Annotated in this window: 44 protein-coding genes and 3 pseudogenes (1 of these 47 running past the window's edge); 29 read left to right on the forward strand and 18 right to left on the reverse strand. The window is 70.9% G+C overall.

The genetic code is table 11. The features are described 5' to 3' along the window. Both HNR40_RS45235 and HNR40_RS45240 read right to left on the reverse strand, forming a co-directional pair. Window positions 1-3,823, reverse strand: partial view of a non-ribosomal peptide synthetase gene (locus HNR40_RS45235; RefSeq protein ID WP_184972982.1) — the 5' portion only. 2,480 nt of this gene lie to the left of the window's left edge; the window shows 3,823 of its 6,303 coding nt (coding positions 1-3,823); its start codon is at window positions 3,821-3,823; the stop codon falls past the left edge of the window. A gap of 441 nt (window positions 3,824-4,264) precedes the next feature. Next, entirely contained in the window at window positions 4,265-5,488 is a 1,224-nt protein-coding gene (locus tag HNR40_RS45240; RefSeq protein WP_184972984.1) for an HlyD family secretion protein, read from the reverse strand. 285 nt (window positions 5,489-5,773) lie between these two features. Between HNR40_RS45240 and HNR40_RS45245 the strand changes: the two genes are divergently transcribed. From HNR40_RS45245 to HNR40_RS45255, 3 genes are all read left to right on the forward strand, one after another. Beyond that, on the forward strand, window positions 5,774-6,487 hold the full coding sequence (locus tag HNR40_RS45245; RefSeq protein ID WP_221341625.1) for an efflux RND transporter periplasmic adaptor subunit: 714 nt from the start codon (window positions 5,774-5,776) through the stop codon (window positions 6,485-6,487). A gap of 33 nt (window positions 6,488-6,520) precedes the next feature. Further along, window positions 6,521-8,002 (forward strand): DHA2 family efflux MFS transporter permease subunit, encoded by a 1,482-nt coding sequence (locus tag HNR40_RS45250; protein WP_312896777.1) that lies wholly within the window; start codon window positions 6,521-6,523, stop codon window positions 8,000-8,002. A 119-nt stretch (window positions 8,003-8,121) separates the two neighbouring features. Beyond that, window positions 8,122-8,841 (forward strand): DoxX family protein, encoded by a 720-nt coding sequence (locus HNR40_RS45255; RefSeq protein ID WP_184972988.1) that lies wholly within the window; start codon window positions 8,122-8,124, stop codon window positions 8,839-8,841. Window positions 8,842-8,960: 119 nt separating this feature from the next. On the opposite strand, the pseudogene HNR40_RS58025 reads toward HNR40_RS45255, so the two are convergent. The 3 genes and pseudogenes from HNR40_RS58025 to HNR40_RS45270 all read right to left on the reverse strand — a co-directional run. Beyond that, window positions 8,961-9,122, reverse strand: a pseudogene (locus HNR40_RS58025) (transglutaminase-like domain-containing protein); the annotation flags it as partial. 372 nt (window positions 9,123-9,494) lie between these two features. Then, complete coding sequence (locus HNR40_RS45265; protein WP_184972990.1) at window positions 9,495-11,843, reverse strand: glycoside hydrolase family 65 protein; 2,349 nt, start codon at window positions 11,841-11,843, stop codon at window positions 9,495-9,497. Further along, window positions 11,840-12,604: an HAD family hydrolase gene (locus HNR40_RS45270; protein ID WP_376773593.1), complete on the reverse strand. Its 765-nt coding sequence runs from the start codon at window positions 12,602-12,604 to the stop codon at window positions 11,840-11,842. The genes HNR40_RS45265 and HNR40_RS45270 overlap by 4 nt, the downstream gene beginning before the upstream one ends. A gap of 253 nt (window positions 12,605-12,857) precedes the next feature. Here HNR40_RS45270 and HNR40_RS45275 point away from each other — a divergent pair, with 253 nt between their 5' ends. Beyond that, a complete protein-coding gene (locus HNR40_RS45275) occupies window positions 12,858-13,118 on the forward strand; it encodes an ATP-binding protein (protein ID WP_184972992.1) in 261 nt (86 codons plus the stop codon). Between the two features lie 363 nt (window positions 13,119-13,481). Continuing rightward, window positions 13,482-15,053, forward strand: coding sequence for a penicillin-binding transpeptidase domain-containing protein (locus HNR40_RS45280; protein ID WP_312896773.1), 1,572 nt, complete (start codon window positions 13,482-13,484; stop codon window positions 15,051-15,053). A 48-nt stretch (window positions 15,054-15,101) separates the two neighbouring features. Here HNR40_RS45280 and HNR40_RS45285 read toward each other — a convergent pair whose 3' ends face one another. Further along, on the reverse strand, window positions 15,102-16,223 hold the full coding sequence (locus tag HNR40_RS45285; RefSeq protein WP_184972996.1) for a hypothetical protein: 1,122 nt from the start codon (window positions 16,221-16,223) through the stop codon (window positions 15,102-15,104). Between the two features lie 153 nt (window positions 16,224-16,376). Between HNR40_RS45285 and HNR40_RS45290 the strand changes: the two genes are divergently transcribed. Both HNR40_RS45290 and HNR40_RS45295 read left to right on the forward strand, forming a co-directional pair. Then, entirely contained in the window at window positions 16,377-16,733 is a 357-nt protein-coding gene (locus HNR40_RS45290; RefSeq protein WP_184972998.1) for an ArsR/SmtB family transcription factor, read from the forward strand. Window positions 16,734-16,814: 81 nt separating this feature from the next. Beyond that, entirely contained in the window at window positions 16,815-18,167 is a 1,353-nt protein-coding gene (locus HNR40_RS45295) for an MFS transporter (RefSeq protein ID WP_184973000.1), read from the forward strand. 204 nt (window positions 18,168-18,371) lie between these two features. Here the strand turns inward: HNR40_RS45295 and HNR40_RS45300 are convergent, their stop codons facing one another. Beyond that, a complete protein-coding gene (locus tag HNR40_RS45300; RefSeq protein WP_184973002.1) occupies window positions 18,372-19,523 on the reverse strand; it encodes an ROK family transcriptional regulator in 1,152 nt (383 codons plus the stop codon). A 178-nt stretch (window positions 19,524-19,701) separates the two neighbouring features. Between HNR40_RS45300 and HNR40_RS45305 the strand changes: the two genes are divergently transcribed. The 4 genes from HNR40_RS45305 (at window position 19,702) to HNR40_RS45320 (ending at window position 24,832) form a co-directional block, all read left to right on the forward strand. Then, entirely contained in the window at window positions 19,702-21,312 is a 1,611-nt protein-coding gene (locus tag HNR40_RS45305; RefSeq protein ID WP_184973004.1) for a beta-N-acetylhexosaminidase, read from the forward strand. Beyond that, window positions 21,309-23,150 (forward strand): ABC transporter permease, encoded by a 1,842-nt coding sequence (locus HNR40_RS45310; protein ID WP_312896774.1) that lies wholly within the window; start codon window positions 21,309-21,311, stop codon window positions 23,148-23,150. Before HNR40_RS45305 ends, HNR40_RS45310 begins: the two co-directional genes overlap by 4 nt. Window positions 23,151-23,172: 22 nt before the next feature. Beyond that, complete coding sequence (locus HNR40_RS45315; protein WP_184973005.1) at window positions 23,173-24,420, forward strand: extracellular solute-binding protein; 1,248 nt, start codon at window positions 23,173-23,175, stop codon at window positions 24,418-24,420. 70 nt (window positions 24,421-24,490) lie between these two features. Next, on the forward strand, window positions 24,491-24,832 hold the full coding sequence (locus HNR40_RS45320; RefSeq protein ID WP_184973008.1) for a peptidase inhibitor family I36 protein: 342 nt from the start codon (window positions 24,491-24,493) through the stop codon (window positions 24,830-24,832). On the opposite strand, the gene HNR40_RS45325 is transcribed toward HNR40_RS45320, so the two are convergent. Next, complete coding sequence (locus HNR40_RS45325; RefSeq protein WP_221341633.1) at window positions 24,813-25,607, reverse strand: NAD-dependent protein deacetylase; 795 nt, start codon at window positions 25,605-25,607, stop codon at window positions 24,813-24,815. The two genes, HNR40_RS45320 and HNR40_RS45325, sit on opposite strands and share 20 nt — an antisense overlap. Window positions 25,608-25,700: 93 nt before the next feature. Between HNR40_RS45325 and HNR40_RS45330 the strand changes: the two genes are divergently transcribed. After that, on the forward strand, window positions 25,701-26,336 hold the full coding sequence (locus tag HNR40_RS45330) for a DUF1345 domain-containing protein (RefSeq protein ID WP_184973012.1): 636 nt from the start codon (window positions 25,701-25,703) through the stop codon (window positions 26,334-26,336). Window positions 26,337-26,342: 6 nt separating this feature from the next. Here HNR40_RS45330 and HNR40_RS45335 read toward each other — a convergent pair whose 3' ends face one another. Both HNR40_RS45335 and HNR40_RS45340 read right to left on the reverse strand, forming a co-directional pair. Continuing rightward, a complete protein-coding gene (locus HNR40_RS45335) occupies window positions 26,343-27,323 on the reverse strand; it encodes a tyrosine-type recombinase/integrase (RefSeq protein WP_184973014.1) in 981 nt (326 codons plus the stop codon). Window positions 27,324-27,348: 25 nt separating this feature from the next. Beyond that, the gene (locus HNR40_RS45340) at window positions 27,349-28,992 is read right to left on the reverse strand and encodes an acetolactate synthase large subunit (RefSeq protein WP_184973016.1); all 1,644 of its coding nucleotides are present in this window, start codon (window positions 28,990-28,992) and stop codon (window positions 27,349-27,351) included. A gap of 94 nt (window positions 28,993-29,086) precedes the next feature. On the opposite strand from HNR40_RS45340, the gene HNR40_RS45345 reads away from it, so the two are divergent. Then, window positions 29,087-29,770 (forward strand): alpha/beta fold hydrolase, encoded by a 684-nt coding sequence (locus HNR40_RS45345; RefSeq protein WP_184973018.1) that lies wholly within the window; start codon window positions 29,087-29,089, stop codon window positions 29,768-29,770. Here the strand turns inward: HNR40_RS45345 and HNR40_RS45350 are convergent. Then, window positions 29,742-30,971, reverse strand: a complete 1,230-nt coding sequence (locus tag HNR40_RS45350) for a cysteine desulfurase-like protein (protein ID WP_184973020.1) — start codon at window positions 30,969-30,971, stop codon at window positions 29,742-29,744. The genes HNR40_RS45345 and HNR40_RS45350 overlap by 29 nt on opposite strands. 9 nt (window positions 30,972-30,980) lie before the next feature. On the opposite strand from HNR40_RS45350, the gene HNR40_RS45355 reads away from it, so the two are divergent. The 11 genes and pseudogenes from HNR40_RS45355 to HNR40_RS45405 all read left to right on the forward strand — a co-directional run bounded on the left by HNR40_RS45355 (window position 30,981) and on the right by HNR40_RS45405 (window position 43,162). Continuing rightward, window positions 30,981-32,024: a winged helix DNA-binding domain-containing protein gene (locus tag HNR40_RS45355; protein WP_184973022.1), complete on the forward strand. Its 1,044-nt coding sequence runs from the start codon at window positions 30,981-30,983 to the stop codon at window positions 32,022-32,024. A gap of 25 nt (window positions 32,025-32,049) precedes the next feature. After that, window positions 32,050-33,465, forward strand: coding sequence for a WS/DGAT/MGAT family O-acyltransferase (locus tag HNR40_RS45360; RefSeq protein WP_184973024.1), 1,416 nt, complete (start codon window positions 32,050-32,052; stop codon window positions 33,463-33,465). A 31-nt stretch (window positions 33,466-33,496) separates the two neighbouring features. Beyond that, window positions 33,497-34,567 (forward strand): winged helix DNA-binding domain-containing protein, encoded by a 1,071-nt coding sequence (locus tag HNR40_RS45365; protein WP_184973026.1) that lies wholly within the window; start codon window positions 33,497-33,499, stop codon window positions 34,565-34,567. 297 nt (window positions 34,568-34,864) lie between these two features. Continuing rightward, window positions 34,865-35,770, forward strand: a pseudogene (locus HNR40_RS45370) (RNA polymerase sigma factor); the annotation flags it as partial. A 323-nt stretch (window positions 35,771-36,093) separates the two neighbouring features. Beyond that, window positions 36,094-37,077: an adenosine deaminase family protein gene (locus HNR40_RS45375; protein WP_184973030.1), complete on the forward strand. Its 984-nt coding sequence runs from the start codon at window positions 36,094-36,096 to the stop codon at window positions 37,075-37,077. A 169-nt stretch (window positions 37,078-37,246) separates the two neighbouring features. Then, complete coding sequence (locus HNR40_RS45380; RefSeq protein WP_184973032.1) at window positions 37,247-37,753, forward strand: hypothetical protein; 507 nt, start codon at window positions 37,247-37,249, stop codon at window positions 37,751-37,753. A gap of 272 nt (window positions 37,754-38,025) precedes the next feature. Continuing rightward, window positions 38,026-38,337 (forward strand): annotated as a pseudogene (locus HNR40_RS58195) (WD40 repeat domain-containing protein); the annotation flags it as partial. A gap of 40 nt (window positions 38,338-38,377) precedes the next feature. Further along, window positions 38,378-39,334, forward strand: a complete 957-nt coding sequence (locus HNR40_RS45390; RefSeq protein ID WP_184973034.1) for a cucumopine synthase-related protein — start codon at window positions 38,378-38,380, stop codon at window positions 39,332-39,334. Further along, window positions 39,331-40,446 (forward strand): NAD(P)/FAD-dependent oxidoreductase, encoded by a 1,116-nt coding sequence (locus tag HNR40_RS45395; RefSeq protein ID WP_184973036.1) that lies wholly within the window; start codon window positions 39,331-39,333, stop codon window positions 40,444-40,446. The genes HNR40_RS45390 and HNR40_RS45395 overlap by 4 nt, the downstream gene beginning before the upstream one ends. Before the next feature lie 5 nt (window positions 40,447-40,451). Further along, window positions 40,452-41,675, forward strand: a complete 1,224-nt coding sequence (locus HNR40_RS57655; protein ID WP_184973037.1) for a cytochrome P450 family protein — start codon at window positions 40,452-40,454, stop codon at window positions 41,673-41,675. Beyond that, complete coding sequence (locus tag HNR40_RS45405; protein ID WP_184973039.1) at window positions 41,672-43,162, forward strand: class I adenylate-forming enzyme family protein; 1,491 nt, start codon at window positions 41,672-41,674, stop codon at window positions 43,160-43,162. Before HNR40_RS57655 ends, HNR40_RS45405 begins: the two co-directional genes overlap by 4 nt. On the opposite strand, the gene HNR40_RS45410 is transcribed toward HNR40_RS45405, so the two are convergent. Beyond that, window positions 43,159-43,947: a TetR/AcrR family transcriptional regulator gene (locus HNR40_RS45410; RefSeq protein ID WP_184973041.1), complete on the reverse strand. Its 789-nt coding sequence runs from the start codon at window positions 43,945-43,947 to the stop codon at window positions 43,159-43,161. The two genes, HNR40_RS45405 and HNR40_RS45410, sit on opposite strands and share 4 nt — an antisense overlap. A gap of 75 nt (window positions 43,948-44,022) precedes the next feature. Here HNR40_RS45410 and HNR40_RS45415 point away from each other — a divergent pair, with 75 nt between their 5' ends. Both HNR40_RS45415 and HNR40_RS45420 read left to right on the forward strand, forming a co-directional pair. Next, complete coding sequence (locus HNR40_RS45415) at window positions 44,023-44,673, forward strand: hypothetical protein (RefSeq protein ID WP_184973043.1); 651 nt, start codon at window positions 44,023-44,025, stop codon at window positions 44,671-44,673. A 129-nt stretch (window positions 44,674-44,802) separates the two neighbouring features. Beyond that, window positions 44,803-45,642 carry an enoyl-CoA hydratase/isomerase family protein gene (locus HNR40_RS45420; protein ID WP_184973045.1) on the forward strand — a complete coding sequence of 280 codons (840 nt, stop codon included), beginning with the start codon at window positions 44,803-44,805 and terminating at the stop codon, window positions 45,640-45,642. 10 nt (window positions 45,643-45,652) lie between these two features. Here the strand turns inward: HNR40_RS45420 and HNR40_RS45425 are convergent, their stop codons facing one another. The 5 genes from HNR40_RS45425 to HNR40_RS45445 form a co-directional block, all read right to left on the reverse strand. Beyond that, complete coding sequence (locus HNR40_RS45425; RefSeq protein WP_184973047.1) at window positions 45,653-48,391, reverse strand: LuxR family transcriptional regulator; 2,739 nt, start codon at window positions 48,389-48,391, stop codon at window positions 45,653-45,655. A gap of 33 nt (window positions 48,392-48,424) precedes the next feature. After that, on the reverse strand, window positions 48,425-49,072 hold the full coding sequence (locus HNR40_RS45430) for a VOC family protein (RefSeq protein ID WP_184973049.1): 648 nt from the start codon (window positions 49,070-49,072) through the stop codon (window positions 48,425-48,427). Window positions 49,073-49,177: 105 nt separating this feature from the next. Further along, entirely contained in the window at window positions 49,178-50,218 is a 1,041-nt protein-coding gene (locus tag HNR40_RS45435) for a hypothetical protein (protein WP_184973051.1), read from the reverse strand. Between the two features lie 58 nt (window positions 50,219-50,276). After that, on the reverse strand, window positions 50,277-50,651 hold the full coding sequence (locus tag HNR40_RS45440) for a hypothetical protein (protein WP_184973053.1): 375 nt from the start codon (window positions 50,649-50,651) through the stop codon (window positions 50,277-50,279). 166 nt (window positions 50,652-50,817) lie between these two features. Then, window positions 50,818-53,571, reverse strand: coding sequence for an ATP-binding protein (locus HNR40_RS45445; RefSeq protein WP_184973055.1), 2,754 nt, complete (start codon window positions 53,569-53,571; stop codon window positions 50,818-50,820). Window positions 53,572-53,808: 237 nt separating this feature from the next. Here HNR40_RS45445 and HNR40_RS45450 point away from each other — a divergent pair, with 237 nt between their 5' ends. Together HNR40_RS45450 and HNR40_RS45455 are read left to right on the forward strand one after the other, a co-directional pair. Then, on the forward strand, window positions 53,809-54,816 hold the full coding sequence (locus HNR40_RS45450) for a sigma-70 family RNA polymerase sigma factor (protein ID WP_184973057.1): 1,008 nt from the start codon (window positions 53,809-53,811) through the stop codon (window positions 54,814-54,816). A gap of 55 nt (window positions 54,817-54,871) precedes the next feature. After that, the gene (locus HNR40_RS45455; RefSeq protein WP_184973059.1) at window positions 54,872-55,447 is read left to right on the forward strand and encodes a dihydrofolate reductase family protein; all 576 of its coding nucleotides are present in this window, start codon (window positions 54,872-54,874) and stop codon (window positions 55,445-55,447) included. Window positions 55,448-55,510: 63 nt separating this feature from the next. Here the strand turns inward: HNR40_RS45455 and HNR40_RS45460 are convergent, their stop codons facing one another. Then, complete coding sequence (locus HNR40_RS45460) at window positions 55,511-55,858, reverse strand: winged helix-turn-helix transcriptional regulator (RefSeq protein ID WP_312896776.1); 348 nt, start codon at window positions 55,856-55,858, stop codon at window positions 55,511-55,513. Between the two features lie 90 nt (window positions 55,859-55,948). Here HNR40_RS45460 and HNR40_RS45465 point away from each other — a divergent pair, with 90 nt between their 5' ends. Continuing rightward, on the forward strand, window positions 55,949-57,436 hold the full coding sequence (locus tag HNR40_RS45465; protein ID WP_184973061.1) for an MFS transporter: 1,488 nt from the start codon (window positions 55,949-55,951) through the stop codon (window positions 57,434-57,436). Window positions 57,437-57,671: the final 235 nt, after the last annotated feature.

A 57,671-nucleotide genomic window follows, 5' to 3' on the forward strand; every position in this document is an offset into this window, starting at 1 on the left:
ACTGCCACTCCCGGTAGCGCTCGCGGTAGTAGTCGGTCGCCGGGTCCTGCTCGCCGACGACCGCGATGACCGGGGCGCGCAGCGGCTCGGCCCGCTCGCCGAGCATGCGGGTGAACGACTCCTCCGCGATCAGCGTGTCCCGGCGCTGGTTGCGGACCATGAACTTGACCTGCTCCTCGTCCAGGCCGGAGATGTCGTTGCCCATGGCCTTCATGCGGTTCTCATAGGTACGGTCGCCGCGCAGCCGGTCGGAGCGCAGCAGCCTGCCCAGGGGACCGGCGATGCGGCCCTGCGGGCGGGCGAAGGGGAAGATGGCGCCGATGTAGACGGCCTCCAGGTCGCGCCCTGCGGCCTCCAGACGGCGGGCCACCTCGGCGGTGACGGCGCCGCCGATGCCGCAGTGGCCGTACAGGGCGATCGGTCCTTCGACGCCGTCGAGGATCTCGCGTACGCACTGGTCGATGACCTCGTCCAGGGGCATCACCGGTTCGTCGGGGCGTCCCGGGTCGTGGCCGGGGAAGGCCATGGAGTACAACGCGCACTCCTCCGGCAGGGCGTCGGCCAGCGGCTGGTAGACCAGGGCGCTGCCGCCGCCGTAGGGGAAGCAGACGAGGGTGAGCGCGGGTGCGGCGCGCGAACGCGTGAGGCGGTGCAGCAGCTCGCGCGGCGTGTCCTCGGCCGGGGCCGGGCCCTCGATGAGCTCGGCCAGCGCCCGCACGGTGGAGTGCCGGAACAGGTCCATGACGCCGACCGAGCGGCCCTCGACCGGCGCGAGCAGCTTGCGCAGCCTGGCCACCACCTGGATGGCGACCAGGGAGTGCCCGCCGATCTCGAAGAAGTCGTCGTCGGCCCTGATGTCTGACAGGCCGAGCAGTTCGCCCCAGATCTCCGCGACGGCGATCTCGGCCGGGGTGGTCGGCGGGGCGCCGTCCCCGGCGGTCCGGGTGGGGGCGGGCAGCGCGGCGCGGTCCACCTTGCCGTTGGGGCTGAGCGGCAGCGCGTCCATGGTCACGTAGGCGCCGGGCACCATGTGGTCGGGCAGGATCTTTTTCAGCGCCGCCCGGAAGTCGGTGTCCTGGACGTCGGTGTCCGGGACGTCGGTGACGACGTAGGCCACCAGGCCGTCCGCGTCGGCGACGACCAGCGCCTCGCGCACGCCCGCCTGCTCGCGCAGCACGGCCTCGATCTCGCCCAGCTCCACCCGCTGGCCGCGGATCTTGACCTGGTTGTCCACCCGGCCGAGGAACTCCACGGCGCCGTCGCGCCGCACCCTGGCCAGGTCGCCGGTGCGGTACAGGCGCGCGCCGGGCGGGCCGTAGGGGTCGGGCACGAAGCGTTCGGCGGTCAGCGCGGGCCGGTCGTGGTAGCCGAGGGCGACCTGGACGCCGCCGATGTGCAGCTCACCGGGCACGCCGGACGGCACCGGCCGCAGCCGCGCGTCGAGGACGTGGATACGGGTGTTCTGCACCGGACGGCCGATCGGGATCCGGCTCTCGCCGGGCGCGCACCGCCAGGCGGTGACGTCGACGGCTGCCTCGGTGGGGCCGTAGAGGTTGTGCAGTTCGGTGGACGGCAGGCGTTCGAAGAACCGGGCGGCGACGGCCGGAGGCAGTTCCTCACCACTGCAGATGACCCGCTTCAGCGAGACGCAGCCCTCGACGCCCTCCTCCTCCAGGAAGGCGGCGAGCATCGACGGCACGAAGTGCATGGTCGTCACGCCGCTGCCGATGATCAGGTCGCGCAGGTAGGCGGTGTCCCGGTGCCCGCCCGGCTCGGCCACCACGAGACGGGCGCCGGTGGTGATCGGCCAGAAGAACTCCCAGACGGAGACGTCGAAGCCCGCGGGCGTCTTCTGCATGACCGCGTCGGCGCCGGTCAGGCCGAAGCGCCGCTGCATCCAGTCCAGGCGGTTGACGATGGCGGCGTGCGTGTTGGGCACACCCTTGGGGCGGCCGGTCGAGCCGGAGGTGTAGATCATGTAGGCCGGATGGGCCGAGGTCAGCGGCGTCTCCGTCGCCGGGCGGGGCTCGCGGACCGTCTCTTCCGGCAGCAGGATCGAGGCCCGCGCGTCGTCCAGCATGAAGTCCAGGCGGTCCCGCGGGTAGTCGGGGTCCAGCGGCACGTAGGCGGCGCCCGCCCTGACCACGGCCAGCAGGCTCACGACCAGGTCGAGCGAACGTTCCAAGCCGACCGCGACCCGGGCCCCCGGCCCCGCGCCCAGCTCGCGTAATCGCCCGGCCAGCACAGCCGAGCGCCGCTCCAGCTCGGCGTAGGTGAGGCGCTGCCGGCCGTACTCCAGGGCGATCGCGCCGGGCGTGCGGGCGGCCTGCTCCTCGAACAGCCCGCCCAAGGTCTTCTCCCCGGGGTACGGCTCGCGCGGCCCCTCGGCCAGCGCCAGGAGCTGTTCGTGTTCCCGAGGCGTCAGCATCTCCAGGTCCCACACCCGCGCGTCCGGCCCGTCGACGGCGGCGCGCAGCAGGGTGGCGAACCGGGCGCCGAGTTCCTCGACCGTGGCCGGGTCCAGCAGGTTCCGGTTGTAGACGAACAGCGCGTCGAGGCCGTCGGCGCGCTCGGTGAGGAACAACTCCAGCTCGTAGGGCGCGGCCCTGGCGGTCAGCGGGTACGGCCCGGCCGTCAGCCCCGGCCAGGCGAAGCTGTCCTCGTCGTAGCTCTGCAGGGCGAGCGCCGCCTGGAAGACGGCGGTGCGCGAGACGTCCCTGGTGTGCCCGAGCTCCCCGACGTACTGCTCGAAGGGCAGCCGCTGATGCGTGAAGGCGTCCAGCGTGTGCTGCCGGACCCTTGTGAGCAGTTCGGTGAAGGTGGGGTCGCCGTCCAGGTCGGCGCGCATGGCCAGCATGTTGACGAACATGCCGATGAGGGGTTCGAGCTCGCTGCGCGGGCGCCCGCCGACCGGCGTGCCCACGGCGAAGTCGCTCTGCCCGCTGTGGCGGCCGAGAAGCACCTGGTAGGCGGCCAGCACGACCATGTAGAGCGTCGCGTCGTGCTCCCTGGCCAGGCGGTTGGCGGCGGCCAGCAGTTCGGGGCCGAGCCGGAAGGAGTGGGAGGCGCCGTCGAAGGTGGCCACGGCGCCGCGCCGGCCGTCGATGGGCAGGTCGATGGGGGGCACGCCGGCCAGCCGTTCGCGCCAATAGGCCAGGTCGGCCTGGTCGGCCGGGCGGGTGCGCTGCCAGAGGGCGAAGTCGGCGTACTGCAGGGCCAGCTCGGGCGGGGTCTCGCCGGCGTAGAGCGTGCGCAGTTCTCCGGCCAGGATCTCCAGCGACCATCCGTCACCGGCGATGTGGTGGAGCGTCACCAGCAGGATGTGGTCGTCGTCGGCCAGGCGGACGAGCGCGGCGCGGATGGGCAGCTCCGTGGCGATCACGAAAGGGCGGGCGAGCTCTTCGCCCAGCAAGTCGCGGGCGTGCGCCTCGTCGGTGGCTGTCAGCCGTCGTAACTCGACTTGTCCGGTTTCGGATACCTCGACGCGGGGCCTGCCGTCCGCGTCGGCCGGAAATCGGGTGCGCAGAATCTCGTGCCTGGATGCGACTGTTTCGAGCGCTTGGTGGAGTCGTTCACCATCGAGGTCGCCGCGCAGCCGCAGGACGAAAGGGATGGTGTAGGCGGCCGTTCCCGGAGCGAACTGCTCCATGAACCACAGGCCCTCCTGTGCGTAGGACAGGGGGATCTCGGCGTCCGGCTCGCGACGCGGGATGCCGGCTGACTTGCCGGTGGAGCGGCGGCGGAGGCGTTGCTCCAGCAGGGCTCGCTTGGTGTCGGAAAGCTGGATTTCGTCTGAGGACAGCCCCGCCGAGGATGTCACCACTGCCTCACTTTCTAGGTGAACGCCACATTAAACGAGATTCATACACATTCACCACCAGCCTGACAATCACTACTTTCAGTCACGGTCTTTATCGGTTTTGTATACGCCCGAAACGGGCGTTGACGTCGAATTGTGTCCTTTGTTGCAGGGTTTTATCCGGACCGAGGGAATGCCTGTTGAACCACTGAGCCTGGACCCCGGCCGGTTCGCCTCCCCCGACCCGACACCCGCGCGTCGTGCCGCCCGCTGTGCGCCAACGCCCACATCGTGGTCGGGGATGCCCCCACCGGTCATCAGAATTGTCTTTCGCGTAGACGTGGTTCCCTGCGACGATCCGGTTCCGATCCAGAAATCGTCCGGAACTCCCGTGCCCTCATTGCGCTCCAGCAAGCAGGTCCGCCGCGTCGTCGCTCATGACGATCCCCCCGGGAAAGCCGTCGCTTAACCGGTCCTGATGGTGGCTTCGGCGGTGAGACCGGGCTTCAGCCGGAGGTCGCCGCGCTGGAGCACGACGGTGACGTAATAGTTGCTGACGTCCGCGTTGGCGTTGCCCGACGGCCCGACCGCGAGGACGGAACCAGGCACCACCAGCCCGGGAAAGGCCGGGAAGGTGACGTCGGCCGACTGCCCCGGCGCGATCTTCACCGCGTCCGCCTCCTGGTAGGACAGGACCAGCCGGAGCGTCTCGGTGCCACTCAGCACGATGAACGGCGCGGTCGTCAGCTCGACGCCGGGAATCGGCGCGTCGGTGCCCGGCGCGAGCACGGTGGTGTCGTTGCTCGGCGCCAGGATCTCGCCCACGGTTCCGTTGACGGCCGAGACGGTCCCGGAGAAGGGGGCCCGGAGCGTGGCGTCCCTGACGTCGTGCCGGGCGGACCGTACGGCCTGGCGGGCGGACCGGATCGAAGCCTTGAGCTGGCGCAGCAGCCAGGGGCGGTCCGCGGTGGCCGAGTCCAGCGTGTTGTAGGCGCTCACCACGCTCTGCCGGACGTTCTCGTTCGCGGTCTGGTTGGCCGCCGCGTCGGAGTAGTGCCGGGCGAGGGCGTTGGTGACGGCCGACCTGCCCACCGACACCTGCTGCCGGGCCTGGGACACCTGCGTCTGGTACGTGGGGATCTGGGCGCAGGCCTGGCTGGCCGCCTGCTGGTCGGCGCCCTCCTGCAGGGCCTTCTCCTTGGCCAGCTCGCACTGGCTTTTCACATGGGCGAGCCGGTCCCGGGCCTTGCACAGCTCCTGCTCGTCGACGTTGTACTCACGCAGGGTGTTGCGGATCGACACGTTGTCGGCGACCAGCAGCGCGCTGCCCTGGTTCTGGGTCGCCGACAGGATCCGCTCGGCCTGGGCAAGGGTACGGCGCGCCCCCGGCACCGTCGTGCCGTACTTGACCTGCGCCCAGTCGGCCCGCGCCCCGGCCAGCTGGGCCCGCTCCTCACCCAGTGCCCGCCGCAGGTCGTACCTGTCGAGGACGGCGAGCACCTGGCCCGCGCTGACCTCGTCGCCGACCTTGACGTTCACCCGGATGAGTTTGCCGCCCTTGAGGAAACCGAGGCTGCCCTCCCGGTTCGCCGACAGGGCGCCGGACGCGGACACCGTGCTGGCCGCGGCATCCAGCGTCATGACGAACGTCGTGTTCCCGGCGGCCACCACCACGGCCAGAACCGTCATCGACGCGGCGGCTTTCGACATTCGCGGCGGCCACGCATCACGTAGGGAGACCGCACGAAATCTCACCCTGGTCATGAGTCGCGGACAACCCCCCGTCTACTGCGAACAGACCGAAGTATGCCCGATTAACCCGGTCCGAGTGGTGAGTCGCTTTCATGGTTCTGTTTGAAGTTCATCAGTTTTCGGAAAAAGATGCAGGCCACAGATCGTATAAGGGGGATACGTAGTATCGTCCGGATCCAGTGACCCGGGACATTTCCACACGATGGCATGAAGGAGGGCGCCATGGCGGAAGCTTCGACGGCAGTGGTCGAGGCCGAACCCGTCATACCGCGCAAACGCCGTATCAAACGCTCCACCCGGATCGCCCTGATCATCATCGGCGTGATCGCCGTCCTCGCCATCGGCATCCTGACCGTGGTCACGTTCCTCGAGAACAGGAAATGGGTCACCACCGACAACGCCCAGATCGACGGCGACAGCCTGTCCGTCAACGCCCCCACCACCGGCATCCTGATCGACTGGCAGGTCACCGAGGGCACCACGATGGTGAAAGGCCAGTCCATGGGCCGCATCGAGGTCCAGGGCGCCTTCGCCCGGCCCCAGATGCCCATCCCGGCCCCCGCCAACGGCACCGTCGCGGTGAACAACGGCCGCGACGGCGTCTTCGTCGCCACCGGCACCCAACTGGCCGTCGCCTACGACCTGTCCGCCGTCTACGTCACCGCCCGCGTCGAAGAAACGAGCATCGCCGGCGTCACCTTGGGCGCGCACGTGGAAATCACCGTCGACGCCTACACCGACACCCCGCTCACCGGCACGGTCAAAGAGATACAAGGCGGTACGGCCGGCCAATTCTCCTTGTTCCCGCAGAACAACAGCACCGGCAATTTCCAGAAGGTCACCCAGGTCGTCCCGGTCAAAATAGCCATCGCCGACCAGAAAGGCCTCGGCCTGGTACCTGGAATGAACGTCGAGGTCCGAATCAGAAGGCCCTGAATGGCTCCCAAGCAGAATTGGGTTTTGCCGCTGGTGGTGCTCATCGTCGGCATGTTCATGTCGGTGCTGGACACCACGATCGTCAATGTGGCCCTGCCCACGATCCAGTTCGAGTTCGGCGTCGGCCTCGAAAAGGTCCAGTGGGTCGCCACCGCGTACACGCTCACGCTGGGTGTGGTGACCCCGGCCAGCAGCTGGCTCTCCGACAAGGTCGGCGCCCGGCGTCTCTACATTCTGTGCCTGGTCGGCTTCGCCGCCGGCTCGGCGTTGTGCGGCTTCGCCGGAAGCCTGGAGATCCTGGTCGCCTTCAGAATTCTCCAGGCGATCGCCGGCGGCATCCTGCCCGTGGTCACGATCTCGATCCTGTACATGATCGTCCCCCGCGAGAAGATCGGCATGGCGATGGGCATGTACGGCCTCGGCGTGGTCTTCGCCCCCGGCGTCGGCCCGACACTGGGCGGCTACCTGGTCGAATACGTGGACTGGCGGCTGATCTTCTACGTCAACGTGCCGGTCGGCATCATCGGCGTCTTCGCCGCCATCGCCACCCTGCCGCACCTGCCCGGCAGGGAAGCGGGCCCGTTCGACGTGTTCGGCTTTCTGACCATCGGCACCAGCCTGTTCACCATGCTGCTGGCCGTGACCGAAGGCCCGGACTGGGGCTGGGACTCCTACACCATCCGCCTGTTGTTCATCATCAGCGTCATCAGCCTCGCCCTGTTCATCGTGGTCGAACTGGAAGTCGACCATCCACTGCTCGACCTGCGCATTTTCCGATACTGGGCGTTCACGAACTCGCTGCTCCTGATGGCCGTGCTGTCGATCGGCCTTTTCACCGTGCTTTTCTACATCCCGCAACTGCTCCAGGAACACCAGGGCCTGGGCGCCTTCGAATCCGGCCTGGTCCTGCTCCCCGAAGCCATCGCGCTGGCCATCATGATGCCCATCGCCGGCCGCCTGTACGACCGCATCGGCCCCCGCTGGCCGGCCGTGATCGGCCTGTCCATCCTGGCGTACGGCACCTACTTGCTTGACCAGATCACCCTGGACACGCCCCGCGAGACCATCATGTGGCTCCTGGCTCTGAGATCCGTCGGCCTCGGCCTGGCGATGATGCCCGTGATGACCGGCGGCACCTCCGCCGTACCCCCCGACAAGGTCGGTGCGGCGAGCGCCTTCAACAACGTCGTCCAGCGTACGGCCGGCGCCATCGGCGTCGCCGGCCTCACCGCGCTCCTGACCAGCACCCAGGCGCAGACCGTCGCCGACCGGAGCGGCCTGATGCCCGTCGGAACCCCGCTCCCGCAGGTCGGCCCACCCGGAACACCGGCGCTCGCCGCCGAGTTCGCGACCTACCAGCAGGTGCAGTCCCAGAGCTTCGTCTCCGCCCTCGACGAGCAGTTCATCATCGTCGCCATGATCACCGCCGCCGGCGTCGCCCTGGCCTTCATGCTCCGCTCGGGCCGGGCGCCGGCCGCACCCCCCGGCGAGGGCGCGGCCTCGGCACTGGCCTGACGGCCCTTTCGAGAGGTACGGCCCGCCCAGGCGTAACGGGCCGTTCAAGAGACGGTATGGGGAGGAGTCGCAGGTCAGCGGGGTAGGGGACAATTACCGCAACGGGGGGAGAAACCACCATGAGGGTAGTTTTCGACCTAGCTGTCCTGATCGCCCGGGTAACCATCGGCGCGATCTTCGTCGCCCATGGGTGGCAGAAATGGCAGAACGGGCTGGGCCCGACGTCCCAGATGTTCGCCCAGGCCGGCGTGCCACAACCCGAGCTCGTGTCCGGCATCACGACCATGGCCGAGCTCGTGGGCGGCAGTTTCCTGATCATCGGCCTGCTGACCCGCCTGGCCGCGCTGGCCCTGCTGTGTATCAGCGTGGCCGCGATCGCCTTCGTCCACGGCAAGAACGGCATCTTCGTCGGCGACCTGGGCTGGGAGTTCGTCGCCACGCTGGGCGCCGCCTGCCTGCTCCTGCTCGCGGTCGGCGCCGGCCGGATCAGCATGGACGGCATCGTCAGCACGATCCTGAGAAGGCGCGCGGCCAAGCAGGCCCTGCCAGAGCCCACCGGCACCGTCACGCCAACCACGACCATGCCCGCCACCGTCCACACCGTGCGGGCCGTACCGCAAACCGAGACGGAGCCGCGCCCCGAGGTGCCTCGCCAATCCGCGCCACCGCCCGCCACAGGCACCGGCACGGCCCCGAACGACGACATGAAGGCGCTGGACGCCCTGATGTCCAACGACCAGCCGAAGAAGAACCCACCCGAACGCGTGTTCCTGATCCTGCTCACCCCCTCAGCCCGCCAAGAGGCCGAGGAGATCGTCAAGGCACTGTGGAAACCATGACGAGCACAGCTCACCCGACCGGGTGCCGGGGAACGGTCACTGGTCAGAAACTCCCCGGGAGCTAGATCTTCAGGGTGCTCGACAAAGTCCTTGCCAAGATGTTCGGTGTCGACGCGCACCCAGCGGCCCTCGCCGGTCTCCCAGTACTCGGTGATCCAGTGGTCAAGGCCATGGCCCTCCACGAAGTAGGTCCCGAACCCGCACCGAACCCGCGACGGGATACGCCTGGCTCGCAGGAAGGGGCAGGCAAGCATCGCAAAGTCACGACATGTGCCGATCACCCGGGTTTCGGGGGTGCGAGCCTCGTGCAGCGGCGCAGATACCAACCGGGTCGCGTGGCAGGCTTTCGATGAGCTTGAACTGCGCCGCGTCCAGGATCGTCAAAGGTCCGGGCTGGGAGTAGTCGAGCCTCTCATCGGCCGTAGCCGAGCATGATATGCCGCAGACGGCGGCCCGTGATGGGGAGCACGCGCGGGTGGCCGAGCCGACGCACCTCAACTACCTGTCGTGGGCCCACAGCATCACCGAGCGGCGCTTCGCCGGGGGAGAGCGGGCAGCGCTGGAACTCGACGGCAAACCCGGTGACGTGTCGCCCGCACCCCATCCAGACTGGCCGCGCCGATCGGCCACGCACCATCGGCCGACCGGGGTTCCTAGGTCCTGCGTCGTGCCGGTTCACGTCCAGGAGGTTGTCCCGGCGGGGCGTCGGACGACGCCTTCAGGACCGGCAGCACGACCGGCTTTCCCGAGGTGACGTCGACCGGCCGCCCGTTGTGGAGGATCCGCAGGGAGTCGCCTTCCAGCAGCCGGTACGCGGCGCCGTCCGCCGTGATCTCGATACGCAGCCGGCGGGCCCGGACCGACAGGTTGACGCACAGCCGGGTGATGCCGGCCGGCAGCCGGGGCGTGAAGCCGAGGGTGTCGTCGTGTTCGCGCATCCCGCCCAGCCCCGCGACCAGCGCGACCCACGTTCCGGCGAGGGACGCGGTGTGGAGCCCGTCGCGGGTGTTGTGCTCAAGGTTGTCCAGGTCCATGAGCGCGGCCTCGGCCAGGTAGTCGTGGGCCAGTTCGAGATGGCCGACCTCGGCGGCCAGCACCGCCTGGGTGCACGCCGACAGCGAGGAGTCCCGCACGGTGAGCGCCTCGTAGTAGGCGAAGTTGCGCGCCTTCTGCTCGTCGGTGAACGCGTCGGGGCGCAGATGCATGGCGAGCACCAGATCGGCCTGTTTGACGACCTGCTTCCGGTAGAGGTCGAAGTAGGGGAAGTGGAGCAGCAGCGGATATTGCTCCGGCGAGGTGTTCGCGAAGTCCCAGGCCTGGTGGGTGGTGAAGCTCTCGGACTGGGAGTGGACCCCGAGCGCCTCGTCGTAGGGGATGAACATGGCCTCGGCCGCGTCCCGCCAGGAGGCCGTCTCCTCCTCGGTGATGCCGTACGCGCGGGATTCGTCGGCGTGCCGTTCGGCGACGGCGGCAGCGGAGCGGAGATTGTGCTGTGCCATGAGGTTCGTATAGACGTTGTTGTCCGCCACCGCGCTGTACTCGTCGGGCCCGGTGACCCCGTCGACGCGGAAGCGGCCCTGGGCGTCGTGGTGGCCCAGCGACCGCCACAACCTCGCGGTCTGGACGAGCAGCTCCAGGCCGACGCCCTTCTCGAAGTCCAGGTCACCGGTGGCGTTGACGTACCGCGTCACCGCGTCGGCGATGTCGGCGCCGACGTGGAAGGCGGCGGTGCCCGCCGGCCAGTACCCCGAGCACTCGGCCCCGGTGATGGTCCGCCACGGGAAAGCCGCGCCCTCAAGGCCGAGCTGACGAGCGCGATCCTGGGCCATCGGCAGGGTGTCGCGGCGCCAGCGCAGGGCGTGGGCGGCCGCTTCAGGAGCGGTGTAGGTCAGGACCGGCAGGACGAACGTCTCGCTGTCCCAGAAGGCGTGACCGTCATAGCCCGTCCCGGTCAGGCCCTTGGCCGGGATGGCCCTGCCCTCGGCCCTGGCTCCGGCCTGCAACACGTGGAACAGCGCGAACCTTACCGCCTGCTGCACCTCGGCATCGCCCTCGACCTCGACGTCCGCGCGTTCCCAGAAGTCGTCCAGGTACGCGCGCTGCCCGCCGGCCAGGCCGTCCCAGCCGGTCTGGGCCGCGGCCGTCAGCGCGGCCTCGACCTGCGCCCGTACGGCAGGCTCCGAGCGCGCATGTGACCAGCCATAGGCGACGTACTTGACCAGGCGCAGCCGCTCCCCGGCCTTCAGCTCGGCGGTCACCGTGTACCGGGCCAGATCCTCGAAGCACTCCACGGTCTCCTGCGCGGACGGCGGCGCGTCCACCTGGTGGTCCATGGCGGCGGCCAGGCGCAGCCCGCTGACGGCCGTGCAATGCACCAGCACCGCCCCGGCGGCCCGGCCGCTGTGCTCCTCCGACCGCAGCGGAGCCTCCAGCACGGCCGACACCCGAGGGTCGTCGTCGGCCTGAGGGAGCGCCTCGTTGGCGACCAGTTCCGACTGGACCACCACGCGCAGATCGGCGCCGACGGCCTCGACCTCGTAGCAGATCGCCGCCACCGACCGCTGGACCAGCGACACCAGCCGCGTCGAGCGCACCCGCACGACCCGGCCGCCGGGCGACTCCCACTCGACCCGGCGCTCCAGCAGGCCGGTGCGGAAGTCCAGGATCCGCTCGTGGTCGCGGACGTGCCCGTTGCGCAGATCGAAGGGCGCGTCGTCGACGAGAAGGCGGATCACCTTGCCGTTGGTGACGTTGATGACCGTCTGGCCCGCCTCGGGGTAGCCGTATCCGGCCTCGGCGTACGGCAGCGGCCGGGTCTCGTGGACGCCGTTGAGGTAGGAGCCGGGCAGGCCATGGGGCTCACCTTCGTCGAGATTGCCCCGCCAGCCGATGTGCCCGTTGGACAGCGCGAACACCGATTCGCTCTGGCCCAGGATGTCGAAGTTGAGCTCGGTCTCCCGCAGCCGCCACGGCTCCACGGTGTACGACGGATGCTGGATCATCGCCGCTGCAGGAGTTCGGCGAGGTCGGTCACGACGGTGTCGGCGCCGTGGGCGCGCAGGGCCGCGGCCTGGCCGACTCGGTCGACGCCCACCACGAACCCGAAGTGCCCCGCCCGCCCGGCCTCGACACCGGCCAGCGCGTCCTCGAAGACCGCCGCCTGGCTGGGATCCACACCCAGCTCCCGGGCGGCGGCGAGGTAGGTGTCGGGCGCCGGTTTGCCCGGCAGGTGGTCCCTGGCGATGGTCACGCCGTCGACGCGTACCTCGAAAAGTCCGTCAATGCCCGCGGATTTCAGCACGTCGGCGCAGTTGGCGCTGGACGACACCACGGCCCGCCGCAGCCCCGCCGCGCGCACGGCCTCCACATAACGGACCGATCCCGCATAGGCCGCGACCCCGTCCTCCCTGATCCGGCGCAGGACGATCTCGTTCTTGGCGTTGCCGAGCCCGTTGATCGTCTCCGCGCCCGGCGGGTCACCGGGCGTGCCGTCCGGCAGGTCGATGTGGCGCGACTCGAGGAACGATCGGGTCCCGTCGGCCCGGGTCTTGCCGTCGACGTAGGCGTCGTAGTCCGCCACAGGATCGAAGGGCACGAACGGCTCGGCCCGGGACCGCAGATAGGCGTCGAACATCTCCTTCCACGCCGCCGCATGCACCTTCGCCGTCTGGGTCAGGACGCCGTCGAGGTCGAACAGGCACGCTCGCACCCGCTCGGGCAGGCCGGTCCTCATCGTCTCCTCCTCCTTCGCCTGAACATCCACCTGTCCGAAATTTGGTCATTTCGAGCTGGCAAATCTGCAAAGTCCCCTGCTCGGGTACGGCTCACGCCTGATCACGCCTCGCCATCCGGACACCCCACCGGTGCCGACCCTTTCAACGGGCGTGTCCCGACCGCTCCCCAACGGGCGGATGTACACCCACGCCGGTCGGGTAGCGGTGTGAAGCCGCCCCGCCCCCCGATCGGCGGGGGTGTGACCGCCGGTCAGCGGATGGTGGCGGCGTTGCCGGGTCACCGTGCAGGAAGCCCTCACCAACGTACGCGAGCACGCCCCCGGAACCCGCGCCCACATCGACATCCACTTGGCAGGCCGCGATGTGGAAGTCACGGTGACCAACACCGCGCCCACCAGTCCAGCTCTGACCCTGCCGAGCTCCCGGCAAGGCCTGATCGGCCTTCGCGAACGCGCCGAACTCCTCGACGGCACCTTCGAAAACGGCCCGACCCCAGACGGCGGCTACCGCATCCACGCCCGCCTCCCCACCCACACAGACTGATCTTGGTGGAGAGACGCTTCAGGTCTCGAACCAGCGGGAGGTTTCAGCGCGAAGGGGAGCACCTGTGGCCAGTGGACGGCGATGGGGCCCGGTGTGGGGGTGGCGCGCCGGTGTCCATGTGGTCGGCCTTTGGCGATCGTGGTGCGCGGGCGGGGCCGGGGGCGGAGAATCGGTCGGGTCGGGGCTGACCTTCAGGCAGGGGTACGGTCAGTCGTCGGAGGGGGAAATCTGGTAGGGGTGGGCAGGGTGGGGCGATCCGAGAAAGTGGGACATGTCAGGATTTGTCGCCTACTAAGCTCGGGGATCCGTCGACGAGCAGGGGGCTGAGCTGTGGCGCGTGGCACGACCATCACGATCGTTTCCGTGGTGACGGTGGTGGCACTGGGGGCCGCCGGCACCGGCGCCTATTTCCTGCTGCGCACCACGGGGAGTCCGGCCGAGACCGCTGGGCGGTTCGCCGCCGCCTGGCAGAACGGCGACAACGCGGCCATGACCAAGGAGCTCGCGGCGCCGCAGTCGCTGGCCGGCTATGAGCAGATGCGCACCGGCCTGGCCATGGAGACGCTCAAGGTCACGCTGGGCCAGGCCGCTCCGGAGAAGGACGGGCGCTCGGCGGTGCCGTACACGGCGAGTATGAAGCTCAAGAACGTCGGCGACTGGAGCTACCAGGGACAGATCCCCGTGAAGGTGACCGATCGCACCTGGAAGGTCGACTGGACGCCGCAGACACTGCATCCGTCGATGAGCAACGGCGCCGCGTTCGCGCTCAAGACACGCTGGCCGGAGCGCGGCGAGATCACCGACAGCACCGGTTCGCGCATCGACACCGGCCAGGTGGGCGGGTCGGTGCAGCAACTGGTCGGGTTCCTGGACAAGGCGACCAAGAAGGACATCGAGCAGCTCGGACCCTCCTACAAGGTCGGCCAGGCCGTCGGCCGCGGCGGGCTGCAGGAGAACTTCCAGAAGCGCCTGGCCGGCACGCCCACCACCGAGATCCAGCTCGGCGGCAAGACGCTGGAGACGATCGACGGCGAGAAGGGCGGGAGCGTGCAGACCACGCTGGACCCGCGCGTTCAGGACGCCGCGGTGGCCGCCGTCAAGGATCTGGACAAGCCGGCCGCGCTCGTCGCGGTCGAGAGCAAGAGCGGCGAGATCAAGGCCGTGGTCAACAACCGGGGCGGCTTCGACCGGGCGATCAACGGCCGGTACGCGCCCGGCTCGACGTTCAAGGCGGTGACCGCCATCGGCCTGCTGGCCGGAGGCGTCGGCCCGCAGGAGCGGGTCACCTGCCCCAAGTACGCCACCGTCGGCGGCCTGAAGATTCGCAACTCCGAGCGGGCCGAGTTCGGCTCGCTCAGCTTCTCCGACTCCTTCGCCTACTCCTGCAACACCACCTTCGCCCCGCTCGCCCAGCAGCACCTCGGCGCCGCCAAGCTGCTGGAGACGGCCGAGCAGGTCGGCTTCAACCAGCCGCTGGCGATCGGCGTGCCCGCCACCAAGCCGAGCTTCCCCAAGGCCGAGTCCGACGCGGAACTGGCGGCCGAGTCCTTCGGCCAGGCCCGCATCACCGCCAGCCCGCTCACCATGGCCTCGGTGGCCGCCGCGATCGCCGACGGCACCTGGCGCCCGCCCACGCTCGTACCCGACATGAAGCAGAAGGCCGAGCCGCGCGAACTGCCCGAGGGCGTGAGCGACAAGCTGGGCTCGATGATGTCGGCGGTGGTCACCAAGGGCACCGCCAAGGCGGCCGGGCTGCCCGGCGGCACCCGCGGCAAGACCGGCACCGCCGAGTACGGCAGCGGCCCCAAGCTCGACTCGCACGCCTGGTTCATGGGCTACAAGGGCTCGCTGGCCTTCGCCATCGTGGTGGAGGGCGGCGGTGGCGGCGGCAAGGTGGCGGCCCCGGTCGCCGCGGCATTCCTCCGAGGTCTGTAGACGCAAAGGGGCAACCTGGCCAAGGTTGCCCCCTTTCCTAACCAGCGGTCACCCGCAGCCGCGCTTGCCCGGCTTGGCGATCTTGCCTGCCGCCGCCCCGCTCTTGACCGCCGTGTACCCGCCCACCACCAGGCGCCCCTCGAAGACGCTCTCCCCGGTGGACAGCTTGCTCAGCAGCCGGGAGGCGCCCGACTTGACGTTCACCGCGTAAACGTAGGTGCCCAGCACCGTGGACTCCTTCTTGCCCGGACGTTCCCGGCTGGCCGCCGCCACGATCTCCTCCGTGCCGAGCCAGTCGATCGCGTCGGCCCGGTTCACGTCGACCGGCAGCCTCGGCTTGACCTTGGTCATCTTGCCCGTCGTGGTGGAGTACACCGTCAGCCACACCGGCGTCATGTCCGGCCCGCACGCGGGCGGACCCTTGGGCACCAGGTTCGCCGCCCGGCCGTTGCGCGCGGTGAAGGCGCCCCAGATGAGGTGCTTGCCGGCCTTCTCCGGGATCTTGGCCTTGGTCGTCCGCCCGCCGGCGACGGTGTGGAACCATCCCCGATTCCCGATCCCGGGCTCGCTCAGCAAGGTCAGCCGTCCCGAACCGGGCTCGACGTCCAGCAGCGTCAGATCCCTGGGCATGTTCCGCGCCGTGCCGGACTCCACCTCGACGTAGGTGGTGACCGGACGGTCGGAATAGAGCGGGTGGGTGATCGCCAGGCCGCCGTCCCGCACGAACTTCAGGCTGAACGGCGAGCCGACCGACCCCTTCGGCGCCCGGTGCGGAAGCTCCCAGGTCTCCCCGGAGCCCAGGTCGCGTACCACCACGCGGTCGTCGGAAGCGCGCTGGTAGGCGACGCGGGTGCCGTCCGGGCTGATGGCGAAGGCCCCCGCCTCGCCGGCGTCGTCGGCCTTCTTGCCCTTCTCGTACGCGAGCGCCTCGGGGAAGGAGTAGATCCGCCCGCCGAGCGTCACCACGCGCCAGGTGTCGCACTTGCCGGTGGGCAGCAGATCCTTGCCCGCCGCACACAGATAGGCGAAGGCCGCGGCCCCCGCACCGGACTCCGGTAAAGCCGGCGGCTTGCCCGCCGTCGACGCCCCAGCGGCGCCGGCCGGCACCGCGCAGCCGACCGCGGCCAGCGCGACCACCGCGGCCGACCGCAGGCAGGTTGAGATGTCCATCGTTGATCCCCCCGTCGGGAACTGGTGTTTACTCCATGTTGGAGAGCGCTGAGGCCGGGAAAGTTCGCGCCTGCCGCATGAACACGGCACGCACGGCGCGTAACCAGCTGTGACCACGCTCCTATCCTGATCACCGCGCCCTACGATGGCTGCATGAGCGATCAGCCCACGTCCCCTACGGTTCATCGGCACCGGCCGGTGCCCGACCGGGAGCAGCTGGACGCCGCGAGCCGGGTGTTCGGCCTGCTGGCCGACTCGACGCGGCTGCACCTGCTGTGGTTGCTGTCGGAGGGGGAGGCCGACGTGAGCCACCTCGCCGCGGCCAGCGGCGCGGCGCAGCCCGCCGTCAGCCAGCACCTGGCCAAGCTGCGGCTGGCCAGCCTGGTGCAGTCGCGCAGGGAGGGGCGCCGCGTGGTGTACTCGCTGCGCGATGGCCACCTGCGCAACCTCGTCACCGAAGCCCTGAGCCACGCCGAGCACAAGGTGACCGGCGACCCCTGGCACGCCTAGCGGGAATGTTCCCGGCCCCTGCCGAGTTCAACGCATGCGCATATACGCATATGTTGATTTCGAGCCGGGAGGACCGTGGCCATGTTCCAGGTACTGCGCGATCGTGCCTACCGCCGTCTGTTCGCCGCCCAGGTCGTCGCCCTCGTGGGCACCGGACTGGCCACCGTGGCGCTGAGCCTGCTCGCCTACGACCTCGCCGGAGCCGACGCCTCCGCCATCCTCGGCACCGCCCTGGCCATCAAGATGGTGGCCTATGTCGGCATAGCCCCGGTGATCGGCGCCTTCGCCGACCGCCTCCCGCGCCGCGCGCTGCTCGTCAGCTCCGACCTGATCCGCGCGGGGGTCGCGCTCGCACTGCCGTTCGTCAGCCAGGTGTGGCACATCTACGTGCTCATCTTCCTGCTCCAACTGGCCTCGGCCGCCTTCACCCCGACCTTCCAGGCGGCCATCCCCGAGCTCCTGCCGAAGGAGCGCGACTACACCCGAGCCCTGTCCCTGTCCCGCCTCGCCTACGACCTGGAGACCCTGCTCAGCCCGGTCCTGGCCGCCGCCCTCCTCAGCGTGATCACCTACAACTGGCTGTTCATGGGCACCGCTCTGGGCTTCCTGGCGTCCGCGCTGTTCGTGCTGTCCGTGGTCCTGCCCAAGCCCCAGCCGGTACGGCACGCCGCCGGACCCTTCGCCAAGGCCGCCTCCGGCGTCAGGCACTTCCTGACCAAGGCGCCCCTGCGCGCCCTGCTGGCCATGAACCTGGCCGTCGCCGCGGCCGGCGCGATGGTCATCGTCAACACGGTGGTCCTGGCCCGCGAGCACCTGCAGCGAAGCACCGGCGAGGTCTCCCTGGCCCTGGGCGCGTTCGGCGCCGGCTCCATGGCGGTCGCCCTGCTCCTGCCCAGAATCCTGGACAGGCTCACCGACCGCACCGTAATGCTGGCAGGTTCATTCACCCTGTTCACCGGCCTGGCAGCGATCACCGCGACACTGGCCACGGAAACACTGACATGGTGGACGATGCTCTCCACCTGGGCAGTCCTGGGCGCCGCCACAGCCGCGGTACTCACCCCAACAGGCCGCCTGATCCGCCGCGCGGTGTCACCGGAAGACCTGCCCGCCGCCTTCGCCGCCCAGTTCGCCCTGTCCCACGCCGCCTGGCTCCTCACCTACCCGCTGGCGGGCTGGCTGGCGACAACCGCCGGCATGACGGCCGCAGCGACAGCTCTGACGACCCTGGCGGTGACCGCCGCGATCACCGCCCACCTCCTCTGGCCCAAGACCAAACCCGCGGGTGCCCGCCGTCCCGGCGCCACCACCGGGCCGCGCACCATGCGCCACCTCCACCACGCCCACCTGCCGGCCCGCCGGGCAGTACGAGACGAGGAGGCGGCCGGTATGGACCGGCGCGCCGGTCAAGAGGGCGACGTCACGGTGAGGTGAGACACGCCCGATGAGCGTGGAGGCGACGGGCCGCCACCCACGTCGGCGGGCGGTGGTGGGGGCGGCTTGCCGTAAGGGATAGAAGGCCAGAAGCCCGGAGAGGGGCCGGAAGCCCGGAGAGGGGCCGGAAGTCCGGAGAGGGGCCGGAAGTCCGGAGAGGGGCCGGAAGCCCGGAGAGAAGGAGAGAGCCACAAGGAAGAGAGATCAACGAGAGGTGGGAAGAGGCACGTCGGGGGTGAAGAGCTGGTGGTCGAGGTGGGCGACGGCGTAGTCGATGGCGCCGGTGACCACGCATTCGTCGCCCAGCGTTGACGCCCGCACATCAGGCAGGCGGATGCAGGAGCGGCGCAGGCGCTCGCGCAGCGGGGGCAGCAGCACGTCGGCCGAGCGGGAGAACCCGCCCCCCAGCACCACCACCTGCGGGTCGAGCAGCAGGACCATCGCGCTGGTCCCCACCGCGAGGTCGTCCACGTACCTCTCGACCGCGGCCAGCGCGACCGGGTCGCCCGCCCGCGCCGCCGCCAGCGTGTAACCGGCGGCGTCGGCGGGCGAGGTGTCCGGGGGGATGATCGAGCAGTTCTGCAGGTGCTCCGGCGCGTCGAACCACTGCGCCTGCGGCAGCATCGCGATCTCGCCGGCCGCGGCGCCGAAGCCGCGGTGGACGTTGCCGCCGATGATGAGCGCCGCCCCCATCCGGCGTCCGACGTGCAGGAACACCACGTCGGACGCGTCGCGGACGGTGCCGCGCTGGGCTTCGGCCCTGGCGGCGAGGCGGCTGTCGTTCTCGACGACGACGTCGCAGGGGAACATCTCGCGCAGCCGTCCGGCCAGGTCGAGCCCGGTCCAGGCGGGGATCGCGGCGCAGTAGTGGATGCGGCCCTCGGGGGTGATGACGCCGATCGTGCCGGCCGCGACGATCCACACGTCGGCGATCGTCTTGCCGCCGAGCGCCAGGCAGCTCGCGACGGTGCGTTCGATCGCGGCCAGCCGCTCCTCCACGGGCGTGTCCGGCCGCACGGGCTGGCGGGTCTCGGCGAGGATCTCGCCGTTGAGGTTGGCCAGGGCGGCGCGGATGTTGTGGCCGCCGATGTCGAGCCCCACCAGGTAGCCGCTGCTCGCACGGAAGCGGTAGCGGCGGGCGGGGCGGCCGATCGTGCCCTGCGCGGGCGGGGTCTCCTCCACCCAGCCGAGCTGCATCAGCTCGTCGACGACCTCCTTCATGGAGGGCCGCGACAGCCCGGTGCGCTTGGCCAGGGCGGACAACGTCAGCGGTCCCGCGCCGCGCAGCGCCCCGATCGCGGTCAGGGAGTTGAGTTGCCTGAGCCGCGACAGGTCGCCGCCCCGAAGTGTGGCCATCGCCGTCCTAATGCAGGTGTCCTCTGTAAGTCATGATGCATTATGCCGCATCCAAGGTCCAAAGATGTCCGCGCAGCAGGGCTGTGAGCAGAAATGAGCATTGACCCTCATCGGCCTGGGTGTTAATAATGATGCACTCCTTCGTAAGTCAGCCGCCCCTCCCTAGGAGACCCGCCGAATGATCGTCCCCAAGCCCACGCGGTACGCGGCAGGGCCCGGCCGTTTCATCCTCGACCGGAGCACCGCGCTCACCGCCGACCCCGCGCTCGGCGAGGTCGCCGCCTGGCTGCGTGGCGAGCTCAGCCCGGTCACCGGCGGCGAACTGCTGCCCGCCGCCCCCGGCCCGGGAACGATCACCCTCGGCCTCGACGACCTGCCGCCCGAGGCCTACCGGCTGACCGTCGCGCCCGACGGGATCGCGCTGGACGCCGGTTCGCCGGCCGGGGCCTTCTACGGCGCCCAGACGCTGCGCCAGCTCATGCCGCCCGCCGCCTTCCGCCGCGCGGCAACCGGTGGGGTGCTGGAGCTGCCGGCCGTACACGTGGAGGACGGGCCGAGGTTCGGCTGGCGCGGCGCGATCCTCGACGTGGCCCGGCACTTCATGACCAAGGCGGACGTGCTGCGCTTCATCGACCTGATGGCCCTGCACAAGCTGAACGTCCTGCACCTGCACCTCACCGACGACCAGGGCTGGCGCATCGAGATCAAGCGTTACCCGCGCCTGACCGAGATCGGCTCCTGGCGCGAGCAGAGCCAGGTCGGCTGGATGGGCGAGATGGACGGCCGTCCGCACGGCGGCTACTACACCCAGGACGACATCCGGGAGATCGTCGCCTACGCCGCCCGCCGGCACATCTCCGTCGTGCCCGAGATCGACCTGCCGGGACACACCCAGTCGGCCATCGCCGCCTATCCCGAGCTGGGCAACCTGGACAGCCCGCTGGGCGTGGGCACCACCTGGGGCGTCGGCGTCAACGTGCTGAACGTCGAGGACGCCACGATCGAGTTCTTCAAGAACGTCTTCGACGAGGTGCTGGAGCTGTTTCCCAGCCCGTACGTGTGCGTCGGCGGCGACGAGTGCCCCAAGGACCAGTGGCGCACCAGTCCGTCGGCCCGGCGCCGCGTCGCCGAGCTGGGCCTGCGCGACGAGGACGAGCTGCAGAGCTGGTTCATCCACCAGTTCGACGAGTACCTGGCCGAGCGCGGACGGCGCCTGGTCGGCTGGGACGAGATCCTGGAGGGCGGCCTCGCCCCCGGCGCGGTCGTGGCCGCCTGGCGGGCCGACCTGGGCGCGGTGGCCGCCGCCCGCGCCGGGCACGACGTCATCAACTGCTCCAACACCGCCGTCTACTTCGACTACCGGCAGAGCCAGCGCGAGGACGAGCCGGTGCCGTTCGGGACCGTGCTCACCGTCGAGGACGTCTACGCCTTCGAACCCGTCCCCGCCGACCTGCGCGGCGACCCGGCCGCCGAGCACGTCCTGGGCGCCCAGTGCGGGATCTGGACCGAGCTGATCGACTCCAGCAGGCACGTCGACTACATGGCCTTCCCGAGGCTGGCCGCCTTCGCCGAGACCGTCTGGTCGGGACCCGAGCGGGACCTGGCCGACTTCCGCCGCCGCCTGGCCGCCCACCTGCCCAGGCTGGCGGCGATCGGGGTCGAGTACCGCCGCGAGTCCGGCCCGCTGCCCTGGCAGAGGCGCCCGGGGGTGCCCGGCCGGCCGGAGGACCCGGTCGAGTGGCAGGCCACGCTGGACGCCTGGACCGCGAACCTCAGGAACCCGCGGTGAACCGGATCGCCGACCTGTGGCAGCGCACGGTGCCGTGGCGCTGGCTCACGCCGAGCACCGCCCTGATCGTCTGCGTCGTCGGCTTCCCCGCCGTCTACATGGTCTGGATGTCCTTCCTCGACATCAGCAGGATCGGGCTGGTCAGGGGCTTCGCCGGGCTGGACAACTACGCCAGGCTGCTCAAGGAGGACGCGTTCGGCCAGGTGGCCGGCAACACGCTGCTGTGGCTGGTGCTCGTCGTCGGGCTCACCGTGCTGCTCTCGCTGGCGCTCGCCCAGTTCCTGTCCAAGGACTTCTTCGGCAGGAGGTTCGTCAGGTTGGCGCTGGTCGTCCCGTGGGCGGCCTCGCTGGTCATGACGGCGACCGTGTGGCGCTTCATCTACGAGGGCGGCAACGGCCTGCTCAACCGGCTGCTCATGGATCTGTCGATCATCTCGGCGCCCGTCGACTGGTACAAGGACCCGGCCACCGCGCTGTACTCGGTCATGGCGGTCGGGATCATCACCTCGATGCCGTTCACCACCTACGTGCTGCTGTCCGGATTGCAGACGGTGCCGCACGACGTTCTGGAGGCGGCGAAGATCGACGGGGCGAGCGCGTGGGCGACCTGGCGGCGGGTGACGCTGCCGATCCTGCGGCCGTCGCTCATGATCGCACTGGTCCTCAACATGCTGCACGTCTTCAACGCGTTCACCGTCATCTGGGTAATCATGGGCAAGACGGCGGGCAACCACGCCGACACGACCGTGACCTGGCTGTACAAGATCGCCTTCACCGCGCAGCTCGACTCGGGCGAGGCGGCCGCGCTCGGCGTGCTCAACGTGGCCTTCCTGCTGCTGCTCATCCTGGCGTTCGTGCTGGTGCTGCGGCCGTATCGCAACCCCTCGGCGACGGAGGAGAAGCCCGCGCCGCCGGCCGTCGCGGCCGCTCCCGAGGCCCCTTCCGCCGTCGCCCCGTGGCGGCCGGCCCCGGTCAAGGCCCGGCCGGTGCTGGCGCGAGCGGGCCGGGGGTGGGCGCGGGCGCGTCCGGTGGTGCTGCCGGTCATCGGGTTCGCGGTGGCGCTGTTCTTCCTGGCGCCGTACGCCGCGATGTTGTCCGGCTCCCTCAAGACCGACGCCGAACTGTTCGCCGTGCCCGCCGACTACCTGCCCCAGAGCTGGGCGTGGTCCAACTACGCCGACGTGTGGCAGCGGATCCCGCTGGCCGACTACTTCCGGGTCAGCCTGACCGTCGCGCTGGCCTCCACCGCGCTGGTGCTGCTCGTGGCCGCTCCGGCCGCGTACGTGCTGGCCAGGTCCCGCTTCCGGGGACGCACGGCGTTCCTCGGCGTGATCCTGGTGACGCAGATGTTCCCCGCGGTCGCGCTGCTCATCGGGCTCTACCGGCAGGCGCTGTTCGTGGACGGGATCAACAGCTACGCCGTCATCATCGCCATCAACTCCGCCTTCAACCTCGCCTTCGCGGTGTGGATCCTGCACGCCCACTTCAGCTCGATCCCCGTGGACATCGACGAGGCCGCGATGATGGACGGCCTCGGCAAGTTCCGCATCCTGCTGCGGATGATCCTCCCGCTGGCCGCGCCCGGCCTCGTCACCGTGATGATCTTCACGTTCATCCAGGTGTGGAACGAGTTCGTCATCGCGCTGACCCTCTTCAACGACCCGGCCGGCGGCCGGGTGCCGCTCACGGTCGGCATCCAGCAGTTCGTCGGCCTGTACGAGACCAACTACCAGTACCTGTTCGCCGCGGCGCTGATGGCGATCGTGCCGGCGGTCATCCTCTTCGCGCTCATCGAGAAGCACCTGGTGAGCGGCCTGACCGCGGGCAGCACCAAGTGACCACGAGAAAGATCGGTATGACATGACCATCAGAAGAAGAGCGGGCCTGGCCGCGATCGCCGCACTCACGCTCGCGCTGACCGCGTGCGGCGGCTCCGGCGGAGGTACGGCCGGCGGCGAGCAGAAGTCCATCAAGCTGGTCGTCGCCCAGTACACCGAGGGCACCCGGCCCTACTGGGACGAGCTGATCAAGTCCTTCGAGGCCGCCCACCCCGGCAAGAACGTCGACCTGCAGGTGATCGACTGGGGCAACCTGCAGAGCCAGGTGAACACCATGGTGCAGACCAAGCAGTTCCCCGACGTCCTCAACATCAACGTCTTCGCCGACTACGCCGAGGCCGGGCTGCTCTACCGCGCCGACGAGGTGGTGTCCAAGGAGGTGCTGGCGGACTTCCTGCCGTCCTTCGCCGAGAACGCCTCCTACGACGGCGCCCAGTACGGCCTGCCGTTCGTCGCCACCGTCAACGGCATGTACTACAACAAGACGATCCTGGAGAAGGCCGGCTTCAAGAAGCCCCCGGCCACCTGGGACGAGTTCCGCGCCGCGGTCAAGGCGATCAAGGCCCTGCCCGGCGGCTACGTGCCGTACGGGCTGGCGCTCGGCGCGGAGGCCGGCGACTACGAGTTCGGCACCTGGATGCGGGCCAACGGCGGCGACTGGCGTACCGGCGGCAAGTGGACCGTCAACGGCGACCGCGCGGTCGAGACGCTGGAGTTCCTGAAGACGCTGACCCAGGGCGGCTACACCCAGCCGAACCCGGGCCAGACCAACCGCCCGGACGGCACCTGGCCGCTGTTCGCCCAGGGCAAGGTGGGCATGGTCTACGCCTCCTTCGGCACCAGGGCCTTCCTCGACGCGGTGGACAAGGCGGGCGTCAAGTACGGCACCGCGCTCCACCCCACCAACCACGGCGCCGAGCCGAGCACGCACGGCATCCAGGACTACCTGATGGCCTTCAAGAAGGACGGCAACCAGCAGCTGGTCCGCGAGTTCCTCGACTACTTCTACAAGGCCGACAACTACGCCAAGTACCTGAAGGTCGAGGGCCTGCTGCCGACGACCGCCTCGGCCTCGGCGCTGATGCGCGAGGACCCGAAGGTCAGCCCGATCGTCGACATGGTGGCCAAGGCCCGCTTCGACCCGACCTCGCAGCCGGTCTGGTCGGAGCTGCGCGGCACGGTCGCGGCGGAACTCGGCACCGCCGTCGGGCCCAGCGGCGACCCGCGCGCCCTCCTCGGCAAGTTCCAGCAGATCGCCGAACGCTCCTAAAGCAGATCAAAAGCGACGCCGACCACGATGGGCGGGCCAGAACTCCTGATCTCTGAGTAGAGGTGATCGTATGCGTGCTCTGTTCCTGTCCATCGCCGCCTTCGTCGTCATGACCGGCCTGCCCGCACCGGCCCAGGCGGCCGCCGCGCCGAGCGACTGCCCGCCGGGATACGTCTGCCTGTACAAGGGCAAGAGTGGTACCGGCACGCGGGTCTGCGCGGAGGACTCCAGCACCAATGTGCAGTGCCTCAACGTGCGCTCCGCCTACAACCACGGCGTCAACGACCCGGGGAAGAACGACGTGCGCCTGTACAACGCCGCCAACGCCGAGGTCGCGTGCGTGCGGCGGGGTCAGGTGAAGAACCTGCCCAGCGCCATCAGCATCTTCCGCGTCAAGTGGGGCACCTGCTGACCAGGTTGGTCAGGGTGTCGCCCAGGGGTGCGTCCAGGGTGAGCCGGGCGTGCTCGTCGCCCCGGGTGGCGCCCTGGTTGACGATCGCCACCGGTACGGCGTGGCGGGCGGCGTGCCGTACGAACCGGTAGCCGGAAAGGACCGTCAGGGAGGAGCCGAGCACCAGGAGCAGGCCGGCGCGCTCCGACAGCGTGTAGCACTCGGCCACCCTGGGCGGCGGCACGTTCTCGCCGAAGAAGATCACATCGGGCTTGAGCAGCCCGCCGCAGCCCTCGCAGTCGACGACCGCGAAGCCGTCGATCAGGGAGTCGTCCAGACTGGCGTCACCGTCCGGGTTGACCTGGGTGGCGTCGGCGGCCCATCCGGGGTTGGCGGCCGACAGCCGCGCGTCCAGGCGGGCGCGAGGGGTGCGCTCGCCGCAGGACAGGCAGCGCACCCGGTAGAGGCTGCCGTGCAGTTCGATCACGTCGCCCGCGCCGGCCTCCTGGTGCAGGCCGTCGACGTTCTGCGTGATGATCGCCGAGACCAGGCCCAGCTCCTGGAGCCGGGCGACCGCCCGGTGGCCGGGGTTGGGCCGGGCGCGCTCGATGTGCCGCCAGCCGAGGTGGCTGCGGGCCCAGTAGCGCCTGCGGGCGGCGGCCGAGCCGGTGAAGTCCTGGTAGGTCATCGGGCTGGACGGGCGCCTGCGGCCGCTCGGGCCCCGGTAGTCGGGGATGCCGGACTCGGTGGAGAGCCCCGCGCCGCTCAGCACGACCACTCCGCCGTCGGCGACCATGTCGGCGAGCAGGTCGAAAGGACTCACGTTCCGCAGCCTACCCGGCCGTGTCGATGCGGCTTCCGGTGATCCGGGCGTGTATGAGTGTCCACCATGAACCTGTGGTCCCCGCGCTCCGCGGTCACCCGGCTGATCGGCGCGGCGATCGCCGGCGCGCTGGCCGGGACGGCCGTCGGCCTGCTGACGCATCCGCCCCTGGGCGTCCTGGCCGCCATCGCCGCGACCGAGACCGTCTTCGTCGTCGCGGGCCTGGCCGTCCTGTGGCCGATGGACGCCCACACCACCCGCCGCAACGCCGGTCGCGAGGACTTCCGGCCCCTCGCCGACGAACTCGTGGTCGTCGCGGTCGCGCTGTGCGGGCTGGTCGCCATCGTCGTGCTGCTCGCGGTCGGCAACGCCGACCCCGGCCACGCCGCCGCCGCCACCGCGCTCGGCGGCGTGTTCATGGCCTGGGCGGCACTCCACCTGATGTACGCCACCCGCTACGCCTACCTCTACTACCAGAAGACCCCGGGCGGCATCGACTTCAACTCCGACCAGTCGCCCGCCTACAGCGACTTCCTCTACTTCAGCTACAACCTCGGCATGACCTACCAGGTCTCCGACACCAGCGTCTCCAGCCGGGAGATCCGCAAGGTCGTGCTGCGGCACTGTCTGCTGTCCTACGTCTTCGGCACCAGCATCCTGGCTACCACCATCAACCTGGTCATCGGCATGGTCACCGGCTGACGGCCCTCACGCCAGCGGCCGCGCCCGCGGAAGCTTGATGCGGTCGACCGCCTCGCGCCGGGTCTTCTCCGGGCGGCGGTCGTAGCGGGCGGTGGTGGCGGGGGAGGAGTGCCCGACCAGCGCCTGCGCCGTCGCCAGGTCCACGCCGGCGTCCAGCAGCTCGCCGATGAAGGTGCGGCGGAAGTCGTGCGCGGTACGGCGGGCCGCCCCCGCCTCGCCCAGCCGCCGGGTCAGGATGTCGGCGATGCCCTGCCCGCTCAGCGGCCGGGCACGTAGCCGCCCGGCCTTGCTCACCGGGCTGAACAGCGGGCCGGGACCGCCCCCGCGCACCGCCAGCCAGCGCTCGAGCAGGCCGATGGCGTCGGTGGTCAGGTAGACCATGCGCTCCTTGTCGCGCTTGCCGCGCACGCGCAGCGAGCGGGCGCCCGGATCGTAGTCGGCCAGTTCCAGGCCGGCGATCTCGGCCCGGCGGCAGCCGGTGGAGTAGAGGGCGGCGATCAGGGCGGCGTCGCGGACCCCGGCCACCGAGTCGTCGCAGGCCGACAGCGCCGCGCCGACGACCTCGGGCGGGACGTGGTGACCGGTGGGCAGGCGGCTCTGCCGTACCGGGGAGAGGTCGGAGGCGCGGGCGAAGTCCTCGGCGGAGGTCTGGCCGAGACGCCAGGACTCCTTCAGCACGCGGCGCAGCGCGACCAGGTGCTTGTTGACGTAGGCAGGCGACCAGCCCTGCTCGGTGAGCAGCGTGCGGATGCGGACGGTGTGCTCATAGCGCAGCAGATGCCAGGGCTGGCCGGCGCCGGTGGAGGCGGGTTCGCCGGTCAGCAGTCGGGCGATGCGGTCGAGGCAGCCGCGCATGGTCCGCCGCGACTCGACGCTGGTCAGGGAGGCGAGGTAGACGTGGTAGGGGTCGCGGGCGGGCTCGACGGGGGGCGCCTGGCCGGCGGGGAGCACCGGCAGCGCCCCGCCCGCGTCGGGGAGGTCGGTCATCGGGCACGATCTTAGGGGGCCGGGCTCAGAACGGGCCGGTCAGCTCGCCGAGCTTGTTGGTCAGCTCCAGGTTGGCCGAGTAGTCGACCGGCACCGCGATCACCGACACCGTGTCGTCGTCGAGCGCCTTGCGCAGCGTGGGCAGCAGCTCGTCGGCGGTGGTGATCTGGTAGCCGCGGGCCCCGAACGCCTCGGCGTACTTGACGAAGTCGGGGTTGCCGAAGGCGATGTTGGAGCTGCGCCCGAGCTCCAGGTCCATCTTCCACTCGATGAGCCCGTAGGCGTCGTCCACCCAGACCAGCACCACCATCGGGATGCGCTCGCGGACCGCGGTCTCGATCTCCTGGGAGTTCATCAGGAAGGCGCCGTCGCCGGTGGCGGCCAGGACCTTGCGCTCGGGGAAGGCGAGCTTGGCGGCCAGGGCGCCGGGGACCGAGAAGCCCATCGAGGACAGGCCGTTGGAGACGAGCATGGTGTTGGGCTCGTAGGTGGGGTACATGCGGGCCATCCACATCTTCACCGCGCCGGTGTCGGCCAGCACGATGTCCTCGCGGCCCATCGCGGCGCGGATGTCGGCGACCACGCGGCGCGGCGACAGCGGGAAGGCGTCGTCGGCGGCGGCCTCCTCCATCTCCTCCTGGATGAGCCTGCGGATCTTCTCGCCGGTGCCGTTGACGGCGAAGCGCCTGGGCGCGGCGGCGGCCAGCGCGTCCAGGGAGCGTGAGATGTCGCCCTGGATGCCGACCTCGACGGGGTAGTGGTCGTCGACCTCGGCGGGGAACTGGTGGATGTGGATGATCTTCTTGTCGCCGTGCGGGTTGATCTTGACCGGGTCGAACTCCTGCAGCTCGTAGCCGACGCTGATGAGCACGTCGGCCTCGTCGAAGCCGAAGTTGACGTAGTCGTGGCGCATGAAGCCGACCGCGCCCAGGGCGTGCCGGTGGTCGTCGGGGAAGACGCCCTTGCCGTTGAAGGTGGTGGCCACGGGCAGGCCGAGCTGCTCGGAGAAGCGCACCAGCGCGGCGGAGGCGCCGGCGCGGCTGGCGCCGTGCCCGGCCAGGATGATCGGGTGCCGGGCGCCGGCCAGGACCTCGGCGGCGCGGGCCACCTGCCCGGGGGAGGGGTCCTGCGGGCGTACGACGTTGACGCGCAGCGGCGTCAGGTCGTCGGCGACCTGGGCGGACTCCACGTCCTCGGGAATGGCCAGGTAGACGGCGCCGGGACGCTCGGTCTGGGCGGTCTTGAACGCCTTGCGCAGCATCTCGGGCAGCGCCTCGGCGGCCGGGACCAGGTCGGCCCACTTGGTGATAGGCCGGAACAGCGAGACCAGGTCGACGACCTGGTGGGACTCCTTGTAGATGCGGTCGAGGCCCACCTGGGCGGTGATGGCGACCACGGGGGTGGAGTTGGTGGTGGCGTCGGCCACGCCGAGCTGCAGGTTGATGGCCCCGGGGCCGAGGGTGGCTGAGGCGACGCCGGCCTTGCCGGTCAGCCGGCCGTACATCTCGGCCATGAAGGCGGCGGCCTGCTCGTGGCGGACGAGGACGTAACGGATGGGGGAGTCGTTGAGCGCGTCGACGAAGTGGATGTTCTCCTCTCCGGGGATGCCGAAGACGTATTCGACGCCTTCCGCTTCGAGCGTCTTCACCAACAGCCTTGCCGCGTCCATCGGAGGAGCCTTCTCTCTTCGTGCGAATTTCTTGTACGTGCAAGCGATCCTGACCATTGATTCATTCCATGGTTATACGTATAAACTGAGCGCCATGAAGCTTCACCTCCACGAACGCGGTGACGGCGACAAGCTGGCGCTGCTCATCCACGGCGGCATGTCCGACCACCGCACCTGGCACGCCGTCGAGGACGAGCTCGTCGCCCGCGGCTACCGGGTGATCGCCCCCGACCTGCGCGGCCACGGCGCCAGCCCCCGCGGCGAGTACCGTCCGGAACTGCTCGGCGACGACCTGGCCGAGAACCTCCCGAGCGGCGCCGACGTGGCCATCGGCCACTCGCTCGGCGGCCTGTCGCTGTCACTGGCCGCCGAGCGGCTGCGGCCCGAGAAGGCGATCTACTCCGACCCCGGCTTCGCCCTCGACGCCGTGCCCGCCGAGGCCACCGCGTTCATGCGCAAGATGGTCGCCACCGCCACCGAGGACAGCGTCAGGACCATGAACCCGCGCTGGTCGCAGGCCGACATCGACGCCGAGCTGGCCGGGTTCGCGTTGTTCGACCCGGCCTTCTTCGACGGCGTCAAGGGCGACTACGTGCCAGAGCGGCCCGTCGTGCCCTCGCTGGTGCAGGTGGCCGACCCCAGCTTCACCGTCAACGCGGAACTCGCCGCCGAACTGGAACGCCGCGGCTTCGAGGTCCGAACCGTCAAGGGCGCCGGCCACTGCGTCCACCGCGACGACCTGCCCGGCTTCATGGCCTCGCTGGAGGGCTGGATCTGAGCTCGGCCACCCCCTCCAGCAGCCGCTTCACGTCGGAGCGGTCGTTGTAGTGCACCAGCCCGGCGCGCACCGCTCCGCCCGAGTCGCGCACGCCCAGCGCGCCGGTCAGCTCCCAGGCGTAGTTGTGGCCGCTCCACACGTTGACCCCGCGGGCGGCCAGGTGCTCGGCCACCCGCCGGGGCGCCAGCCCCGCCACCGTGAAATAGGCGGTGGCGGTACGGCGGGCGGGCTTGCCGTACAACGTGACGTGCGGCATCGTCTCCAAACCGGCCAGCATCTCGGCGAACAGCCCCAGCTCGTGCTCCTCCGCGGCGGCCATCGAGGCCAGCAGCCGCTCGCGCCGGGTGCCGGAGCCCGGCACCAGGCCCGCCAGATGGTCCACGGCCGCCGTCACGCCCGCGAGGTCGGCCAGCGCGGCCGTGCCCAGCTCGAACCGTTCGGGAACGGTGCCGGGCGAGGGCAGCAGCTTGTCCGGGTGCAGGGACTCCAGCGCCACCGGGTCGGCGATCACCGCGCCGACGTGCGGGCCCGACCACTTGTAGGCGCTGGTGGCGTAGAAGTCGGCGCCGAGCGCGTGCACGTCGACCGGGCCGTGCGCGGTGGCGTGCACCCCGTCCACATAGGTCAGCGCCCCGGCCGCGTGCGCGATCTCGCAGATGGCCGCCACGTCAGGGCGGGTGCCCAGGATGTTGCTGGCGGCGCTGACCGCCACCAGCCGCGTACGCGGGCCCACCAGCTCGGCGAACTGGTCAACAGGCAGCTCGCCGGTCACCGGGTCGACCTCGGCCCAGCGCACCCGCGCGCCCGTCTGGGTCCACGGCCGCACGTTCGCGTCGTGGTCCAGGCGTGAGACCACGACCTCGTCGCCCGGCCCGGTCAGCACCCGGGCCAGCCGGTAGGTGAGCGTGGTCATGTTGGCGCCCAGGATCACCCCGTGCGGCACGCCGCCGACCAGGTCGGCCACGGCGGCGCGGCAGGCGGCCACGATCTCGTCGGCGCGGTGGCTGGCGGGGAAGGTCCCGCCCACGTTGGACAGCCCCGCCTCATAGGCGCCGACGACGGCGTCGATGACGGGCCGAGGGGTCTGGGTACCGGCCGCTCCATCGAGGTAGGCGTGGCCGTCGGAGAGGGCGGGGTAGGCGGCACGTACCGTTTCGGGGGAGTACGTAGCGGTTGCATCTTGTCTGGGGGGAAAGGCCATGATGTCTTCATGCTCACGCTGAGGGATCTCAACCGGGCCACGCTGGCACGACAGCACCTGCTCACGCCGTTCGACGGGACGGTGGGCGAGGTCGTGGGGCGCGTGGGCGGGCTGCAGGCTCAGGAGCCGCGGCCGCCGTACCTGGGAGCGTGGGCCAGGCTCGCCCGCCTCGAACGCGCCGACCTGCACGCGGCGCTGCACGCCCGCACGCTGGTGCGCGCCACCATGTGGCGCGGCACGCTCCACCTGGTGACCGCGGACGACTTCGCCGCCTTCCGGCCGCTGCTGGACGAGGTGCTCTCCGGCGCGCTCACCAGCCGCTTCCCCGACGTCGCCTTCGACGGGGTGATCGAGGCGGCCGGGAAGATGCTGGCCGAGGACGGACCGCTCACCTTCAACGAGATCCGGCCCCGCCTGCGGACGCTCTTCCCCGACGTCAACGACCGGGCGCTCGGCTACGCGGTGCGCATGCTCATGCCGCTCACCATGGCCCCGACCGCAGACCCGTGGGGCTTCCCGCGCGACGCCGCCTTCGGCCTGCCCGGCCTCACCCTCACGCCGGCCGCCAAGGAGGACCTCGTCACGCGGCATCTGGCCGCCTTCGGCCCCGCCACCGTCGCCGACGTACAGGCCTGGTCGGGCCTCGGCGGCCTCAAGCCCATCCTGTACGGCATGCCGCTCGAACACCTGCGCGACGAACGCGGCAGAGAGCTGTTCGACCTGCCCGGCGCCCCGCTGCCCGGCGGCGAGGCCGAGGCGCCGGTGCGCTTCCTGCCCGACTTCGACACCCTGCTGCTCGGCCACGCCGACCGCAGCAGGATCGTCGATCCGGCCTTCCCCGTCACCACCAAGAACCTGCGGGTACGCGCGGTCTACCTGTCCGACGGCTTCGTGGCCGGAACCTGGCAGATCAAGCGCACCGCCCGCAAGGCGACGCTGCTGCTCTCGCCGTTCACGCCGGTGCCGCGCGCGAGGCTGGAGGAGGAGGCCCTGCGGCTGCTGGCCTTCGCCGAACCCGACGCCCCCGCACTTGAAGTCGCGGAGCAAGTCTGATTGGTTCGGGGCGGAGGTGTGACCTGTGCCACAGCTGACCGCCCTGGACGCCCAGTTCCTGCATTTCGAGACCGCCACCAACGTGCCCAACATCGCCGGGCTGGCCATCCTCGAGGGCGACCTCAACCGCTCGGATCTGCAGGCCCTGCTGGAGCAGCGGCTGCCGTACGTGGCAGCGCTGCGCCGCAAGCTCGCGCCGGTGCCGTTCGGGCTGGACCATCCGTACTGGGTGCAGGAGGACGACCTCGACCTCGACTACCACGTCCGCGAGATCGGCCTGCCGCCGCCGGGCGACGAACGCCAGCTCGCCGACCAGGTCTCCCGGCTGCATCCACGCCGCCTGGACCGAGGTCATCCGCTGTGGGAGATCTACCTGATCCACGGCCTGTCGGGCGGCCGCATGGGCCTCTACACCAAGATCCACCACGCGGCCGTGGACGGCGTGGGCGGCGCGGACGTGCTGGCCGCCTTACTCGACCTCACCCCGGTGCCCGCGCCGCCGCCGCAGACCGCCCCCGACCGGGACGAACCCGCGCCCGACGGGCTGGAGATGGTCGGCCGGGCGCTGATCAGGATGAGCGCCAACCCGGCCCAGGCGGTGCGCTTCGCCGCGCGGGCGCTGCCGCACCTGGACGAGATCCCGGTGGTGTCGTGGATCCCCGGCAGCCGGCTGGTCTCCGGCTTGGCGCGGCGGCTGGCCGGATCGGGGACCTTGCCCGAACTGCCCTCGCTGCCCGCGCCCCGCACGCCGTTCAGCGGGCCGGTCTCCGCCCACCGGCGCTTCGCCTTCGTCTCGCTGCCGCTGGATGAGATCAAGCTGGTCCGCAAGGCCAACGGCGTCACCGTCAACGACGTCGTCATGGCGGTGTGCGCGGGCGCCCTGCGGCGCTGGCTGGCCGCCCACGGCGGGGTGCCGAGGATGCCGCTGGCCGCCGGGGTGCCGTTCTCGCTGCGCTCGGCGGGGGAGGAGGGGCCGGGCAACCAGGTGACGATCATGTCGGCGCCGCTGGCCGTACACGTGGAAGATCCTCTCGAACGGCTGCGGCACGTCCGTGACTCGATGCAGCGGATCAAGGACAGGTTCTCGCTCGCGCCCGCGCGCTGGCTGCGGGAGTTCAGCGAGTCGATGCCCGCCGCGCTCATGGGGCTGGCCTCGCGCTCGGCGTTCGGGCTGGTGGGGCAGACGGCGCCGCCGATCAACGTGGCGATCTCGAACGTGCCCGGCCCGCAGTTCCCCCTTTACGTGTGCGGGGCGCGGCTGCTGACCCACTACCCGGTCTCGGTGATCACCGACGTGAGCGGCGGGATCAACATCACCGCCTTCTCCTACGACGGCTCGCTGGACATCGGGGTCATCACCGACCGGCAGATGGTGCCGGACCCGTGGGAGCTGACCGCCTACCTGCGGGAAGCGCTCGACGAGCTGCTCAACGCGGAATGAACCTTTCCGCATTGGGTTCTAGGTTGGGTCCATGGAGCTGAGCCAGCGGGTACTCAACCGCACCACGTTGCACCGGCAACTGCTGCTGGAGCGCGCCGGCCTGGACGCGCGGGCGGCCGTCGAACGCCTGGTCGCCGTGCAGGGCCAGGAGGCCAACGCGCCGTACATCGGGCTGTGGTCGCGCCTGGCCGCCTTCACCCAGGACGACCTCACCTCTCTGCTGTACGGCAAGCAGGTCGTGCGCGGCACCATGCTGCGCGCCACCCAGCACCTGGCCCTGTCCGACGACTACCTCTGGCTGCGGCCCCTGATGCAGGTGCCGATGAGCCGGGCCCGGCAGGCCGCGTTCGGCAAGGCCATGCCGGGCGTGGACCTGGAGGAGCTGGCCAAGCTGGCCCGCGAGCACCTGACCGGGCGGACGCTGACCCGGCCGCAGATACGCGACCTGCTGGCCGAGCGCTGGCCCGACGTCGAGCCGTTCGGGCTGGGCTGGTCGGCGCAGTCGTTGCTGCCGATCATCCACACGCCGCCCAACGGCACCTGGAACCAGGGCGGGGCCACGCCGTTCACGCTGGCGGAGGAGTGGCTGGGCCGCGCGCTGGAGTCGTCGCCGCCGGTGGAGCGTCTGGTGACGCGGTATCTGGCCGCATACGGCCCGGCGGGCGTGATGGACGTGCAGGCCTGGTCGGGCCTGACCCGGTTGAAGCCGGTGATGGAGGCGATGGACCTGGCAAAATATCGCGATATTTCCGGCAAAGTTCTCTATGACCTGCCGGGGGCGCCTTTGGTCTCCGCCGATACCCCGGCGCCGGCGCGGTTCCTGCCCTGGTTCGACAACCTCATCGTGGCCTTCGCCGACCGGCGGCGCATGATGACCGACGAGCAGCGCAGGGCCGTCTGCGTCGGCGCCGTCATCTACCCCACCTTCCTGATCGACGGAACCGTCGGTGGTATGTGGGACTTCAAGGACGGCGCCCTGGTCATGACACCCTTCTCGCCGCTGCCCTCCGCGGCCCGGGACGAACTGGCCGTGGAGGGCGCGCGCCTGCTGGCCTTCGCCGGCCACGAGGGAGGGGCCATCGAGTGGCGGCCGGGCTCATGAACGAAACCGCCGATGATGTCAAGAGCCTCAGCTGATGGAGCTTTGTTCGCCCCGGCGTTGGGTAGCGTGAAAGAGGCAGCCTCACCTCAGCATCCCCATCTAAAAATTTTAGGTCGGTCCTTATTTTAGGTTGACACCATTGCGGTGCCGACCTAAAGTTGGGCGCGTCCTAAGTTTGGAGAAGGGTCCCTCTTGCCTCTACTCACCGCGTCACCGACGAAGCCGGCCCACCGAAGCGAGGAGAGCGTCTTGTCCGAAGTAGCAGAGCTTCCCGTCCTGGACGACAGCGCCCCGGGCACCGGCGACTCGGTCAAGGCGTACCTGAAGGAGATCGGCCGCGTCCCCCTGCTCACCGCCGAGCAGGAGATCGAGCTGGCCAAGCGCATCGAGGCCGGCCTGTTCGCCCGCGAACGGCTCGACACCGAGACCGACCTCCCCCTCGACCTGCGGGCCGATCTGGAATGGGTCGCCGACGACGGCATCCGCGCCAAAGAGCGCATGCTGGAGGCCAACCTGCGCCTGGTCGTCTCCATCGCCAAGCGCTACACCGGCCGCGGCATGCTCTTCCTCGACCTCATCCAGGAGGGCAACCTCGGCCTCATCCGCACCATCGAGAAGTTCGACTACCGCCTGGGCTTCAAGTTCTCCACCTACGCCACCTGGTGGATCAAGCAGGCCATCACCCGCGCCATGGCCGACCAGGCCCGCACCATCCGGATCCCGGTGCACATGGTCGAACTGATCAACAAGGTCGCCCGGGTCCAGCGGCGCATGCAGATCGAACTCGGCCGCGAGCCCACGCCCGAAGAACTCGCCCCCGAGGTCGAGATCACGCCCGAGCGCGTGGTCGAGGTCCAGTCGTACAGCCGCGAACCCATCTCCCTGCACCTTCCGCTCGGCGAGGAGGGCGACAGCGAGTTCGGCGACCTCATCGAGGACACCGAGGCGGTCTCACCGGCCGACGCGGTCTCGTTCACGCTCATGCAGCAGCAGCTCCGGTCGCTGCTGGACGACCTGACCGAGCGCGAGGCGGGCGTCATCACCATGCGGTACGGCCTGGCCGACGGCAAGCCGATGACCCTCGACGAGATCGGCAAGGTGTACGGGGTGACCCGCGAGCGCATCCGGCAGATCGAGTCCAAGACCATGTCCAAGCTCCGCCACCCCTCCCGCGCCCTGGCCCTGCGCGACTACCTCAGCTGACCACCAACCTCCGCCCCAGCACCTCGCTCCCCGAGCCCCCTGCCGATTGATCCCCGCCCAGGACCGCCGTCCTGCGCCCGCACCCGTGTTTGCCCAGCGCCCGCCCCTGCTCAGCGCTCGAACCCCGTATCGCCGGCCGCCCAGGACCGCCGTCCTGTTCCGCGTCACCCCTGCCACGCCCGCCTGGTTCGCCCGGCCCCGTCCTGCCGACGGCTCCACTCCTCGTGAGACCTCCTTCGCGTGCCCGGATACCGGGCAGGGCCGGGCGGGGCGGGCGGAAAACGGGCTGCTTCGCAGGTGGGTGGTCGGTTAGGGTCCGTGCGGTGAGAGACCTGCGCGCGCTGCCCAAGGCGCACCTGCACGTACACCTGGAGAGCACCGTCCGCCCCGAGACCTCGGGGGAGCTCGGCGGCCCCGCCGGACGCGGCGGCCCGTTCGCCACCTTCCGCGACTTCGCCGACCACCGCGCCCAGGTCAGGCAGCGCCTGGTCAAACCCGAGCACTTCCGGCGGATCGCCAGGGAGTTCTGCGAAGACGAGGCGGCACAGGGAACCCGCTACGCGGAGGTGAGCTTCACCGCGGCCGCGCACGGCGAGCGCCTGGGCAGCCCGGACATGCCCCTGGAGTCCGTGCTGGAGGGCCTGGCCGAGGGCCGCAAGTACGGCATCGAGTGCCGGGTGATCCTCGACCACTCCCGCCGCCGCCCCGTAGAACGCCTCTGGAAAACCCTCAAACTAGCCCAAAGCCACCCCGAGGTAGTCGCCATAGGCCTGGCCGGCGACGAAGAGTACCCCCTGGCCCCCTTCACCGAGGTCATCGACGCCGCCCACGCCTCCGGCATCCGCCTGGTCCACCACGCCGGCGAATCCGCGGGCCCGGACAGCATCCGCGCGGCCCTGGGCCCCGGCCGCACCGCCCGCCTGGGCCACGGCATCCGCATCCTGGACGACCCCGCCCTGACCGCGGAGGTAGCCGCCGCCGGCATCGCGCTGGAGGTCTGCCCGAGCTCGAACGTCCTGCTCAAGCTGGTCCCCTCCCTCCCCGAACACCCCCTTCCCCGCCTCCTGGCCGCCGGCCTGACGGTCACGATCAACACCGACGGAGAGACGGAACTGGCCGCCGAGTACGAGCGCCTGAGAGAGGTTTTCGATTACGGCGACGCCGTCCTGGCCGGCCTGGCCAGAAACGCGGTGAACGCCTCCTTCGCCCCCACCGCCCTCAAACACCGCCTGAACACCGACATCACCACCTGGCTGACCACCCCGCCAGGTGCAGTCGGCGTCGTCCCCCGGGTCGGCCCGCGATGACCTCGGCACGGCGGACGCATGGCGGGCAGTCGCCCGGCGCGCACTCGCTGGTTGACCCGATGTTCCACCGCGTCTGGGGATGTTCCACTGGAGCGGCACGGGCCGGAACGCCTTCTGATCGTCAACGCCGTCCGCCAAGGACGGCATCCACGATCACAAGGAGACCTTCATGGTCACTGGCAGCAGTCTCAAACGGGGCCTGCTCAAGGTTCTGGGCATCGCCATGGCCCCCATCGCCGCTCTCGTGTTAGTCGGGGCGCAGCCCGCGTCCGCCGCGACCGTGGCCGCGCAGGCCTGCACGGGTCAGGTCCAGCAGAACGTGTGCGTGACGATCACCAGCCTCGGTTTCGGGTTCTACGAGGTCCGTCTCGGCATCGACTTCCGCATCGGCCTGGCGGGCGCCCAGCAGATCATCAACGCGCCCGGCGAGCCGTTCTCCGGAGCGCTGTTCGGCGCCGACTCCAGCCCCGAGTTCCTCCTCGGCGTCCCCGTCACCAGCGTGGGCGCGTCGGAGGAGAGCGGGCTCAGCGCCGACTTCGTGACCACCGTTCCCCGGCTCTGGCTCGATGAGGACCTCAACGACCGGGACGAGGTGTTCGGCAAGATCAGGCTTCTGGACTCTCGCTTCAACGTGATGCGCACCTTCGACACGCCGCAGATCCAGCAGTTCTTCTAACGCGCTCGCGCCGCCTGCGAAGCGGGCGGCATGGGGATGGTTGGGCCGCCGGTGGATCATCACCGGCGGCCGTCGCCCTTTCCGGGATGATCATCGCTTCTTGTGCGCCGACATCAAGGCTCAGCCGGGTCTGACCGGGTGTTTCGGCTGAGAGCGCTCTCGGGTCTAGGGTTCGGGCGCTGTGGTGCTCCTGGCGGTGTAACGGAAGGTGCAGGTCCCCATGACCAGGCTCAAGCCCACCATCGAGGACGTCGCGCGGCACCACCGATCTCGCCTTCAGCCCCGACGGGCGCACCCTCGTCTCGGCGAGCGGCGACCGCAGTGTGCGCCTGTGGGACGTGGCGGCCCAGCGCCAGCTCGGCCCTCCTGTCACGGAGCACGTCGGACCCGTGATCGCCCTCGCCCTCAGCTCCGACGGCCAGAAGCTGGCCGGCGCCGACGACGCCGGCCAGGTCCGCATGTGGCGCCTGCGCCTGCCCAGCGACCCGCGCGCGGAGGTGTGCGCGACCGTCTCCTCCCGCGCTCTGACGGCGGCCGAGTGGGCGCGGTACGTCCCCGGCGAACCGTACAGGCCGCCCTGTTGACGCGAGCCCCGCCACATGGCGATTACATAGTGTAATGCTAATGTCGCTTATTGTGACCGAAGAGAGATCTGTCGAGATCGTATGGCCCACCCTGGGCATCACCGTCTCCGCGACGCTGGACGACCGCAACGCCGCCCTGGCCGATGCCCTGTGGCAGGCGCTTCCCTACAGGAGCCTTCAGGGCCACGCCCTGGTGGCGGGTCATCATCTCTACCATGTGGCCCCCGTCCATTCCTTGCTGCACCTGCCCGCGGCCCAACGCGTCGACCGGCGGACCGTGCCCGACGGCACGGTCTTCTGCTCGCGGTTGCAGCACCTGGGCATCAAGTACGGCCCGCTGACCGAGCCGATGCCCGCCACCCCCATCGGACAGGTCGTCCCCGACGACGTGGACAGCCTGATGGAGGCCGGCAGGGCGATCTGGGAGTCGGTCTACTCCACCAAGAAGCCGATCGTCGCCGAGGTACGCCGCGCCGGCCGGACGAGCGGTCACAGCCTGGCCCGGATGAAGGCCACGGACCCGGCGGCCGACGCGCTGATCTCCGACGTACACGCGGAAACCTCGCGAATCTGGCTGGAGGCTCCAAGGGAGCTGACCGAACTGCACGAGGGCCGCATCGCCTCGGGCGCCGGCAGCTACGGCACCGTGGTAACGACGATGCTGTTCGTCAACGGCGAGACCCGGCCGCTGGGCTACAGCACCTACGGCGGCCTGGTCCGCGCCACCGTCGAGGGCATGCCGTTGGAGGCGCTGCGGCACATGGCGCGCGTCCTGGCAGGTACCCCGGCGGAGTTCCTCGGCTACTGCGGCCTGGACACGCTGAACGCCTTCACCGTCCGGCTCATGGCCCTGCTGGATCGGATCGACTCCCGGGACGACTTCCTCGCGGTCATGGCGCACATGGCGCTGTACGTCAACTGCCTGGGCGGCTGGAACCTGCACCTGTTCCCCTGGGACCTCGACACCTGCCTGCGCGAGTTCAGGGGCTGGGCGTGACCCGAGCCCAGGACCGGGCGCGGGTCGTGGTGGCCGGAGGCGGCGTGATCGGCCTGTCGGTCGCGGTTCATCTGGCGGAGGCGGGCGTGCCGACCATGCTGCTGGAGCGCGGCCGGCTGGGATCGGGCGCGTCCAAGGCGACCGCGGACGTGCTGCGCGGCTACTTCGCCGGCAACCCGGTCAGCTCGGCGATGGCGACAAGGAGCCTGGCGGCCTATCGGGCCTTCGCCGAGCGCACGGGCACCGCCCTGCCGCTGCGCCAGGTCGGCTATCTCGTGCTGTTCAGCGAACCCGCGCAGGTCGCGGCGTTCGAGGCCGAACTGCCCGCCCAGCGGGCGGCCGGCGTGGACATCGAACTGATCAGTGAAGCGCGGGCCCGGCGGCGCAACCCGCTGATCGGTGACATCCCGCTGTGCGCGGCCGCCTGGTCGCCGCAGGCGTACATCAGCGACACCCCGGCGATCGTCGAGGGCTTCGCCGGAGCGGCCAGGCAAGCGGGAGTGGTGATCCGCACGGACTGCGCCGTCACCTCGGTCGACACCGGAACCGGCCGGATCGAGACCACCGCCGGCGCCATCACGGCCGAGACCGTCGTGTGCGCAGCGGGCGCCTGGTCCGCGCCGATCGCCCGCTGCGCCGGCGTCGATCTGCCCCTGGGCGAGCCGGTCGTGCAGGAGCTGCTGTCCACCGAGGCGTTGCCGCCGGTGCCGGAGATCCCGGTGACCCTGCACGCCGCCAGCGGCCTGCTGGTACGGCTGCGCGGAGATCGGCTCCTGATCGGCATGGGCCACCCCGGCCGGGACCGGGAGGCCTGGCGCGATCGCGTCGCGGCCCGGCTGGCCGAGATCTACCCGAGCCTGGCCGGAGCCGCGCTGCACACCGCCGTGACCGGCACCCGTGACGCCAGCCCCGACCGCACCCCGTTCATCGGCTGCGTGAGATCCGCATCCGGCAGGCCGGCGTTCCTGTACGCGGCCGGATTCTCCGGTCACGGCCTGTGCGTGGCGCCCGCCGCCGGCGAACTGGTCGCCGGCCTGTACCTGGGCCGCGAGGCGGGCCGCGAGGCGGGCTTCGACTCCCACCGGCTCGCGGCGACGCCGGAAAGGGTCTGACGCCCGTGGACACCTCCACCCGTCACACGATCGATCCGGCGTGCCGCGACTGGCACGCCCACGGCGATCGGCTACGGCAGGCGGGGCCGCTCGTCGCGGTGGAGGTGGAGGGGGTGCGCGCGTGGGCGGCCGCCCGATTCGCCACCCTGCAGGCGGTGCTCGCCCATCCTGATCTGTCGCGCGACATCCGGCACTGGGATCCGCAGGCGCGCGCCGGCCTCTGCCCGCGCACGTCGGTGGCCAAGCTCGTCCTCGACACCTCCGTGCTGAACGCCGAAGGACAGGCGCACCGCAGGCTGCGCGGCCCCCTGGTCAAGGCGTTCTCCGCCCGCCGGATAGGCCGGCTGCGCCCGAGCATCGAGGCCATCACGGCCGGCCTGATCGATCGGCTGGCCCGGCGTCCGCCGGGCCCGGTGGACGTGCGCCGGGAGTTCGCCTACCCGCTGCCGAGCGAGGTCATCTCGCAGCTGATGGGCATCCCGCCGGAGCTGCGTCCCCGGCTCCACGAACTGAACCGCGTGCTGGCCAGGGTCGGCGCCGGCCCTCAGGACACCGGCGCGGCCCGCACCGCCCTGCGGCGGATGCTGGCGGAGGTCATCGCCCTGCGCCACCGGGAACCCGGCGACGACCTGATCAGCGCGCTGATGGCGATCCACGTCGATGACGGTGTCGCCTTCACCGCGATCGAGCTGGCGGACACGGTCGAGTTGTTGTTCATCGCGGGGCACGTGACGACGGTCAGCCTCATCACCAACGCCGTGCGCGCCCTGCTGGCCGCGCCCGAACAGCTCGCGCTCGTCACCTCCGGGACGCTGCCGTGGAGCGCCGTGGTGGAGGAAGCCCTGCGCTGGGATTCGCCGCTGGCCCACTTTCCGATGCGCTACGCCGTACGAGATGTGGAAATCGACGGAGTCACGGTACGGCGGGGCGAGGCGGTGCTGGCGTCGTTCGCCGCGGCGGGCCGCGATCCCGAGCACTACGGCGAGCGGGCCGGGCACTTCGTCCTGTCCGGTTCCGCGCCCGGTCACCTGTCGTTCGGCCACGGCCCGCACTTCTGCCTGGGCGCCACGTTGGGCCGGCTGGAGGCCGAGGTGGCGTTGAGCGCCCTGTTCACCGCGTTCCCGCAGCTGGCGGCCGCCGTACCACCCGGCGAGGTGCAGCCCGTGGGCTCGATCGTGGGCAACAGCGCACGGACCTTTCCGGTGCTGCTCGGACCGAGAGCACGATGAGCACCGGTTACGTCCGGCTCGTCCTCGACGGGTTGCGCTCGGCGGGACCGCGCGAGGTGCTGGTCCACGGGCGGCGGCGGGTGACGGGCGACCAGGCGCTGGCCATGGCGGCGGGCGCGGCCCAGGCGCTCACGGACCGCGGCGTCCGGGCCGGACAAACGATCGCCTGCCTGTACGGCGAGCGGATCGAATCACTGCTGAGCCCGCTGGTCGCCGGTATCCTCGGCTGCCGCTTCGTCCCCGTGTGGCAGGGTCTGCCGGAAGCGGTCGCCGCCAGAGTCATGCGTGAGCTGAACGCGTCGGCCCTGCTGTACGACCCGGCGCGAACCCAGGACCTGGCCGCATCGCAGGCCCGCTACCCGGTGACCGTCATCGCCCGGCTGGACACCCTGTTCGCCAACCCGCAGGCCCCAATGCTCGCCGTCCCCGATCCCCGGGACCCGGACGACATCGCCACGGTGAACTACAGCAGCGGCACCACGAGCGAGTGCCGAGTGGCCGTCTACAGTCACCGCATCCAGCACGCCCACCTGACCGCCGCACGCGCGCTCTTCGGGGACGGGCCCCGGCGCGTCCTGGTCTCACCTCACCTGCGCTACACCGGCCTGCTCTACCAGATGTGGACGCTGGCGGGCGGCGGCACCGTGATCATGGAGCCTGAGTGGCAGCCTGGCTCGCTCGCCGAGGTGATCCGCCGCGAGCGGGTCAGCCACCTGATGGCCGGCCGCCCATCTGACCTGTATCCCCTGGTCGACCACCTGAAGACCAGCCGGACCGCGGGGGAGCACCTGCGAATGCTCGTGTACGGCGGCGCGGCGGCGGTGCCCGCCCGCATCGCCCAAGCGGTCGAGCGCCTGGGCCCCCGGCTCGTGCAGACCTACGGATCGACCGAGGCGGGGTTCATCACCGGCCTCGCCTCCGGCGACCACGCACGGCCCGAGTTGCTCGCCTCGGTCGGCCGCGCCGTACCCGGAGCCGAACTGTGTGTACGCGACGCCGACGGCGTCGATCTCGCGGCCGGGGAGGTCGGTGAGGTCTGGGTGCGATCCCCGCAGCTCATGCGGGGCTATCTCGGCGACCGGCGACGCACCGGCCAGGTCCTGCGCGACGGCTGGCTACGCACGGGCGACCTCGGCCGTCTGGACGACGGTTACCTGTTCCTGCTCGACCGGACGGCCGATCGCCTGGCGCCCGGCCTCTACTCCCACCCCATCGAACAGCTCCTGACCAGCCACCCGGCCGTCCTCGACGCGGCCGTCTTCGCCCTGCCGGACCAGACCGACCCGATCATCGCGGGCGCGATCGTCGCCAGACCGGGACACCAGGTCGACCCGGAAGCGCTGCGAGCGCTGGTCCGCACCGCCCTGGGCGCCCAGTGCGAGCCTCGCCACCTGTGGCTGCTCGACGAACTGCCCCGCACCCCGGCGGGCAAGCCCGACAAGGCGACCCTGCGCACCCGCTTCCTGACCGCCCCCTCTGACCTCTAGGCCTGATCGCGGCCGTCACCGCGCGCGGCCAGTCCGGCCAGAATGCGGTCCAAGCCGAACTGGAAGTCCTCAGCGGTGTAGCCGATCGAGCCGGTGTTGGCCTGATCGGCGAAGAGACGGCAGAACATGGGATACCGATCCGGCGTCATGACGCTCCCGAGGAACCGGAAGTAGTCGTCACCGCCGTCGGCGATGACCGGGTCCAGGGTGAGGCGGGCCTGCTCGCGGACGTAGCCGGAGATGAGGGTGACGGCGCGGAGCTGGTCGTGCGGGCTCAGGGTGGTCCCGGACAGGGCCCGGAGCATGCGTTCTCCCCAGGACAGTTCGTTCGGCGTGCTGGGCGGGCCCGTGGTGGGCACCTGCAGGACCCATGGATGCCGCCGGTAGAGGTCGTAGATCTGCCAGGCGATGCCCGCCAGGGACTCGCGCCAGCGTCCGGGGTCGGGCGGCGGCAGGTCGGGGGGTGGTGCGGCGGCGGCGTCCCGCATCACCACCACGAGGTCGTCCTTGGAGCGGACGTGCCGGTACAACGAGGTCGTCGCCGCGCCGAGGGCGGTGGCGACCCGGGCCAGCGACACCGCGGCGAGTCCGTCGCTGTCGGCGATGTCGATCGCGGCGGTGACGACCCGGTTCAGAGTGAGCGCCGGGCGTGGGCCGGGCTTGAGTCCGTCGTGTGTGTGGGCGGCGTCGTTGGCGGCGCGCCAGGCCAGTTCGATGCCCGCCGGCGTGGGTGTCCTGTGCTGCTCGCCCATCGCGGCCTTTCTCCCCGTGCTGCGCTGTCTCACCGCGAGTCTATAGTGGCGTATGTTGTTCGCCATTATGGCGAACGTCATTCGCCGCTGACCGGGACGGGGCAGGACATGACGAAGAGGACATCGGTGGCGTCGTTAGGGATCGGGGCAGGCGCCGGCTTCGCCGCCCTGGCGCTCGTCTACCTGGTGGTGCTTACCGTGATGATGGCGCGCGGGCTGCCGTTTCCGCCCCGGGAGCCCTTCGCCACCACCTTCCACGTGATCATGATGCTCGCGGTCCTCGTCATGGTGCCGCTGTGGTGCGCCATCCACCTCGCCACCCCGGCGAACAAGCAGGCGTACACGCTCGTCTCGCTGGTGTTCATCGTCATGCACGCCGTGGTCGTCTGCGCCAACCGGTTCCTGGCGCTGACGATGGTCAGGCAGAGCCCCGGTCTGGGCCGGACGGCGGGCCTGGAATGGTTCCAGCCCTATGGCTGGCCGTCTCTGACGTTCGCCTTCGAGATACTCGGCTGGGGAGTGTTCTTCTCCCTCGCCTGCCTGTTCCTGGTCCCGGCCTTCAGGCTCGAACGCCGTATCGCCACGACCTTCGCGGCCATGGGCGTCCTCAGCCTGGGCGGCGCCCTCGGGCTCCTCGTCAACTCCACCGCGCTCATGGGCGCGATCGCACCCCTGGCATGGGGACTCGGACCCGCCGTCGCCGCCGTCCTGGTCATGATCTGGCTGCGAGCCCAGTCGCACGATCCCGGCGCGACGTAGGCGGGAGACGCCCTTCGCCGAGGTCATCGAGGCGGCTCGCCGTGGCTCCAGGCCGGCGGGGGTTCCCGGAGCTACTTTGGGGCTTCGGGGTCATGTCCGGGAGAAGACCCCCAGGCCAGGGAGACCGGGATGACCGCCTCGTACGAGACCATCGACACCAGGCAGGACGGCGACGTCCTTTCCGCCACGTTCCACGCGCCGCCGATGAACCTGATCGGTCCCGAGGTCGTGCGGGACCTGGTCGCCCTGATCCGCGAACTGTCCCACCCGGCCGCCCCACGCGTGGTGATCTTCGAGAGCGCGGACGCCGACTTCTTCTTCCCGCACGTCGACATGACGAAAGTCCCCGAATACACCGCTGAGGCGGCGAAGGCCGGAGGTCCCGGCGACGCCTCCCTGGGCATGCTGTTCCGCAAGGTGAGCGAGCTGCCGGTCGTCACGATCGCCAAGCTGCGCGGCCGTGCTCGGGGAGCCGGCAGCGAGTTCGTCCTCGCCTGCGACATGCGCTTCGCCTCCCGCGAGAACGCCGTCCTGGGCCAGCCGGAAGTGGGAATCGGAACACCTCCCGGCGCGGGCGCCCTTCAGCACCTCACCCGCCTGATGGGCCGGGGCAGAGCGCTCGAAGCGGTGCTGACCTCGGCGGACTTCGACGCCGACCTCGCCGAACGCTATGGATGGGTCAACCGCGCGGTCCCTGACGCCGAACTGGACGAGTTCGTGGCCGCCATCGCCGCACGGATGAGCCGCTTCCCCCGCGACGCGCTGATCGCGGCCAAGTCGGCCATCAACGCCATCAGCCTGCCGGCTCCCGCCGAGGTACGCGCGGACGCCGCGCTCTTTCAGCAGCTCGTCCGCGGCCAGGAAGTTCAGCGACGTACGGCTGAGCTGTTCAAGCGGGGCTTCCAGACCCGTGGTGCCACCGAACTCGGCCTCGGCGAGGCCCTGGGCGACTTGGGCGCCGCCGACTGATGACGTCTGCTCACCCCTGGTCGGCGAGTGCGCTCCGGAGTTCCCTGCGCGAGGTGATGCCGAGCTTGGCGAAGACCTTGCGCAGGTGCCATTCGACGGTACGGGCGCTGAGGTACAGCTCGGCGCCGATCTCGGGGTTGGTGCGGCCGTCCTTGGCCAGGCGGGCGATGTGCTCCTCCTGCGGGGTGAGCTCGACGACGGTGCCGGCGGTGCGTTTGCGCACCTTCTCGCCGGTCGCCAGCAGCTCGTGCCTGGCCCGTTCGGCGAACCCGTCGGCGCCCATGGCGGTGAACTCCTCGAACGCCTGCTTCAGCTGGCCTCGGGCGTCGGTCCGGCGGCGTTGGCGGCGCAGCCACTCGCCGTACACCAGCCGGGTCCGGGCCAGCTCGAACCTCAGCCGGGTCCGGCCGAGGCGGTCGACGGCTTCGGCATAGGACCTGTCGGCCTGCTCTCCGTCGCTGAGGAGTGCTTGGGATCGGGCTTGCAGGCCGAGGGCCCACTCCTGGTCGGAGCCCTCGGTGCGGGCGGCGAGCCGTACGAGGGCGGTCTCGGCGGTCGCGGTCGCGCCGCCGCGTACGGCGGCCTCGACCAGATCGGGCAGCGCCTGGGCGGTGAACGGGCCGAGGTCGCCGGTCGCGGCCCGTCCGGCCGCGGCCGCCGCCTCGGCGTAGTGACCGAGGCCCAGGTGGAGCAGCGCGGTGGCCCGGTCGGTGAAGTACAGGCCGAGCCCCTCGCCGCGCGCGGTGGCTTCCGCGGCCGCCTCGGTGAGCAGCGGCAGCGCCTGCTCCGCGTGGCCCTGGTAGGCGAGCAGGAACAGGTCTCCGTAGGACGCCCTGCGCGTGCCGGTGGCCTCCTTGACCGCCGACTCCTCCATGCCCAGCTCGCGGGCGTGCTCCACGTCGCCGCGCCACAGCGCGATGACCCGGCGGACGTTCAGCGCGTTGGCGAGCGGGGCCAGGGCGCCGCCGGCGCGGGCCAGTTCGACGTGCCGGGCGTTCGCCGCCTCCCAGCGGTCGTAGTCCCACAGCGACAACGCCGCGTTGGCGACCAGCACGCCGCAGTGCAACCACAGGTCGGTCGGCACCTCGCCGTCGAGGAACTCTGTTACGGCCTCGCCCAGCATCGGACGTGCCGCCGTGGTTCCGCCGGTGATGAGCACCGCCAGGCCGTCCAGCAGATGATCGGCTGCGGTGGCCGCGCCGGGCGCCGGAGGCGCTTCACAGGCGGCTGCGGAGACGGCGGCCAGGTCGCTGCCGGGATGCGCCAGCCGTCCGGCGACGAGGGCCGCTCCCCACGCGTCGAGAAAGGTGTGCCGGGCCAGCCGCCCGTCCAGGGGCTGAAGCCGGCGGGCGGCGCGCAGCAGCGCCGCGGGCGCTTCCCGGCCGGAGCGGGCGGCGCGGTCGGTGAGCCCGCGTATCAGCTCGATCCGGGCGCCTTGCAGGTCGTCGACCGGGAGGGCTTCGGCTCTGGCGAGCAGAGCCAGCGCCAATGCGAAGTCGCCCGCGTCGAGGCCGGCCCGGGCCGCGGCCAGCGTCCGCTCGATCTGGAGCCCGGGGTCGACGGTCAGCTCGGCGGAACGACGGAGCAGCGCCGCGCCCGCCGCGACGCCGCCGCGCGACTCCGCGCCCTGCGCGGCGTCGGCGAGTTCGGCCGCGAGCCGGTCGTCGGGACCGTCCGCGGCCGCGGCCAGATGCCAGACCCGCCGTTGCCGGTCGCTCTCGGACTCAAGGGCGTCGGCGAGCGCACGATGTACGGCACGGCGCTCCTCGGCAGCGCCCGCGGCATAGGCGGCCGAGCGCATCAAAGGATGCCGGAACCGCACACTCCGCCCGATCTCGACGAGCTGCGCTTCCTCCGCCGGGGCCGCCACGTGCGGGCCGAGGCCGAGCCCCTGCGCGGCCCGCCAGAGCAGGGTGGCGTCGCCGGTGGGGTCGGCCGAGGCCAGCAGGAGCAGCCGCCGCGTGGGCTCGGGCAGGGCCCGGACGCGCCGCTCGTACCGGTCCCGCAGGGCGTCGGCGCCGGCCGCAGGCAGGGCGAAGCCGCCGAGCAGCTCGGCCCGGCCGCTGCGCGACAGCTCCAGCAGCGCGAGCGGGTTGCCGCGGGTCTCGGAGACGATGCGGTCGAGCACGCGGCTGTCGAGCCGGCCCGGATTGGCCGCGGTCACAAGTGCCCGCGCGTCGGAGTCGTCGAGACCCTCCACGGCCAAGGACGGGAGGCCGGTCAGCAGGGTGTCCGGAGCGGGCTCCCGTACGGCGAACAGCAACAGCACCGATTCGCCGAGCAGACGCCGGGCGACGAACCCGAGCACCTGCCCGGTGGCGACGTCGAGCCACTGGGCGTCGTCGATGAGGCAGACGAGCGGTCGCTCCGAGGCTGCCTCGGCGAGCAGGCTCAGCACCGCCAGGCCGAGGACGAGCCTGTCGGGCGCCGATCCGGCGGCGTGCCCGAACGTGACGTTCAGCGCGTGCCGCTGGGGCGCCGGCAGCACGCCGGCCGAGGCGAGCATCGGGGCGCAGAGCTGGTGGAGGGCGGCGAACGGTAGCTCCAGCTCGGACTCGACGCCGGTGAGGCGGGCGATCCGGCAGCGGGTGGCCTGACCCTCGGCGTACCGCAGCAGCGTGGACTTGCCCACACCGGCTTCGCCGCGCAGCACGAGCACCGCGCTTCCGCCGCCTCTGACGTGCCGCAGCGCCTGGTCCAGGCGGTCACGCTCATGTCGGCGTCCTCGCAGGACCGGCGCTGCTGCCACGTCTCGATTCTAGGCCGGTGACGTGATCTCGGCTCATTTCGGCAGGTCGTCACCGTGGTGCTCGGCGACCATGTAGGCCGCGTACCAATCCGGCCAGTTCTCGTCGAACGCGCCGCCGTTGCGGGCCTCGTGCTCGCCGTGCGCCGCCGCCGCCCTTCTGAGCGCGCCGACCAGGTCGTTCACCGACGCGTACTCGGTGACGGTGGAGTCGACGCGGCCGGGCAGCCGGTGCGTGACCTCCTGGATCAGGTACGCGTTGCCGTCCAGGTCGCGGAAGGTCGCGAACGACCCGTAGCTGGCACGATCGGTGGCCGGCCCGCCGGCCTGACCGTCGGGCACGCGGCCGAACTGCGCTCCCGGGGCTTCGGGGTGGAAGACGCCGCCCACGTCGGCGCCGAGGGCCGCGAGCTGGTCGCGGGCCGCGGCGATGTCGGAGACGACCAGATAGATGCCTTCGGCGGTGCCGGGCCGCTGGTTGGTGATCCGGGTTCCGAACTGGATGGATGCGGGTGATCCCGGGGGTGTCACCTGGACGACGCGGAAGCCGTTGTCGAAGGCGAAATCGGCGTCGAGGCGCCAGCCCAGGTCCTGGTAGAACTTCTTCGAGCGGTCGACGTCGGAGACCGGGATCACGATGGCTTCGAGCTTCAGGTCCGCCTGGGCGGGTGTGGTGCTGGTCATGGTTCTCACCTTTCGATGGTTGCGGCGGGTTTCGCCGCTGTTGTCAGCTTCGTCCTGCGGCCATGTCGTCGCACCAGGGAGACACCCTGGTCCCGTCGCCGAGGCTCAGCCGATGGCCTGCCGCCAGGCTGGATCGAGCGCGATCCGCCGGAGTTGGTCGAGGCTGAGGGCCGGTGTGCCGCGGCCGGCGGGAAGGCGGTACGCGGCCGCGTTGATCGCCGAGATCACGACCCGCAGGCCGTCCGCGCCGAGCGTGTCGACGGTCCATTCGATCGTGCCGGGGCCGCCGCGCGGGGCGGGACCCTGTCGCGTGCTGACCCGGGTGCCGCCGGGCAGGGTGACGGCCTTCTGGAACACCTGCGTCATGGCCGCGTCGCCGGGCTTCCACTGCTGGACGTTCACCGCGACCAGGCTCTTGCCGTGGCCGTCGTCGACCGCGAGGTGGCCGAAGCCGTCCGCGCCGCCCGGTTGCCCGGCGCGCACGCCTTCCGGGAGCAGCCGCTCGACGATGCGAGTGATCCGCGGTGCCGTCAGCCTGGCGACCGACCCGGTCCGGGGGAGGGCGGGCGGTGCGGGCATCGCCGCGAGAACCGGATGCCACACGGGAGAGGTCGCCACCGCGGCGAGGTGCTCGTGCGTCAGCGGAAGAGCGCGACGACCGGCCTCCGACACGAAGACCTGCCGGCCGTCCCGGTAGGTGAGCAGGGCGCTGAGGAGTACGCCGCCTGCCGGGTCGTCCTCGTCGCTCGGAGAGCGGTCCAGCACGAGCCGGGCCCCGCCGGGCAGGAAGGTCTGGCCGCACCGGCTGTGGGGGTGGTAGGCGGTGTCGGGGCACTGCGCGTACTGGAGGGGAACGGGGACGGGCCACCGGTTCAGCTTCACCGCCACCTTCGCCGTGCTCCCGCCCGCCTCGAAGAACACCTGCGCTGAGGGCGCCGGACCGGGCCCGGCGCTCAGTCCCCGCCCCTGCCGGCCGGAGAACTTTCCCGGCGGAAGCTGGAGCTGGAGCAGCCGCACCATCTGCTCGGCGGACACGCCCGCTGAGGGGGACGCCGCCGGCCGGGCGGACGCGCAGCCGGCGATGGTGAGGACGAGCAGGACGATCGAGGCGAAGGACCGGACTGTTCCGCGCGGCTCGCCTGGCATGGCGCCTCCGTTCATCAGTGCGGGGGTGGCGGGGCGGCCACCCCCGCGCCCAAGGGGGTCAGGCTCCGGGGTAGGAGATCGCGCTGATGGAGTTGTTGTAGGGGTAGTCGAGCGCGTTCCAGACGGAGTTCGGCGCGAAGTAGCCGTAGGTGCCCTGGAAGTTGACGTTGGTCCAGGCCTCGATGGCGACCGAGTTCGTCTTGATGGAGGAGATGGCGTCGTTGTAGCCCCAGGCGCCCAGGTCGGGGACCCTGGGTGGGTTGGTGTTGGTGCCGGTCATGCAGTCCCGGGTGATGGTCCAGAGGTTCCAGTCGTCGCACAGCTTCCACGTGCCGGTGGCCGCGGCGGCGGGGCCGGCTACGGCGCCGGTGATCCCGATGCCCAGGACCAGGCTCGTGGCGGTCGCGATCAGGGTCTTGTGGAGACGTCGCATGGGGATTCCCTCCTTGGGGTTCCTCCGTCCCTGTGACGGAGGTTGTGTGGATGCGCTGGATGTGTTCACGATCGCCCGCCGACGCCTCGCCTCGCGCCCGTGACAACCCCTGGCCACCCACTGGCCCTACCCGGGGCGTCCCCGGGGCCGGGTGAACGAGCCGAGGTCAGGCCGTCGCGGGCTCGATGGCCCGCAGCGCTCGCGCGAGTTCCTTGCGCGAGGCGATGTTCAGCTTGGTGAAGACCTTGCGCAGGTGCCATTCGACGGTGCGGTGGCTCAGGAACACCCGTGCGGCGATCTCCGGGTTGGTGTGCCCCTCGCGGGCCAGCTGCGCGATCTGCGCTTCCTGCGGGGTGAGCTCCACGCCCGGGTCACCGGTCCGCTTGTGCACGGTTTCCCCGGTCGCCAGCAGCTCCCGCTCGGCGCGCCGGGCGAACGCGTCAGCGCCCATGGCGTCGAACGCGTGGAAGGCGCCCTTGAGCTGGACTCGTGCGTCGACGCGCCGGTTCTGCCTGCGCAGCCACTCGCCGTAGATCAGCTGAGCCCTGGCACGGTGTACGGCGACGCGGGATCGGGCCAGGTGCTCGATCGCCTCCCGATACAGCTCCTCGGCCTCCCCGCCGTCGCTCAGCAGCGCCCGGGACCGGGCTTCGATGCCGCGTGCCCAGGGCGCGTCGCTGGTCGCCGAACGCTCCGCCAGCTGCTCGAAAGCCTGGTGCGCCGTGGCCGTGTCGCCGGCCCGGACAGCCGCCTCGATCAGCTCGGGCAGCACCCACACGGTGAAGCCGATGCCCTCCGGCTCGTAGGCCCGCCGGGCGGCCTCGGCGGCCGCGCCGTACTCGCCAAAGCCCAGATACAGCGTCGCGGCGGCCCACTCGGCGGCCTCCACCGCGAACCCCTCACCGCGTGCCGTCGCGTCGGCGAGGATACGCTCGCGCATGCCGAGCGTTCGATCGCGGTCACCTCGCCAGGCGGCGAGCAGGATGGAGAAGTCGGCGACGGCGACGTTGCGGGTGGCGCGGGTGATCGAATCCGCCTCCTGGAGCAGTTGGTGGGCGAGGTCGAAGCGCCCGTCGAACAGCTGGTGGGCGGCGGAGTAGTTCAGCGCGAAGGGCAGGACCGTGAGCATGCCGCGCTCGCGGGCCACCTCGGCCAGGCCGCCGGCCATCGCCGCGCAGGCCCCGTCGTCCCAGACGTCCATGGCCAGCTGGCAGGCCAGCCAGCACCAGGCGATGTTGTCACGGCGCAGTCCTTCGCGCTGGAAGGTCTCCAGCGCCCGCGCCACCTGGCTGTGCCCTTGCGTGCCCCTGGTGACGAGCACCTGGAGAAACTGGTCGACGGCCCGCACGGGATGCTCGCCGGCCTGGGCCAGAGCGGCCTTCGCGGCCGCCGGCACACCGCCGGGCCGGCCGAAGCGGCCGCTGCGCATCAGCGCCCACATGGCTTCCAGATGCGTCTCGCGGGCCAGTTCCGGATCGACCGGCTCCAGCTGCCTGGCCGCCGCGCTGAGCAGGGCCGGCGTGTCGCCGCCCCGGGTGCGCGCGAAGGCGACGTGGGCGCGTACGCGCGCCAGCCGGGCCCGATCGGCCGCCTCCAGCGGGGCGATCGCCGCCAGGGCGAGCAGCGCCTCGGCCGCGCCGAGCGCGCCCGCGTCCAGCTTGGCCTGCGCGGCGGCCAGGGCCCGCGCGCCCCGCCGCCGCGGGTCGGGTGTCAGCTCGGCCGCCCGTTCCAGGAAGGCTGCCGCCGTCTCGGTCCCGGCCCTGGCCTGCGCGTGGGCGGCGCGGCTCGCCAGCTCGGCCGCGACGTCCTCCTGCGGCGTCGCCGTGGCGTGGGCCCGGTGCCAGGCGCGGCGATCCGGGTCGGCCTCGGGATCGGTGGCCTCGGCCAGCGCCGCGTGCCCACCGCGGCGTACGCGCGCCGGCGCGGCCCGGTACGCCGCGGTCCTGACCAGCGGATGCCGGAAGGCGACCCGTGAGCCGAGATCGATCAGACCTGCCGACTCGGCGGGCTCGGCAGCGCCGATGGCGATGCCGAGCAGCTCCAGCGCACGCATCAGCACCAGCATGTCGCCGGCCGGTTCGGCGGCCGCGGCGAACAGCAACAAGCGGGTGTCGTCGGGCAGCGCCTCGATACGACGCACGAAGCTCTGCTCGATGCGCCCGGACAGGGCACGGGCATCGGGCAGGCCGAACCCACCGGCCAGCTCCGCCGGCGTCATCGCGGCGGGGAGTTCGAGCAGGGCAAGGGGGTTGCCCCGGGTCTCGGCCACGACCCGGTCGCGCACCTGCTCATCCAGCCCGCCCGGGATGACCGAGCTCAGCAACCGGCGGGCGTCGTGATCGCCGAGGCCTCCCACGGGCAGAGCGGGCAGCCCGTCGAGGTCGGTGCCGCCGCCCGGCTCGCGTACGGCAAACAGCATCGCCATCCGTTCAGCGGCCAGGCGCCGGGCGACGAAGGCGAGGATCTGCGCGGAGACCGCGTCCAGCCACTGCGCGTCGTCGACGACGACCAGCAAGGGACGCCGCTCGGCCAGCTCGCTCAGCAGGGCGAGAACGGCGAGGCCGACAAGGAACCGGTCGGCCGCCGGTCCCTCCCGCAGCCCCAACGTGGTCTGGAGGGCATCGCGCTGCGGGCCGGGCAGCCGCCGGGCCTCCTCGACCAGCGCCGGGCCGAGGAGCCGCTGCAGACCGGCGCCCATCAGCTCCGACTCCGACTCCACGCCTGCCACCCGAGCGAGGCGGAAGGCCGGGGCGCGGGCGGCCGCGTACTCCAGCAGAGCCGTCTTGCCCACACCCGTCTCGCCCCGCACGACCAGGACCGACCCCTGTCCTTCGCGAGCGGATTCGAGCACCGCGTCGACGGCGGCGCACTCGGCCTGACGGCCGAGCAGCGGTGTCCCGGTGCCAGAGCTGCCGGTCATCACTGCAGTATGAACGCGCCCGGCGCTGACGAACACACCTCGGGTGACGCGATGGGCGAGCCGGGATCGTCAACCACCGCCCTTCATGTGCTCACCTCGCCCGCGTGGAGGAGACACATGGAGCACCTCAAGGCCGTTCTGGCCATGTCCCGGCAGGCATCCGGCCGATTCTTCGACGCTCCGCGCGGCTCCGGCAGGTGGTGAAGGTCGACACCGACCACGTTCTAGCCTTGCCACATGGACGAGGACGTGTTGCTGGAACGGGCCCGCGCGGGTGACGAGGGGGCGTTCGAACGTCTGGTCCTGGCCTACCGGGGTGAGCTGGCCGCGCACTGCTACCGGATGCTCGGCTCGCCGCACGACGCCGAGGACGCGGTGCAGGAGACGCTGCTCAACGCCTGGCGCGGGCTGGCCGGGTTCGAGGGGCGGAGCTCGTTGCGTACCTGGCTCTATCGGATCAGCACCAACACCTGCCTGCGGCTGAGCGGCAAGCGGGGGCCTCGGGTCATGTCGCCGGATCGGGGGCCGGCGCTCGGGCGTACCGACGATCTCGGGACGTTCGTGGGCGGACCGGTGTGGATGGAGCCGTGGCCGGACGACCTGGTGTCCGACGAACCGGGACCGGCGGCCAGCTATCTGCGCAGGGAGGGCGTCGAGCTGGCGTTCGTGGCGGCGCTGCAGCGCTTGCCGGGTACGCAGCGGGCGGTGCTCATCCTGCGGGAGGTGCTGGGGTTCTCCGCGGCCGAGGTCGCCGGCCTGCTGGACACGTCGGTGGCTTCGGTCAACAGCGCGCTGCAGCGGGCGGGGCGGACCATGCGGGCGCCTGCTACTACCCAGCGTGAGGAGCTTGGCGCGCTCGGTGCTGGTGGCCGGGGTGAGCTGGTGGCGTTGTTCATGGCCGCGTGGGAGCGAGCGGACGTGGACGGGCTCGTGGCGCTGCTCGCGGACGACGCACGCTTCACGATGCCGCCGCTGCCCGCCTGGTTCGACGGGCGGGAGGACGTCCGCCGCTTCCTGGTGGAGCGTGTGTTCGCGTTCGAGTGGAGGCTGCGCCCGATCGGGGCCAACGGTCAGCTCGGCTTCGCCTGTTATCAGCGGACGCCCGGCGGCCAGGTGTTCCTATTGGCCGCGATCATCGTGCTGAGCCTGAGGGACGGGAAGATCGTGGAGATTGCCGGGTTCCTCGATGCTCAGCTGCATGACGTTTTCGGACTTTCGCCGGAAATTTCGCCCGAGGAGCGATGAGTTCGCGGCGGCTCTCGTCTCTGCACTCCTGACAACCGACAAACGGGAGAGCACCATGCGCAAAGTCGTCGTGACCAACATCGTCACCCCGGACGGTTACTTCGAAGGGCCCGGCAAGGACTTCATGGCGATGCCGGAGGAAGACGCCTTCGACGACTACAACGCCGAACGGCTGCGCGCCGCCGGCACCCTTCTGCTGGGACGCGTGACCTACGAAGGGGCGAACGCCTTCTGGCCGGGCGTGGCCGGCGATCCCACGGCCCCTGCCGGGCTGCGGGAGATGTCGCGGCTGATCAACGCCTTGGACAAGGTCGTCGTGTCCGACAGCCTGACGCCGGAACGGACCGCGCCCTGGCACGACACGCGCATCGTCCAGCGCGCCGCCGCCCATGAGGCGGTGGCCGCGCTCAAGCAGCGGCCCGGACGGGACATCCTGATCTTCGGCAGCCACGTGCTCTGGAACGACCTGCTCACCCACGGCCTCGTCGACGAGTTGCACCTGATGGTCGGCCCCAAGGTCCTCGGCGGCGGCACTCCCGCCTTCGAACTGGCCGCGCCGGTGTCCCTGCGGCTCCTGGAGGCCCGGCCGCTGCCGTACTCCCAACTCGTCTTGATCCGGTACGCCGTCTAGCGCTCAGCCCTTGACGAAGCGGTGACGCCACGGCGCCTCCCTGGCGAAAGCAGTCTTCGCGAGCTATCCCGCCTGGACGGCAGGATGGTCATCGAGGTACGACCTGCCCCACGTGTCGAGCAGGCCGACGATGGTCTCCAGGCTCCGGCCCGTGTCCGTGAGCGAGTACTCGACCCTCGGCGGCACCTCGCGGTGGACCATGCGCGCGATGATCCCGTCCTCCTCCAGTTCCCGGAGTTGCCGGGTGAGCATGCGCGGGGTGATGCCGCGCATCTCCCGGTGGAGTTCGCCGAACCGGTGCGTGCGCTGGAGCAACTTGTAGACGATCGCCAGCTTCCAACGGCCGCCGAGGATCTCCATGGCCACCTCGACCATGCAGTTGGCGGGCTTGTCGTGCAACCCCTTGCGCACCTGTGACCTCCATTCCTATACAAATTGGCACTATGACACATTAAAGACAGTACTTGTAGAATATGTAGCACTCTTACCAGGCTGGTGCCCATGCACCAGGACATTCATTCGCCCTCGACCCCGCGCAAGTGGGCAGTCCTCGCCGTCATGTGCGCGAGCCTGTTCCTGGTCGGCATCGACGTGACCGTGCTGCACGTCGCCCTGCCCAGCCTGTCCAGGGACCTGAAGCCCGGCGCGAGCGCGATGTTGTGGATCGTCGACAGCTACTCGCTCACGCTCGCGGCGATGCTGGTGACGTTCGGCACCCTGGGAGATCGGCTCGGCCGCAGGCGCATGGTGCTGGCGGGGTTCGCCGTGTTCGGCGTGATTTCAGTCGCGGCGGCGATGGCCCACACGACCGCCCAGCTCATCGGGGCCAGGGTCCTGCTCGGCGTGGGCGCGGCGATGATCATGGCGTCCACCGTGGCGATCATCCGATCGGTCTTTCCCGACGCCCGTGAGCGGACGATCGCGCTCGGGGCGTGGACGGCCGCGCACAGCGCGGGCGCCATGCTCGGCCCCGTGCTCGGAGGGCTGCTCCTCGAACACTTCTGGTGGGGTTCGGTCTTCCTGGTCAATCTGCCCATCGTGGCTGTTGTACTGATCGTCGGTGCCCGGCTCATCCCCGAGTCCAAGGACCCCGCACCGCGCCGCTGGAGCCCCGCGGACGCCGCGCTGTCGGTCGCCGCTCTCGGCCTCATGGTGTACGGGCTGAAGCACCTGGCCGACGATCCGTCGCCGGCGTCGGCGGTCGCCGGATCGGCCGGAGTGGCACTGGCGGTGCTCTTCGTGCAGCGCCAGCGCCGAGCCTCGGAACCACTGCTCGATCTGTCCCTGTTCGCCGACCGCCGGGTCAGCGTCGCGACGGTGAGCGTGCTGGTCTGCTTCGGCGCCAACACGGCGCTGCTGTTCTTCCTCACCCAATGGTTCCAGCTCGTGGACGGGCTGACCCCCTTCCAGGCCGGTCTGGCGCTCACGCCGCTGGCCGCCGCCAACGCGGTGGGCGCGGCCGGGGCACCGTGGCCGGCGGCCCGCTGGGGACGCCGCACGACCGTGGCCGCGGCGCTGGCCGCCCTCGGCACGGCACTGGCCGTACTCCCGCTGGCCTTGGGCGGGCCCATCGTGCCCCTCGTACTCGTCGTCGCGGGCGCGTCGGCCGGCGTGGTGATGACGCTCGGCGCGGATCTGGTGATGTCGGCCGCCAGCGAGGAACGTGCCGGACAGGCGGCCGCCATCCAGGAAACCTCGTTCGAACTGGGCGCGGGGCTGGGCGTCGCGATCCTCGGCACGGTCGTGTCGGTCGTCTACCGCGCCACGCTGCCCGGCCCGCCGTCCGAGGCCGGCCAATCGCTCGGCTCAACTGTCGACGGCGCGGCGACCCTCCCTCCCGCCCAGGCGGCCAACCTCCTCCAGGCGGCACACGAGGCATTCCACACCAGCCTGAGCACCGCCCTGACCGCCGCCGCTGTCGTCCTCTGGCTGACCGCCGCCCTGGCCATGGCTCTGCTCCGAAACACCCCCGCCCACGCTCGCCCATGAACCTCAACGCGCGCGTCCAGGCCGGCGCCGCCTCGGCGATCTCGCGCATCCGCTGTCGATGGTCAGGGAGTGTGCCCGGTCGGGGACGTCCATGATGTCGGTGACCGCCGACGAGTGGCGGTACCGCTTCAGCGTGGAGCGGGTGATCGCTTCCGGCACCCGCCGGCCGACAACCTGACACCGGTCTGGGCGTCCAGGAACGCTGCGGCTCCTTGCGTGGCCGGTCTTGGTCACA

Source organism: Nonomuraea endophytica (assembly GCF_014203235.1).
Taxonomy (GTDB): Bacteria; Actinomycetota; Actinomycetes; order Streptosporangiales; family Streptosporangiaceae; genus Nonomuraea; species Nonomuraea endophytica.

Bases quoted from the DNA above. Each gene is read 5' to 3' on its own strand.
- HNR40_RS45240 (WP_184972984.1), bottom strand. From the start codon at position 5,488: ATGACGGTTCTGGCCGTGGTGGTGGCCGCCGGGAACACGACGTTCGTC.
- HNR40_RS45245 (WP_221341625.1), top strand. From the start codon at position 5,774: ATGGCGGAAGCTTCGACGGCAGTGGTCGAGGCCGAACCCGTCATACCG.
- HNR40_RS45255 (WP_184972988.1), top strand. From the start codon at position 8,122: ATGAGGGTAGTTTTCGACCTAGCTGTCCTGATCGCCCGGGTAACCATC.
- HNR40_RS45265 (WP_184972990.1), bottom strand. From the start codon at position 11,843: ATGATCCAGCATCCGTCGTACACCGTGGAGCCGTGGCGGCTGCGGGAG.
- HNR40_RS45285 (WP_184972996.1), bottom strand. From the start codon at position 16,223: ATGGACATCTCAACCTGCCTGCGGTCGGCCGCGGTGGTCGCGCTGGCC.
- HNR40_RS45290 (WP_184972998.1), top strand. From the start codon at position 16,377: ATGAGCGATCAGCCCACGTCCCCTACGGTTCATCGGCACCGGCCGGTG.
- HNR40_RS45295 (WP_184973000.1), top strand. From the start codon at position 16,815: ATGTTCCAGGTACTGCGCGATCGTGCCTACCGCCGTCTGTTCGCCGCC.
- HNR40_RS45300 (WP_184973002.1), bottom strand. From the start codon at position 19,523: ATGGCCACACTTCGGGGCGGCGACCTGTCGCGGCTCAGGCAACTCAAC.
- HNR40_RS45305 (WP_184973004.1), top strand. From the start codon at position 19,702: ATGATCGTCCCCAAGCCCACGCGGTACGCGGCAGGGCCCGGCCGTTTC.
- HNR40_RS45315 (WP_184973005.1), top strand. From the start codon at position 23,173: ATGACCATCAGAAGAAGAGCGGGCCTGGCCGCGATCGCCGCACTCACG.
- HNR40_RS45320 (WP_184973008.1), top strand. From the start codon at position 24,491: ATGCGTGCTCTGTTCCTGTCCATCGCCGCCTTCGTCGTCATGACCGGC.
- HNR40_RS45325 (WP_221341633.1), bottom strand. From the start codon at position 25,607: ATGGTCGCCGACGGCGGAGTGGTCGTGCTGAGCGGCGCGGGGCTCTCC.
- HNR40_RS45330 (WP_184973012.1), top strand. From the start codon at position 25,701: ATGAACCTGTGGTCCCCGCGCTCCGCGGTCACCCGGCTGATCGGCGCG.
- HNR40_RS45335 (WP_184973014.1), bottom strand. From the start codon at position 27,323: ATGACCGACCTCCCCGACGCGGGCGGGGCGCTGCCGGTGCTCCCCGCC.
- HNR40_RS45340 (WP_184973016.1), bottom strand. From the start codon at position 28,992: ATGGACGCGGCAAGGCTGTTGGTGAAGACGCTCGAAGCGGAAGGCGTC.
- HNR40_RS45345 (WP_184973018.1), top strand. From the start codon at position 29,087: ATGAAGCTTCACCTCCACGAACGCGGTGACGGCGACAAGCTGGCGCTG.
- HNR40_RS45350 (WP_184973020.1), bottom strand. From the start codon at position 30,971: ATGGCCTTTCCCCCCAGACAAGATGCAACCGCTACGTACTCCCCCGAA.
- HNR40_RS45355 (WP_184973022.1), top strand. From the start codon at position 30,981: ATGCTCACGCTGAGGGATCTCAACCGGGCCACGCTGGCACGACAGCAC.
- HNR40_RS45365 (WP_184973026.1), top strand. From the start codon at position 33,497: ATGGAGCTGAGCCAGCGGGTACTCAACCGCACCACGTTGCACCGGCAA.
- HNR40_RS45380 (WP_184973032.1), top strand. From the start codon at position 37,247: ATGGTCACTGGCAGCAGTCTCAAACGGGGCCTGCTCAAGGTTCTGGGC.
- HNR40_RS45390 (WP_184973034.1), top strand. From the start codon at position 38,378: ATGTCGCTTATTGTGACCGAAGAGAGATCTGTCGAGATCGTATGGCCC.
- HNR40_RS45405 (WP_184973039.1), top strand. From the start codon at position 41,672: ATGAGCACCGGTTACGTCCGGCTCGTCCTCGACGGGTTGCGCTCGGCG.
- HNR40_RS45415 (WP_184973043.1), top strand. From the start codon at position 44,023: ATGACGAAGAGGACATCGGTGGCGTCGTTAGGGATCGGGGCAGGCGCC.
- HNR40_RS45420 (WP_184973045.1), top strand. From the start codon at position 44,803: ATGACCGCCTCGTACGAGACCATCGACACCAGGCAGGACGGCGACGTC.
- HNR40_RS45430 (WP_184973049.1), bottom strand. From the start codon at position 49,072: ATGACCAGCACCACACCCGCCCAGGCGGACCTGAAGCTCGAAGCCATC.
- HNR40_RS45435 (WP_184973051.1), bottom strand. From the start codon at position 50,218: ATGCCAGGCGAGCCGCGCGGAACAGTCCGGTCCTTCGCCTCGATCGTC.
- HNR40_RS45440 (WP_184973053.1), bottom strand. From the start codon at position 50,651: ATGCGACGTCTCCACAAGACCCTGATCGCGACCGCCACGAGCCTGGTC.
- HNR40_RS45445 (WP_184973055.1), bottom strand. From the start codon at position 53,571: ATGACCGGCAGCTCTGGCACCGGGACACCGCTGCTCGGCCGTCAGGCC.
- HNR40_RS45450 (WP_184973057.1), top strand. From the start codon at position 53,809: ATGGACGAGGACGTGTTGCTGGAACGGGCCCGCGCGGGTGACGAGGGG.
- HNR40_RS45455 (WP_184973059.1), top strand. From the start codon at position 54,872: ATGCGCAAAGTCGTCGTGACCAACATCGTCACCCCGGACGGTTACTTC.
- HNR40_RS45465 (WP_184973061.1), top strand. From the start codon at position 55,949: ATGCACCAGGACATTCATTCGCCCTCGACCCCGCGCAAGTGGGCAGTC.